The organism is Pseudomonas sp. 8(2025) (genome assembly GCF_052665325.1).
Genome location: NZ_JBQOIE010000009.1, coordinates 1 through 55025, shown reverse-complemented (window position 1 = coordinate 55025; position 55025 = coordinate 1). Strand labels below are relative to the sequence as shown.

Annotated in this window: 51 protein-coding genes, 2 tRNA genes, 3 pseudogenes and 1 riboswitch (1 of these 57 running past the window's edge); of the genes and pseudogenes, 37 read left to right on the top strand and 19 right to left on the bottom strand. The window is 62.4% G+C overall.

Annotated elements, in window-relative coordinates:
- The 3 genes in view from ACUXVH_RS17990 to ACUXVH_RS17980 are tightly spaced (each overlapping or abutting the next) and all read left to right on the top strand, a layout consistent with a single transcriptional unit that may run on beyond the window.
- Positions 1–148 carry the 3' portion of a paraquat-inducible protein A gene (locus ACUXVH_RS17990; protein WP_011062811.1) on the top strand. Its footprint begins 467 nt before the window's first position, so 148 of the gene's 615 nt are visible here — the last part of the coding sequence; its start codon lies beyond the left edge, outside the window; the stop codon is at positions 146–148.
- Entirely contained in the window at positions 141–1832 is a 1692-nt protein-coding gene (locus ACUXVH_RS17985) for a PqiB family protein (RefSeq protein WP_015636705.1), read from the top strand. The genes ACUXVH_RS17990 and ACUXVH_RS17985 overlap by 8 nt, the downstream gene beginning before the upstream one ends.
- On the top strand, positions 1829–2413 hold the full coding sequence (locus ACUXVH_RS17980) for a PqiC family protein (protein WP_065365391.1): 585 nt from the start codon (positions 1829–1831) through the stop codon (positions 2411–2413). The genes ACUXVH_RS17985 and ACUXVH_RS17980 overlap by 4 nt, the downstream gene beginning before the upstream one ends.
- Before the next feature lie 60 nt (positions 2414–2473).
- Here ACUXVH_RS17980 and ACUXVH_RS17975 read toward each other — a convergent pair whose 3' ends face one another.
- On the bottom strand, positions 2474–3391 hold the full coding sequence (locus ACUXVH_RS17975; protein ID WP_011062808.1) for a LysR family transcriptional regulator: 918 nt from the start codon (positions 3389–3391) through the stop codon (positions 2474–2476).
- 199 nt (positions 3392–3590) lie between these two features.
- Here ACUXVH_RS17975 and ACUXVH_RS17970 point away from each other — a divergent pair, with 199 nt between their 5' ends.
- The 5 genes from ACUXVH_RS17970 (at position 3591) to ACUXVH_RS17950 (ending at position 7911) form a co-directional block, all read left to right on the top strand.
- Positions 3591–4349: a 5-oxoprolinase subunit PxpA gene (locus tag ACUXVH_RS17970; protein WP_041119565.1), complete on the top strand. Its 759-nt coding sequence runs from the start codon at positions 3591–3593 to the stop codon at positions 4347–4349.
- A 95-nt stretch (positions 4350–4444) separates the two neighbouring features.
- On the top strand, positions 4445–4687 hold the full coding sequence (locus tag ACUXVH_RS17965; RefSeq protein WP_011062806.1) for an acetyl-CoA carboxylase: 243 nt from the start codon (positions 4445–4447) through the stop codon (positions 4685–4687).
- Between the two features lie 10 nt (positions 4688–4697).
- Complete coding sequence (locus ACUXVH_RS17960) at positions 4698–6071, top strand: acetyl-CoA carboxylase biotin carboxylase subunit (protein WP_065365392.1); 1374 nt, start codon at positions 4698–4700, stop codon at positions 6069–6071.
- A complete protein-coding gene (locus ACUXVH_RS17955; protein ID WP_015636702.1) occupies positions 6068–6940 on the top strand; it encodes a 5-oxoprolinase subunit B family protein in 873 nt (290 codons plus the stop codon). Before ACUXVH_RS17960 ends, ACUXVH_RS17955 begins: the two co-directional genes overlap by 4 nt.
- On the top strand, positions 6937–7911 hold the full coding sequence (locus ACUXVH_RS17950; protein ID WP_065365393.1) for a 5-oxoprolinase subunit C family protein: 975 nt from the start codon (positions 6937–6939) through the stop codon (positions 7909–7911). The genes ACUXVH_RS17955 and ACUXVH_RS17950 overlap by 4 nt, the downstream gene beginning before the upstream one ends.
- Before the next feature lie 132 nt (positions 7912–8043).
- On the opposite strand, the gene ACUXVH_RS17945 is transcribed toward ACUXVH_RS17950, so the two are convergent.
- Positions 8044–9654, bottom strand: a complete 1611-nt coding sequence (locus ACUXVH_RS17945; RefSeq protein WP_015636700.1) for an inorganic phosphate transporter — start codon at positions 9652–9654, stop codon at positions 8044–8046.
- Positions 9655–9896: 242 nt separating this feature from the next.
- Positions 9897–10919, bottom strand: coding sequence for a transporter (locus ACUXVH_RS17940; protein WP_065365394.1), 1023 nt, complete (start codon positions 10917–10919; stop codon positions 9897–9899).
- 228 nt (positions 10920–11147) lie between these two features.
- Between ACUXVH_RS17940 and ACUXVH_RS17935 the strand changes: the two are divergent.
- The 3 genes and pseudogenes from ACUXVH_RS17935 to ACUXVH_RS17925 all read left to right on the top strand — a co-directional run.
- A pseudogene (locus tag ACUXVH_RS17935) lies at positions 11148–11885 on the top strand (methyl-accepting chemotaxis protein); the annotation flags it as partial.
- Positions 11886–11939: 54 nt separating this feature from the next.
- On the top strand, positions 11940–12818 hold the full coding sequence (locus tag ACUXVH_RS17930; protein WP_370059444.1) for a methyl-accepting chemotaxis protein: 879 nt from the start codon (positions 11940–11942) through the stop codon (positions 12816–12818).
- Positions 12819–12928: 110 nt separating this feature from the next.
- Positions 12929–13372 carry a hypothetical protein gene (locus tag ACUXVH_RS17925; RefSeq protein WP_065365396.1) on the top strand — a complete coding sequence of 148 codons (444 nt, stop codon included), beginning with the start codon at positions 12929–12931 and terminating at the stop codon, positions 13370–13372.
- 70 nt (positions 13373–13442) lie between these two features.
- Here the strand turns inward: ACUXVH_RS17925 and ACUXVH_RS17920 are convergent, their stop codons facing one another.
- Positions 13443–13760 (bottom strand): PepSY domain-containing protein, encoded by a 318-nt coding sequence (locus ACUXVH_RS17920; protein WP_011062798.1) that lies wholly within the window; start codon positions 13758–13760, stop codon positions 13443–13445.
- Positions 13761–13915: 155 nt separating this feature from the next.
- Between ACUXVH_RS17920 and ACUXVH_RS17915 the strand changes: the two genes are divergently transcribed.
- Positions 13916–14827 (top strand): sterol desaturase family protein, encoded by a 912-nt coding sequence (locus ACUXVH_RS17915; RefSeq protein ID WP_011062797.1) that lies wholly within the window; start codon positions 13916–13918, stop codon positions 14825–14827.
- On the opposite strand, the gene ACUXVH_RS17910 is transcribed toward ACUXVH_RS17915, so the two are convergent.
- Together ACUXVH_RS17910 and ACUXVH_RS17905 are read right to left on the bottom strand one after the other, a co-directional pair.
- The gene (locus ACUXVH_RS17910; protein WP_065365397.1) at positions 14805–15485 is read right to left on the bottom strand and encodes a helix-turn-helix domain-containing protein; all 681 of its coding nucleotides are present in this window, start codon (positions 15483–15485) and stop codon (positions 14805–14807) included. The genes ACUXVH_RS17915 and ACUXVH_RS17910 overlap by 23 nt on opposite strands.
- On the bottom strand, positions 15486–16613 hold the full coding sequence (locus tag ACUXVH_RS17905; protein WP_011062795.1) for a glycerophosphodiester phosphodiesterase: 1128 nt from the start codon (positions 16611–16613) through the stop codon (positions 15486–15488).
- A gap of 247 nt (positions 16614–16860) precedes the next feature.
- Between ACUXVH_RS17905 and ACUXVH_RS17900 the strand changes: the two genes are divergently transcribed.
- Entirely contained in the window at positions 16861–17196 is a 336-nt protein-coding gene (locus ACUXVH_RS17900) for a DUF2025 family protein (protein ID WP_011062794.1), read from the top strand.
- Between the two features lie 55 nt (positions 17197–17251).
- On the opposite strand, the gene ACUXVH_RS17895 is transcribed toward ACUXVH_RS17900, so the two are convergent.
- Both ACUXVH_RS17895 and ACUXVH_RS17890 read right to left on the bottom strand, forming a co-directional pair.
- Positions 17252–17575 carry an antibiotic biosynthesis monooxygenase family protein gene (locus ACUXVH_RS17895; RefSeq protein ID WP_065365398.1) on the bottom strand — a complete coding sequence of 108 codons (324 nt, stop codon included), beginning with the start codon at positions 17573–17575 and terminating at the stop codon, positions 17252–17254.
- On the bottom strand, positions 17572–18291 hold the full coding sequence (locus ACUXVH_RS17890; protein ID WP_065365399.1) for a CTP synthase C-terminal region-related (seleno)protein: 720 nt from the start codon (positions 18289–18291) through the stop codon (positions 17572–17574). The genes ACUXVH_RS17895 and ACUXVH_RS17890 overlap by 4 nt, the downstream gene beginning before the upstream one ends.
- An 88-nt stretch (positions 18292–18379) precedes the next feature.
- Here ACUXVH_RS17890 and ACUXVH_RS17885 point away from each other — a divergent pair, with 88 nt between their 5' ends.
- A complete protein-coding gene (locus ACUXVH_RS17885; protein ID WP_011062791.1) occupies positions 18380–19258 on the top strand; it encodes a LysR family transcriptional regulator in 879 nt (292 codons plus the stop codon).
- A 5-nt stretch (positions 19259–19263) separates the two neighbouring features.
- Here the strand turns inward: ACUXVH_RS17885 and ACUXVH_RS17880 are convergent, their stop codons facing one another.
- From ACUXVH_RS17880 to ACUXVH_RS17860, 5 genes and pseudogenes are all read right to left on the bottom strand, one after another.
- The gene (locus tag ACUXVH_RS17880) at positions 19264–19803 is read right to left on the bottom strand and encodes a DUF1003 domain-containing protein (protein WP_065365400.1); all 540 of its coding nucleotides are present in this window, start codon (positions 19801–19803) and stop codon (positions 19264–19266) included.
- An 89-nt stretch (positions 19804–19892) separates the two neighbouring features.
- Positions 19893–20333, bottom strand: a pseudogene (locus ACUXVH_RS17875) (methyl-accepting chemotaxis protein); the annotation flags it as partial.
- A 105-nt stretch (positions 20334–20438) separates the two neighbouring features.
- A pseudogene (locus ACUXVH_RS17870) lies at positions 20439–21212 on the bottom strand (PAS domain-containing protein); the annotation flags it as partial.
- A 357-nt stretch (positions 21213–21569) separates the two neighbouring features.
- Entirely contained in the window at positions 21570–22640 is a 1071-nt protein-coding gene (locus ACUXVH_RS17865; RefSeq protein ID WP_011062788.1) for a diguanylate cyclase, read from the bottom strand.
- Between the two features lie 183 nt (positions 22641–22823).
- Positions 22824–23432: a TetR/AcrR family transcriptional regulator gene (locus ACUXVH_RS17860; protein ID WP_011062787.1), complete on the bottom strand. Its 609-nt coding sequence runs from the start codon at positions 23430–23432 to the stop codon at positions 22824–22826.
- A 203-nt stretch (positions 23433–23635) separates the two neighbouring features.
- Here ACUXVH_RS17860 and ACUXVH_RS17855 point away from each other — a divergent pair, with 203 nt between their 5' ends.
- Positions 23636–24694 carry an MBL fold metallo-hydrolase gene (locus tag ACUXVH_RS17855; protein WP_123397306.1) on the top strand — a complete coding sequence of 353 codons (1059 nt, stop codon included), beginning with the start codon at positions 23636–23638 and terminating at the stop codon, positions 24692–24694.
- 169 nt (positions 24695–24863) lie between these two features.
- Here the strand turns inward: ACUXVH_RS17855 and ACUXVH_RS17850 are convergent, their stop codons facing one another.
- Together ACUXVH_RS17850 and ACUXVH_RS17845 are read right to left on the bottom strand one after the other, a co-directional pair.
- Positions 24864–25181 carry an XRE family transcriptional regulator gene (locus ACUXVH_RS17850; protein ID WP_026020019.1) on the bottom strand — a complete coding sequence of 106 codons (318 nt, stop codon included), beginning with the start codon at positions 25179–25181 and terminating at the stop codon, positions 24864–24866.
- A 106-nt stretch (positions 25182–25287) separates the two neighbouring features.
- The gene (locus ACUXVH_RS17845; RefSeq protein WP_011062784.1) at positions 25288–26079 is read right to left on the bottom strand and encodes an AraC family transcriptional regulator; all 792 of its coding nucleotides are present in this window, start codon (positions 26077–26079) and stop codon (positions 25288–25290) included.
- A gap of 114 nt (positions 26080–26193) precedes the next feature.
- On the opposite strand from ACUXVH_RS17845, the gene ACUXVH_RS17840 reads away from it, so the two are divergent.
- Both ACUXVH_RS17840 and ACUXVH_RS17835 read left to right on the top strand, forming a co-directional pair.
- Positions 26194–27009 carry a sulfite exporter TauE/SafE family protein gene (locus ACUXVH_RS17840; RefSeq protein ID WP_011062783.1) on the top strand — a complete coding sequence of 272 codons (816 nt, stop codon included), beginning with the start codon at positions 26194–26196 and terminating at the stop codon, positions 27007–27009.
- A 121-nt stretch (positions 27010–27130) separates the two neighbouring features.
- Positions 27131–28330, top strand: coding sequence for a hypothetical protein (locus ACUXVH_RS17835; protein ID WP_065365402.1), 1200 nt, complete (start codon positions 27131–27133; stop codon positions 28328–28330).
- A gap of 12 nt (positions 28331–28342) precedes the next feature.
- Here the strand turns inward: ACUXVH_RS17835 and ACUXVH_RS17830 are convergent, their stop codons facing one another.
- From ACUXVH_RS17830 to ACUXVH_RS17820, 3 genes are all read right to left on the bottom strand, one after another.
- Positions 28343–29323, bottom strand: a complete 981-nt coding sequence (locus tag ACUXVH_RS17830) for a hypothetical protein (protein WP_065365403.1) — start codon at positions 29321–29323, stop codon at positions 28343–28345.
- Positions 29324–29479: 156 nt separating this feature from the next.
- On the bottom strand, positions 29480–30727 hold the full coding sequence (locus tag ACUXVH_RS17825) for a ribonucleotide-diphosphate reductase subunit beta (protein ID WP_011062780.1): 1248 nt from the start codon (positions 30725–30727) through the stop codon (positions 29480–29482).
- Between the two features lie 749 nt (positions 30728–31476).
- Positions 31477–31740: a DUF2790 domain-containing protein gene (locus ACUXVH_RS17820; RefSeq protein ID WP_011062779.1), complete on the bottom strand. Its 264-nt coding sequence runs from the start codon at positions 31738–31740 to the stop codon at positions 31477–31479.
- A gap of 411 nt (positions 31741–32151) precedes the next feature.
- Between ACUXVH_RS17820 and acs the strand changes: the two genes are divergently transcribed.
- From acs to astE, 14 genes are all read left to right on the top strand, one after another.
- Positions 32152–34107, top strand: a complete 1956-nt coding sequence (gene acs, locus ACUXVH_RS17815; RefSeq protein WP_011062778.1) for an acetate--CoA ligase — start codon at positions 32152–32154, stop codon at positions 34105–34107.
- 603 nt (positions 34108–34710) lie between these two features.
- Positions 34711–35487: an ABC transporter substrate-binding protein gene (locus ACUXVH_RS17810; RefSeq protein WP_011062777.1), complete on the top strand. Its 777-nt coding sequence runs from the start codon at positions 34711–34713 to the stop codon at positions 35485–35487.
- A gap of 92 nt (positions 35488–35579) precedes the next feature.
- Entirely contained in the window at positions 35580–36269 is a 690-nt protein-coding gene (locus tag ACUXVH_RS17805; RefSeq protein ID WP_011062776.1) for an ABC transporter permease, read from the top strand.
- Entirely contained in the window at positions 36266–36964 is a 699-nt protein-coding gene (locus ACUXVH_RS17800; protein WP_011062775.1) for an ABC transporter permease, read from the top strand. Before ACUXVH_RS17805 ends, ACUXVH_RS17800 begins: the two co-directional genes overlap by 4 nt.
- Before the next feature lies 1 nt (position 36965).
- Positions 36966–38078: a succinylglutamate desuccinylase/aspartoacylase family protein gene (locus ACUXVH_RS17795; RefSeq protein WP_065365404.1), complete on the top strand. Its 1113-nt coding sequence runs from the start codon at positions 36966–36968 to the stop codon at positions 38076–38078.
- Between the two features lie 23 nt (positions 38079–38101).
- Positions 38102–38866 (top strand): ABC transporter ATP-binding protein, encoded by a 765-nt coding sequence (locus ACUXVH_RS17790; protein WP_011062773.1) that lies wholly within the window; start codon positions 38102–38104, stop codon positions 38864–38866.
- A gap of 112 nt (positions 38867–38978) precedes the next feature.
- Complete coding sequence (gene argR, locus ACUXVH_RS17785; RefSeq protein WP_011062772.1) at positions 38979–39959, top strand: transcriptional regulator ArgR; 981 nt, start codon at positions 38979–38981, stop codon at positions 39957–39959.
- A gap of 362 nt (positions 39960–40321) precedes the next feature.
- The gene (locus ACUXVH_RS17780; RefSeq protein ID WP_011062771.1) at positions 40322–41542 is read left to right on the top strand and encodes an aspartate aminotransferase family protein; all 1221 of its coding nucleotides are present in this window, start codon (positions 40322–40324) and stop codon (positions 41540–41542) included.
- A gap of 133 nt (positions 41543–41675) precedes the next feature.
- The gene (gene aruF, locus ACUXVH_RS17775; protein WP_011062770.1) at positions 41676–42695 is read left to right on the top strand and encodes an arginine/ornithine succinyltransferase subunit alpha; all 1020 of its coding nucleotides are present in this window, start codon (positions 41676–41678) and stop codon (positions 42693–42695) included.
- 84 nt (positions 42696–42779) lie between these two features.
- Positions 42780–43805 carry an arginine N-succinyltransferase gene (astA, locus tag ACUXVH_RS17770; RefSeq protein ID WP_015636679.1) on the top strand — a complete coding sequence of 342 codons (1026 nt, stop codon included), beginning with the start codon at positions 42780–42782 and terminating at the stop codon, positions 43803–43805.
- Entirely contained in the window at positions 43802–45271 is a 1470-nt protein-coding gene (gene astD / locus ACUXVH_RS17765) for a succinylglutamate-semialdehyde dehydrogenase (protein WP_172621772.1), read from the top strand. The genes astA and astD overlap by 4 nt, the downstream gene beginning before the upstream one ends.
- Positions 45272–45407: 136 nt before the next feature.
- Positions 45408–46754: an N-succinylarginine dihydrolase gene (gene astB, locus ACUXVH_RS17760; protein ID WP_011062767.1), complete on the top strand. Its 1347-nt coding sequence runs from the start codon at positions 45408–45410 to the stop codon at positions 46752–46754.
- Positions 46755–46810: 56 nt separating this feature from the next.
- Positions 46811–47098 carry a hypothetical protein gene (locus ACUXVH_RS17755; protein ID WP_011062766.1) on the top strand — a complete coding sequence of 96 codons (288 nt, stop codon included), beginning with the start codon at positions 46811–46813 and terminating at the stop codon, positions 47096–47098.
- A 13-nt stretch (positions 47099–47111) separates the two neighbouring features.
- Positions 47112–48122 (top strand): succinylglutamate desuccinylase, encoded by a 1011-nt coding sequence (astE, locus tag ACUXVH_RS17750; protein ID WP_011062765.1) that lies wholly within the window; start codon positions 47112–47114, stop codon positions 48120–48122.
- A gap of 59 nt (positions 48123–48181) precedes the next feature.
- On the opposite strand, the gene ACUXVH_RS17745 is transcribed toward astE, so the two are convergent.
- Positions 48182–48691, bottom strand: a complete 510-nt coding sequence (locus ACUXVH_RS17745) for a 6,7-dimethyl-8-ribityllumazine synthase (RefSeq protein WP_011062764.1) — start codon at positions 48689–48691, stop codon at positions 48182–48184.
- A gap of 121 nt (positions 48692–48812) precedes the next feature.
- Positions 48813–48983: riboswitch (FMN riboswitch) on the bottom strand.
- A 218-nt stretch (positions 48984–49201) separates the two neighbouring features.
- Here ACUXVH_RS17745 and ltaE point away from each other — a divergent pair.
- The 6 genes from ltaE (at position 49202) to ACUXVH_RS17715 (ending at position 55025) form a co-directional block, all read left to right on the top strand.
- Positions 49202–50206 carry a low-specificity L-threonine aldolase gene (gene ltaE / locus ACUXVH_RS17740; protein ID WP_011062763.1) on the top strand — a complete coding sequence of 335 codons (1005 nt, stop codon included), beginning with the start codon at positions 49202–49204 and terminating at the stop codon, positions 50204–50206.
- Positions 50207–50352: 146 nt separating this feature from the next.
- The gene (alaS, locus tag ACUXVH_RS17735; protein WP_065365405.1) at positions 50353–52977 is read left to right on the top strand and encodes an alanine--tRNA ligase; all 2625 of its coding nucleotides are present in this window, start codon (positions 50353–50355) and stop codon (positions 52975–52977) included.
- A 97-nt stretch (positions 52978–53074) separates the two neighbouring features.
- Positions 53075–54316, top strand: a complete 1242-nt coding sequence (locus ACUXVH_RS17730; RefSeq protein WP_011062761.1) for an aspartate kinase — start codon at positions 53075–53077, stop codon at positions 54314–54316.
- Positions 54317–54503: 187 nt separating this feature from the next.
- The gene (gene csrA, locus ACUXVH_RS17725; protein WP_002554426.1) at positions 54504–54692 is read left to right on the top strand and encodes a carbon storage regulator CsrA; all 189 of its coding nucleotides are present in this window, start codon (positions 54504–54506) and stop codon (positions 54690–54692) included.
- A 62-nt stretch (positions 54693–54754) separates the two neighbouring features.
- Positions 54755–54845, top strand: a tRNA-Ser gene (locus tag ACUXVH_RS17720).
- Positions 54846–54952: 107 nt separating this feature from the next.
- Positions 54953–55025 (top strand) — tRNA-Arg (locus ACUXVH_RS17715).

Genomic DNA, 55025 nt, shown 5'->3' with positions numbered 1-55025 from the left:
GGCGGCCCTGGTGCAGTTTCGCGCCCTGAGTTCGATCGACCCGCGCATGGGTATTCTGTTTTTTGGTTTGGTGGTGGTGCTGACGATGTTGGCGGCCATGAGTTTCGATCCCCGGCTTATCTGGGACGCAGAGGTTGAAGATGTCTGATCATCCAGGTTCCAACGCAGCAAATCCCCCGCCCGTTCCTGGCGCTCCGGCGCTGCGCACGCGGCGTTTCAATGTCTCGCTGGTGTGGCTGGTGCCGATTGTCGCGGCCCTGGTGGGGCTGTCGATGGTGGTGCACAACTCACTCTCGGCGGGGCCGGAAATCAGCATCAGCTTCCAGACCGCCGAAGGCCTGGAAGCCAACAAGACCCAGGTCAAGTACAAGAACGTGGTGATCGGCAAGGTGACCTCCATCGCCCTGAGCGACGACCGCAAGAAGGTGGTGGCCAAGGTCGAGCTGGACCAGTCCGCCGAACCCTTCACCGCCGACGATTCGCTGTTCTGGGTGGTGCGCCCGCGAATCGGCGCCAATGGCATTTCCGGGGTCGACACCCTGCTTTCCGGGGCCTTTATCGGCGCCGACGCCGGCAAGTCGGAAAAACGCAAGGACAGCTTCAAGGGCCTGGAAACCCCGCCGCCCATCACCTATGGGCAGAAGGGCAAGCGCTTTACCCTGCACACCGACGACCTCGGCTCGCTGGACATCGGCTCGCCGGTCTATTACCGGCGCATCGAGGTGGGGCAGGTGGTGTCCTACCAGTTGGCCAACAGCGGCAAGGGCGTGGACGTGAAGATCTTCGTCAACTCGCCCAACGATAAGTACGTCACCACCGACACCCGTTTCTGGAACGCCAGCGGCGTCGACGTGACCCTCGGCGCCAACGGTTTGAAGGTCAACACCGAGTCGGTGTCGTCGATCCTCGCCGGCGGCATTGCCTTCGTCGAACCCAAGTACAGCCCCAACGCCAAGCCGGCTGACGAGAACGCCGAGTACACCCTGTTCGGCGACCAGGACACCGCCCTGGCGCCGCCCGACGGCGCGCCCTATTACATTCGCATGCGCTTCGACCAGGCCTTGCGCGGCCTGTCGGTGAATGCCCCGGTGGAGTTCCTCGGGGTGAACATCGGCAAGGTGGTGTCCATGGACCTGGACTACGACGAGCAGCGCAAGTATTTCCCGACCCTGGTCGGCGCGGTGATCTACCCCGAGCGGCTGGGCAAGGCCCACGAAAAGCTGGTGAAGCAGACTGGCGGCGAAGACGACGCCCGCTCGGCGAAACTGATCGGCGCCTTCGTCAAGAACGGCCTGCGCGCCCAGCCCCGCAGCGGCAACCTGCTGACCGGCCAGCTGTACATCTCCCTGGACTTTGTCACCAACGCCAAGCCGGTGGCCTATGACGCTACCGCACGGCCCCTGGAGATTCCCACTGTGCCTGGCAGCATGGACAAGTTGCAGGAGCAGTTGCAGGCCGTGGTGGACAAGATCAGCAAGCTGCCGATCGACTCCATTGCCGCCAACCTCAATGGCAGCCTGGCGGAGATGCAGAAGACCCTCAAACAGGTCAACGGCGAAGTGCTGCCACAGATGCGCGACACCCTGGAGCAATCCAAGAAGACCCTGGCCAGCGCCAACGAGAGTTTCTCCGAAGACTCGCCGCAGCGGCAGAAACTCGGCCAGGCCATGGAGGAAGTGCAGCGCACCGCGCGTTCGGTGCGGGTGCTCAGCGATTTCCTCGGGCGTCATCCTGAAGCGCTGATCCGCGGGCGCCTCAAAGACAATCAACCGGATGCCTACCAGTCGCCATCCTCCTCTGTTCGCGAATCCGTACCGGAAGCCCAGCCATGAAAACCCGTGCCCTGTTGCTCTGCCTGACCCTGGGACTTGCCGCCTGCAGCTCCGCGCCCACCCATTACTACACCCTGCTGCCACCGGTGGCCGAAGGCAGCAGCGCGGCCCGCACCGGGGGGCCGCAGTTCGAAATGTCCACGGTGAGGATTCCGGTCCAGGTGGACCAGCCGCAACTGGTGGTGCGCCAGGACAGCGGCACCCTGGCGATCCTCGAAACCCAGCGCTGGAGCGCGCCGCTGGTGGATGAGTTCCACGATGCCCTGGCCAGCCAGATGGAGCAGAAGCTGGGTACCCGCAACCTTGAAGGCCTGCCCAAGCAGCCCGGGCGCCCGGTGCTGTCGTTACAGACCGATGTGCGGCGCTTCGAGTCCCTGCCCGGGCGCTATGCACTGATCGATGTGGTCTGGAGCCTGCGCCAGCGGGGTGAGGGCGGCCCGGCCCGCAGCCTGACCTGCAGCAGCCAGATCCACCAGCCGGCGGGGGTGGAACTGAACAGCCTGGTCCAGGCCCATCAACAGGCCATCGCCCAGTTGGCCGGGCAGATCGCCGCCGCCGCGCAACGCTGGACCTGCCCCTGAATCACCCTGTAGCCGCTGGCGCAGGCTGCGAACGGCTCAGCAGGTGACAGGGCCACACGCTCAGCGCCGGGCGCTGAGTTGCTGGGGCGCCAGGAAGGCGTCGTGGAAATAATCGCGCAGGGCCTGCATGGCCGGGGTGAAGGTACGCTCGCGGTGCCAGGCCAGCCCCACGCTCATGGGCGTGACCGCATCGCTCAGGCTCAGGGTCTCGATACGCTTGCCTTCCAGTGACCAGGGCCGGTGCACCAGATCCGAGAGGATCGCCACGCCGCTGCCGTTGGCCACCATGCTGCGCACCGCTTCCACCGAGCTGGTGCGCACGCGCACCCGGGGCTGCTGGCCGGCCTGTTCCCAATAACGCATGGCGCTTTGCTCGGCTTCGTCGACGGTGAGCAGGATGAACGGCTCCTCGGCCACGTCCGCCAGGCTGATGCTGCTGCGCTCGCACAGCGGATGATGGGCCGGCAGCCACAGCCGGCGCTCGGAGTTGAACAGGGTCTGCGAGACGATGTCCGGGTGCGTCAGGTTGGCGGTGAGTACCACTGCCATGTCGAAGCGGCCTTCCAGCAAGCCTTGCTCGATGGCCTGGCGTTCCTGTTCATGGAGCTCGATGGTGACGTCCGGGTGCCAGTGCTGCAGGCGCTGCAGGTGGTGCGGCAGGAAGTAGCCGATCACCGTGTAGCTGGCCGCCAGGTGCAATACGCCGCTGGCCCGATAGTCCGGCAACGGGCTGTTCAGGGCATCTTCGACGCTGCGCAGGATCACGTAGGCGCGGTTGAGAAAATGCCGCCCGGCATCGGTCAGGTTCATGCCCTGGGCCGAGCGCACGAACAGCTGCACGGCGAGCATCGCCTCCAGCTCCTTGATCGCCGTGGTCACCGCCGACTGGGAAATATTCAAGTGCAGCGCCGCCTGGGAAATCTGCCCGATCTCGGCGGTAGCAACGAAATAGCGCACCTGGCGCAAGGTCAACGACACGGCCCATTCCCCTCTAACGCTGCAGGAGCCGGCTTGCCGGCGAAAGCGATCGTGCAAGCGCCTGTGCCGTCACGCATCACGCTGCCTGCTAGCTTTATCTGTTTTTCAGAACAAGCTCTATCTGATAATAGATCTTCCCAAGGGGTCAAGGGCGCTCTAATTTTCGTCGCACGAAGTCACGAGAGTTGGAGCAACAGTGATGCAGGCAGTGGATTTCAATTCGGACATGGGCGAGAGCTTCGGCCCGTGGACCATCGGCGATGGCGTCGACAACGAGCTGATGGGCTTTATCAGCTCGGCCAATATCGCCACCGGCTTTCACGCCGGCGACCCCGGCACCATGCGCCGCACCATCGAACAGGCCAAGCGCCTGGGGGTAGCCATCGGCGCCCATCCGGGGTTTCGCGACCTGGTGGGTTTCGGCCGCCGGCACATCAATGCCCCGGCCCAGGAGCTGGTGGACGACATGCTCTATCAGCTTGGCGCCCTGCGGGAAATGGCCCGGGTACAAGGCGTGAAGCTGCAGCACATCAAGCCTCATGGTGCGCTCTACATGCACCTGGCCCGGGACGAGGAAGCGGCGCGGCTGCTGGTGCAAAACCTGCGCCGGCTGGAGCCCGAGTTGCTGCTGTATTGCATGCCCAATTCGGTGATCTGGCGCGTGGCCCAGGAGCTGGGGCAGCCGGTGATCCGCGAGTTCTACGCCGACCGCGACTACGACCTCAGCGGCTCCATCGTGTTTACCCGCAACGTCCGCGCCCTGGACCCGGCAGCCGTGGCGGCCAAGGTGCTGCGCGCCTGCCAGACCGGCCTGGTACGCACCGTCGAAGGCGAGGAGCTGTTTCTCGAATTCGATTCCATCTGCCTGCACAGCGACACTCCGGGTGCCCTGGATCTGGTGGAGGCCACCCGCACGGCGCTGGATCAGGCCGGTATCGAGGTCCGTGCACCGCGTTGAGGCGCATCGACACGAAGCACCGCGCACAGACGCGGGGTTCATCTGGTTTTGTTTTTTTTGCCTGCCTTTCTACAACTATTCCAAAAGGAACAGACATGGCCGAATACAGTGTTATCACCCCCTTGCCGGGCACCTTTTATCGCAAGGCCACCCCGGAGTCGGCGCCTTTCGTCGAGGTCGGCGACAGCGTCAGCGCCGATACCGTGATCGGCCTGATCGAAGTCATGAAGCAGTTTTCCGAACTGACCGCCGGGAGCGCGGGTCAAGTCAGCGCCTTTCTGGTGGAAGACGGTGATCCGGTGGAACCGGGTCAGGTCGTCGCGACGCTCGAACAGTGAGGGCCGGGGCATGACTGGATCAATCAACAAATTGCTGGTGGCCAACCGTGGCGAGATTGCCGTGCGCATTATTCGCGCGGCCAAGGCCCTGGGGATTCCCACCGTTGCCGCCTGCAGTGAGGCGGATGCCGATTCCATGGCCGCACGTATGGCCGATGAAGTACAGATCATCGGCCCGGCGCGGGCCGACAAGAGCTACCTGAATGTCCAGGCCCTGCTCGGTGCCTTGCAGGCCAGCGGTGCCAACGCGGTACATCCGGGCTATGGCTTTCTTTCCGAGAATGCCGACTTCGCCGAGGCGGTGGTCGAGGCCGGGGCGATCTTCGTCGGTCCCAGTGCCGAAACCATCCGCCGCATGGGTGACAAGGCCGAAGCCCGGCGCACTGCGCAGGCGGCGGGAGTGCCGGTGGTACCGGGCTCCCCAGGAGAACTCTTCGACCTGGACAGTGCGCTGGCGGCCGCTGAAGTCGTGGGCTTTCCGTTGTTGATCAAGGCCAGTGCCGGCGGTGGCGGGCGCGGGATCCGCCTGGCCCGGGACGCGGCGCAATTGGCCGAGGAATTCCCTAGGGCGCAACGCGAAGCCCAGACGGCTTTCGGCAACGGCGCGGTGTACCTGGAGCGTTTCATTGGCCGTGCGCGGCACATCGAAGTCCAGGTGTTGGGCGATGGCAAACACGCGGTGCACCTCTTCGAACGCGAGTGTTCGCTGCAACGGCGGCGGCAGAAGATCTTCGAGGAAGCGCCTTCGCCGGTACTCAGTGCCGAGCAGCGTGAGCAGTTGTGCAGCAGCGCCGTGCGCCTCACCGAAGCCTTGGGCTACCAGGGCGCGGGCACTCTGGAATACCTCTACGACGACAGCACCGGCGAGTTCTTCTTTATCGAGATGAACACGCGGATTCAGGTGGAGCACCCCATCAGCGAGCTGATCACCGGCATCGATCTGGTCCAGGCCATGCTGCGTATTGCCGGGGGCGAGCCCCTGGGTTTGCGCCAGAGTGATATCCGGCTTAACGGCGCGGCCTTGCAGATGCGCCTGAACGCCGAAGATCCGGCGCGGGATTTCTTCCCCAGCCCGGGCAAGGTCGAGCAGTTGATCTGGCCGCAAGGCGCCGGGGTGCGAGTCGATAGCCACCTGTACCCGGGCTATGCTGTGCCGCCTTACTACGACTCGCTGCTGGCCAAGCTGATCGTCCACGGCCGTGACCGCTGCGAGGCTCTGGCCCGGGCGCGGATTGCCGTGGAGCACACCACCCTGACCGGCATGGCCAGCACCTTGTCGCTGCACCGTGAACTGCTGGCCGAACCCTGGCTGGAGCAGGCCGACTTTCACACCGGAACCCTGGAAACCTGGCTGGCCGAGCGCCGCGCCGGAGGTGTCGCATGAACCTGCCTATCCGCTACAGCTTTGGTGCCGACGAGCACCTGTTCGCCGAAGTCAGCGACAGCATGTCCCTGGAAGCCTTCTTCAAGGGCATGGCGGTGACCCGCGCGGTGGAGCGCCTGGAATTGGATGGCGTGCTGGATGTGTGCCTGGCCAATGCTTCGTTCCAGATCCGCTTCGACCCGGACCGCATCGCCCCGCACACCCTGCTGGAGGCGGTGCAACAGGCCGAGGCCTGCGCGGTGGCCGAGCGCAGCCTGCATACCCGGATCATCGAGATCCCGGTGCTCTACAACGACCCCTGGACCCATGAAACCCTGATGCGCTTTCGCGACCGGCACCAGGACCCCAGCGCCACCGATCTTGAGTACGCGGCGCGGATCAACGGCCTGGCGGATGTCGAAGCCTTTATCGCCGCCCACAGCGGCGCGCCCTGGTTCGTCTCCATGGTGGGCTTTGTGGCGGGCCTGCCGTTCATGTTCCAGATGGTCGAACGTGAACGGCAACTGCAGGTGCCCAAGTACCTGCGGCCGCGCACCGATACGCCCAAACTGACCCTGGGCCATGGCGGCTGTTTCGGCTGCATCTACTCGGTGCGCGGTGCCGGCGGCTACCAGATGTTCGGCGTCACCCCGGCGCCGATCTACGACCCGCAGCAACAGTTGGCCTACCTCAAGCAGCACATGGTGTTCTTCCGTCCGGGGGACATCGTGCAGTTCAAGCCCATTGACCGCCAGGCCTATGACCTTGCCGTGGCCGAGGTCGAGGCCGGGCGTTTCGACTTGCGCATCCGCGAGGTGGAGTTTTCCCTGGATGCCTTTCTCGCCGACCCGGTCGGCTATCCCACGTCGCTGCAGGAGGTGCTGGCATGATCAAGGTCATCAAACCGGGCCTGGCCACATCGGTACAGGACCTGGGGCGCGAAGGTTTCTATCACCTGGGGATTCCGCCGTCCGGGGCCCTGGACCAGTACGCCCTGAGCGCCGCCAACCAGCTGGTGGGCAACCCGGCGGGGGCAGCGGGGCTGGAGTGCACCTTGCTCGGCCCTGAGCTTGCATTCAGCACCAGTGCCCTGGTGGCGGTCTGCGGTGCCCACATGACCCCCAAGCTCGATGGCGTGGACATGCACCTGGATACCGCCTTTGCGGTCAAGGCCGGGCAAGTGCTGCGCTTCGACTTTCCCAAGGCCGGGGCCCGGGCGTATCTGGCGGTGGCCGGTGGCATCGATGTGCCGCTGGTGTTGGGCAGCCGCTCGACTTACGCCTTGGGTACCCTGGGTGGTTTCCAGGGCCGGCGCCTGGTGGCGGGTGATGAGCTGCCGGTGGGCGTCGCCAGCGGCAAAAGCCGTCCCGGTGCCAGCTTGCCCATGGCGCTGCGCCAATCCCTGGGGGGCGAAATCACCCTGCGGGTGGTGCCGGGCCTGTACTACGAGCGCTTGAGCGAGGCGGCCAAGGCCAGCTTCTTCGCCGAACCCTGGACCGTGGGCTCGGAGGCGGACCGCATCGGCTATCGCTTCAAGGGCGGCAGCGCCTTGAGCTTCCAGCCCAGGGAGCAGCCGTTCGGTGCCGGTTCCGATCCGTCGAACATCGTCGACAGCTGCTATCCCATCGGTTCGATCCAGGTGCCGGCGGGGCTCGAACCCATCGTCCTGCACCGGGACGCGGTGTCCGGTGGTGGCTACGCGATGATCGGCACGGTGATCAGCGCCGACCTCGACCTGATCGGCCAGATGCAGCCCAACCAGAAGGCCCGTTTTGTCGCGGTGACCCTGGAAGAAGCGCTGGAGGCCCGGCGTTCCTACAAGAAAAAGCTCAGTTGCCTGAGCAAGTTGTTCCCTTCCTGACCTTCTTGCTCGTGTAGCCGCTGGGAGCCTGAGGCTGCTGCAGGTTTGGCGAGGGATCGCCAGGCAAGGCCCCGCGGGCCTTTTCGCAGCCTCGCAGGCTCGGCAGCGGTTACAGAGGGGGAGGCATGCCCCTCAGAACAGCTGAGTGAACAACCAGTACAGGCTGCCGGACAGCAGGATCGCCGCCGGCAGGGTCAGCACCCAGGCCATGGCCAGGTTGCGGATGGTGCGCATCTGCAAGCCGCCGCCATTGGCCACCATGGTCCCGGCCACCCCCGAGGACAGCACATGGGTGGTGGACACCGGCAGGCCGAACATGTCCGCCGCGCCGATGGTCAGCATCGCCACGGTTTCCGCCGAGGCGCCCTGGGCGTAGGTCAGGTGGGTCTTGCCGATCTTTTCGCCAACGGTGACCACGATGCGCTTCCAGCCCACCATGGTGCCCAGGCCAAGGGCGATGGCCACGGCGATCTTCACCCACAGCGGAATGAAGCGCGTGGCGTTGTCGATCTGTTGCTTGAACAGTTGCAGTTTGTCCCGGGTGTCCTGGTCGAAGTGGCCTACCTGATTCTTGTCCATCAGGCGGATCGCCTCGCTGGTCAGGTACATGTCGTTGCGCACGTTGCCCATGGCTTCGGCGGGCACCTTGGCCAGCGAACCGTAGCCCTTCACTTCAGTGCCGATGGCGCCGGTCAGGGCGGCCAGCGCGGGGATCAGTTCCGGCGTCGCTTCCTTGCTGCGCATGTACTCCGAGAGCACCGCGCGGGAATCGGCCGGCGCCGGTTGCGGGGCACTCTTCACCAGGGCCTGCTGGGTGACTTCGGCCACCGCGGCGAATTGCAGCGACTGGTCGGCGGGCATGGTGCGGTTCAAGGCGTAGGCCATGGGCAGGGTGCCCACCAGGATCAGCATGATCAGGCCCATGCCTTTCTGGCCGTCGTTGGAACCGTGGGCGAAGGACACGCCGGTGCAGGTCAGGATCAGCAGCCCGCGAATCCACCAGGGCGGCGGTGCGTCGCCCTTGGGTGCCTTGTACAGGGCACGGTTCTTGACGAACAGGCGCAGGGCCAACAGCAGCAGGGCGGCGAACACGAAGCCGATCAGGGGCGAGAACAGCAGGGCGTAGCCGACCTTGGTGGCCTGGCCCCAGTCCACGCCGCTGGTGCCGTCGCGGCCATGCATCAGGGCATTGGCCACGCCGACACCGATGATCGAGCCGATCAGGGTGTGGGAAGACGAAGCCGGCAGGCCCAGCCACCAGGTGCCGAGGTTCCATAGGATGGCGGCGATCAGCAGGGCGAAGATCATCGCGAAACCGGCTGAGGAACCCACCTGCAGGATCAGTTCCACCGGCAGCAGGGCGATGATGCCGAAAGCCACCGCGCCGCTGGACAGCAGTACGCCGAGGAAGTTGAACAGGCCGGACCAGACCACCGCGAACTGCGGCGGCAGCGAGTGGGTGTAGATCACCGTGGCCACGGCGTTGGCGGTGTCATGGAAACCGTTGACGAACTCGAAGCCCAGGGCGATCAGCAACGCCACGCCCAGGAGCAGGAACGGGGTCCAGGTGGTGACCGTGGTGCCCAGCTCGTGCATGTCGTGCACCAGGCTGTAGGCGGTGAACAGCAAGCCCATGGCCAGCACCGCGAAGAAGGCGACGAGGGTGAAGGGGCCGGGCTTTTTATCCAGTTGCGGTTTGCTGTCGAGGTTGGACGAAGCGGCAGTCAGGGACGGGGTGGCCATTGCTGGACAATCCTGTGGCGAGAAGGAGTGCTGCCCATGATCGTTGCTGAATGTTACAGGGAGGCTGCCTCAGGTCATGGTTTATGCAATTGAGCCGTTCCGTTGATCAGATCGATCACGCACGACCATCCCTCCATCCCGCTCATCCCGTAGGAGCCGGCTTGCCGGCGAAGAGGCCCTCAAGCCAAGCACCTGCCTTGGCGGACGCCTTCGCCGGCAAGCCGGCTCCTACAAGGTGGGGGTCAGTAGTCCTGGCGTTTGCGAAAGGCCCAGCGCCCGGCGATCACGGTGAAAGTGGCCACCAGCGCTACCAGGATCCAGAAGCCCTCCGGGTCGCCGGAGAACGGAATGCCACCGACGTTCATGCCAAAGAAACCGGCGATGATGTTGATCGGCAACGCCAGCACCGTGACCACCGTCAGGGTGAACAGGGTGCGGTTGGTCTGTTCGTTGAGGTTGGCGGCGATCTCTTCCTGCAGCAGCTTGATCCGCTCCCCCAGGGCGGTGAGGTCGTTGATGATCAGGGCGAACTCTTCGGTGGACTTGCGCAGCTCCTTGACGTCTTCCTTTTGCAACCATTGCGGCGGGCGGTTGAGCAGGCGCAGCAGCGAGCCCGGCTCCAGGGCCAGCAGCCGTTGCAGGCGCACCAGCACCCGGCGCATGGCCCCCAGTTCGGCACGGTTGGTGGAGACCCGGGCTGCCAGCAACTGGTCCTCGATCTGATCCACGCTGAGGCTGGTCCGGCGCACGATCTGGGTCAGCACTTCGCCCTGGTCCCGTAGCAGGTGCACCAGCAGTTCCAGGGGCGAGCGAAAGCGTTCTCCGGCCTTGACCGAGGAGCGCAGCTTGTCCACCGAGTGCAGCGGCTGCAGGCGGGCGCTGACGATCAGGCGGCTGCGGGCGCAGACCCAGAGGGTTGAGATGTCCGAGGAAACCATGCTGCCGAAGTTGAACACCACGTCGTTGACCACCGCCAGCAGGGCCGAATCCACCTGTTCGATGCGGGTCGAGCGCGAGCCTTCGTGCAGGGCCTCGAAGAATTCGTCGGGCAATTGCAGGTGGGACTTCATCCAGCGCTCGCACGCGGCGTGAGCCAGGTTCAGGTGCAGCCAGAGGAACTCCTCGCTGTCCTCGGGGTGTTGCAGGGCTTGCAGGGCGTTGGCCGAGTCCAGTTCGCGGCCCCGTTCGCCGGGGCGAAAGCTGAAACCGTAGAGCAGGCCGAACAGATCGGAATCACGGTGACTCTGGTCGATGCTGTGGTTCATGGAGTCTCGCAGGAGGGACAGTGCCTGGCGCGGGTTTCTCAGGTTCACTTGAGCCCCATCATGGCAAGGCTTTTTGACATTTTTGTGACGTTTTGAAGTGCATGATGGAGCCCGTCATACCGATGGTCGGCGGCACTCAAGATTGTCTTGCGCAGGCCGATCACACTCCTACGCTGCACTCATTCGACCCCTCTCGAATGCGCCTTACAGGGATGTTCGGCACTACGCATGCCTTCATCGGGCCTGCTCTATCCCTGCCATGAGATCTCCTCGATGTTTTTGCAAAAATCCCTGAGAGCGCAAATCCTTGCCCTGCTGAGCGGTAGCCTGCTGGCGATGTTGTTGATCGCCCTGGCGAGTTTTCATTTGCTGTCCGGTGGCGTGCAGAGCTACCGCGAGCTGATTGAAGGTCCGCTGCGCAGTTCGCAGTTGATCGACGAGGCCAACCTGCAGTTCAAGAGCCAGGTGCAGGAGTGGAAGAACGTATTGTTGCGGGGCAAGCAGCCCCAGGAGTTGAACAAGTACTGGCAGCAGTTCGAAGACCGCCAGCGCGATGTGCAGAACATCCTCGGCCAGTTGGTGCAGACCTCCGGGCTGGACGCCTCCCTCAAGAGCCGGGTGCAGCGCCTGGCGGATGAGCACCGGCAGTTGGGTTCGGCCTATCAGAAGGGCCGCGATGCCTATGTGGCCGGCGGTGCCGATCCGAGTGCCGGCGATGCCGCGGTCAAGGGCGTGGACCGGGCCACCAGCGAGCAGATGAGCGAACTGGTGACCGAGCTGCGCCAGCACGGCGACCGGCAGTCCGCCGAGATCAGTGCAGCGGCCGACCGCACGGTGTGGCTGGGTATTCTGGTGATGCTGGCTTCCGGTTTGCTGATCGGCCTGCTCAGCCTGTGGCTGGTCAATCGCAGCCTGGTGCAGCCGATCCGTCAGTTGATCGACTATGTCGCCCAGCTCAGCCGCGGCCAACTGGCCCAGCGGGTGGCCAGCGAGCGTCAGGATGAACTGGGCAAGCTGGCGATGGCCGCCAACACCCTGCGGGATTTCCTGGCCCAGACCTTCGCCAGCTTGCAGCGCAGTGCCTCGGACCTGGACAGTTCCAGCGGCGAGCTCAACTCCATCGCCACCCTGATGTCCCAGGGCACCAACGAGCAGTTCAACCGCACGGACCAGGTGGCCACGGCGATGAACGAGATGTCCGCCACCGCCCAGGAAGTGGCGCGCCACGCCGCCGACGCCGCTCGTGCCGCAGACGATGCCGACCAGTCGGCGCAGCAGGGCGAACAGGTGATGCAGCAGACCATCCACAGCATCACCCAGATGCGTGGCGAGATTGCCAACACCGCCACCGTGATCCGCCGGCTGGAGGCCGACAGCGGGCGCATCGGCAAGGTCCTGGAAGTGATCCAGGGCATTGCCGAACAGACCAACCTGCTGGCCCTCAACGCGGCCATCGAAGCAGCCCGGGCCGGTGAGGCCGGACGCGGTTTTGCCGTGGTCGCCGATGAAGTGCGCAGCCTGGCGCAGCGCACCGCGGCCTCGATCACCGAGATCAACCAGATCATCCAGAGCGTGCAGACCGGGGCCGTGGATGCGGCCCAGGCCATCGAGAGCGGCCAGTCCCGCAGCGAGCAGAGCGTGCAGCAGGTGACCGAGGCCGGGGCCATGCTCGAGCGCATCACCGAAGCGGTAGAAGCGATTCGCGACATGAACCGGCAGATCGCGACCGCCGCCGAGGAGCAGACGTCGGTGGCCGAGGACATTTCCCGCAACCTCACCGAGATCACGTCCATCGCCAGTACCAATCTGGACAACGTGCAGCGCACCGAGGCGGCGAGCCGCAATCTGCACGGCCTGTCGGGGCAGTTGAGCGAGGTCACGGCGCGCTTGAGCGCCTGAGGCCGGCCGGGGTGTATCGGCCTGCTTACCAGGCCGATACACGATCACTCTCAAGTGGCCGGGGCGGGTGTCGATGACCGGGTATCTTCACACCCGACAGGACTCACACCATGGTCAGCATCACTTCCATCGCGATCAACCAGCCCCAGGTCAGCCCGAGCAAGACCCGCATCGCTGGCAGTTCGGACAGCGACACTTCAGCGACCTCCACCGCCAGTACCACTGCTGCCAGCGACGCGACCAAGGCGCCGGCCACGGGTGCTGGCGCGGCCGGCGGCAGTTCCAGCAGCGATGATTCCAGCAGCGACTCGGTCAAGCAGTTGCGCAAGCAGATTGCTGAACTGCAAAAGCAATTGCAGGAGCAACAGCAGCAGTTGCAGGCCGCGCAGAGCCAGCAGGAAAGTGCCGATGCCAAGGCCGCGCAAGTAGCAGCAGCCCAGGCTCAGGTGGCCAGCACCAGCGCTTCGTTGCAGACCGCCACCGCGGCCTTGTTCCAGGCCCTGCAGCAATCCCAGAGCAGTACTTCAGGCTCCCTGGTCAGCACCAGTGCCTGACTGATCCGCACGCCCCAACGCACAAGGCCGCGCTCCCGAAGCGGGGCGCGGCCTTGTAGGGGCGGGGGGGTTACTTGTCTTGCTTGTTGCTCAGGACCTTGCCGGTCTTGGCATCCAGGTCCACGTCCCACTCGATGCCTTTGCTGTCGCGCAGTTCCACCTGGTAGACGTAGGCGCCAGTGGCGGTCTGCTCGAGCTCGGTGTCGGTGATGCTGGCGGCGGTGGTGCCCGGGTGCTGGGCGAGGGCGGCCTGGTTGAGTTTTTCCAGGTCCATGATGGCGCCGGACTTGAGCAGACCGGGGATCAGGTCCGGGCGCACATCGGCCTGGGCCAGGCCAGCGGTCAGGGTCAGGGCGGCGGCTGCGAACAGGGCGGAGAACTTGGTCATGGGTTGATTCCTTGGGGTGATGGGTTTCGATGGGCACAGGTTAGCCAACGCAACTTAATTCACCCTTAATTCAGGTCACTCTTTGCGTCGTTTGTTCAAGCCGCGCCCCGGCATCGGGTCGCAAGCTGCGGTTTTCCCTACAGGAGCTGCAGCAAATGAAACGAATGCTTGCATGGTTGTACGCACCCTTGGTGTTTGCCGGGTTCATCGGCGCCGGGGTGTGGTGGATGAGTGCTGGGCCGGCGTCTGCCAGCGGGTTGTTGGGGGTGTTCGGGGCTGCGCTGGGGGTGTCGTTCCTGGCGGAATGGTGCTTGCCCTATGAGCCTGGCTGGAACCGTTCCCAAGGCGACCGGCTGCGCGACAGCCTGCATGCCCTGGTCAATGAAAGCCTCAATGCGCTGGGGCTGCTGGCGTTGCCCGGGCTGGTGGCGCTGCTGGCCCATGATGGGCTCTGGCCCCAGGGCTGGCCGCTCTGGGGGCAGTTGCTGCTGGCCATCGTGATCGCTGATTGCGGCATTACCCTGGCCCACTACGCCAGTCACCGCCTGGCCTGGCTCTGGCGTTTGCATGCGGTGCATCACAGTGTGCAGCGCATGTACGGTTTCAATGGCTTGCTCAAGCATCCCCTGCACCAGTTGATCGAAGCTTCGGCCGGGCTGCTGCCGCTGGTGTTGCTGGGCATCCCGCTGCCGGTGGCGCAGTTGCTGGCCCTGGCCATTGCCGTCCAGCTGCTGTTGCAGCATTCCAATGTCGACATGCGCCTGGGGCCTTTGCGCTGGATCTTCGCCTGGGCGCCGGTGCATCGCTTTCACCACATGAAGTACGGACGCGCCGGGGATGTGAACTTCGGGCTGTTCTTCAATCTCTGGGACTGGCTGCTGGGCACCGCGTTTTATCGCGATGACTATTGCATGCGCCAGGGCGACCTGGGGATTGGCAGCCGTGCCGACTACCCGGTGGATTACTGGCCGCAGTTGCTGGAGCCGTTCAAGGCCCAGCGCTATGGGGCAGAACCCGTGGTGCCCGAGCAGTTGCGCCGGCGCGTCAGACCAGCAAGCGAGGCTTGAGGTGCTTGAGGGCCTGGCTGGCGGTGACGCCGAACAGGCTTTTCAGGGTGCGGGAGAAGTGCGCGCTGTCGGCGAACCCGGCGCCGTGTGCCGCGCCAGTGTGGGTCTGGCCCTCCAGCACCAGGGCCATGGCCAGGCGCAGGCGGCGCCAGAGCACCAGGCGCCTTACCGGCAGGCCGACGTCACGGGCGAACAGACGCTCCAGCTGGCTCAGGGATACATGGGCCCGGGCCGCCAGTTGCGCGGCGGCCACCTTGCCCTCCAGGGCGGCATCCACGGCGTGCAGTGCCCGCGCTACACGTGGGTCGGCAACGGGCTGGCGCGGGCAACGGCGCAGCGCCGCTTCCAGGCCGGGCAGTGAGGGTTCGGCGCCACTGACGCATGCTTGCAGGTCTTCGACGGCGATCAGCAGCGGCTCGGCGTACACCGTGAAGGCCTGCTCGGGAGCCTGAACGATGGCGTGGCGCTGCAAGGCCGGGATCAACAGGTAATGAGCGCTCTGCAGCCCGCCCGCGAGCGCCACCGTGACCGGTTGCCCGGGGGCGATGATCAGCTGATGGGCATAGTGGGCATGGGGCTCGGTTGGCCCCATCGCCCCGTGGATCAGGCCGAAATCCCGGCCCAGCCAGAGCTCGCCGTGCCAGTGCGAAACCGCCATTCAGTAACCGCTGGCGTCCAGCAATTGCGCCACGCTGGCACTGGCCGGCCGCTTGAAGTACTTGAGCAGTTCGGCACTGCGGTTGGTGAAGATGCCATCGACCCCGGCATCCATGACCTTCTTGAAGTCCACCGGCTCGTCGATGGTGTAGACGTGCACCAGCAGGCCCTGGTCGTGGGTGTACTGGTTCATCCAGGGTTGCACCAGGTCCGAGTAGCTCTGCTCGCCACCGCCGGTCAGGGCCGCGGAAGGGCCGGTGCCGATGGCACCCTGGGCCTTGGCGAAATCCACCCAGCGCTTGAACTCGGCCTGGTCCTTGGGCTGCTGCCGGGCATAGAACGCGGCCTTGTCGGTTTCGCCGCTGCTGGCGAAGCTCTGGCCGGACGCGGGTTCGATACTACCGGGCGCGACCCAAAGCAACAGTACTTTCGGCACGTTGGGCATTGCCTGGTGCAGCAGTTCCAGGCTGTGCTTGTCGAAGGTCTGCAGTACCACCTTGCCCTTGCCCTGGCCCACCGCCAGTTCGCTTTTCGCCAGCTTGGAACCGGCCGGGCTCAGCCAGCCACGGTCCTGGAGTTTTTCCTTGAGGTCGTGCTCGATACCGGGGAACAGCTGGGGTTCCTTGGTCTCGATATACAGCCCGGGCTTGTGCTGCGCATTGCCCTGGGCGATGTCGATGATTTCATCCAGGGTGAGGATCTTCAGCCCGGCAAAGCCCGGTCGCGCCCGCTCCGGGTGGGCCTGGTTGAACCAGCTGCCGGCGTCGAGGGTTTTCAGTTCCGCCATGGTGAAGGCGTTGGCCGGGCTGTCCTTGCGTTCGGGGAATTTCTGCGCCACGTCGGTGGTGCGTTGCAGGTTGTTGTCGTGCAGGGCGAAGAGCACGCCATCCTTGCTGCGTTGCAGGTCCATTTCCAGGTAGTCGGCGCCCAGGTCCCGGGCCAGCGTGTAGGAAGCCGCGGTGGATTCGGGGGCATCGAAAGAGGCGCCGCGGTGGGCGATCACCGCTGGCTGTGGAATCCCCTGGCGAGCGGCCAGGGCGTCCGGGTCAGGCTGTTCAGAGGCCTGGGCCAGTCCGCAAGCGAGCATCAGGCCCAGCATCAGGGCACAAGGGGTGAAGGTCGCGGGCATGCTCGAAATCCTTTCGTGGGGGCGTGTGCAAGGGGATATCTTTTAACAACTCGATGACGCTTGTGCTATCTCCAGAGCGACATAAATCCCTCTCATTTGCATTTTTCAGCGCTTTTTTCCGGCGCTTTGCAGTACTCTTGGGCGCTGCAGTTTCCCCATCAGAGGGAGGCCCTGAAAACTCCGCTGTCCCTTGCCTCGCGTGTAGACCATTGATCACCTGTCCTGCGGGACTCTAGTGAGGTTTACCATGAGCATCACCTCCGAACTCATCTGTCAGGCTGCCGACCAGCTCAAGGGCTTTGTCGGCTTCAATCGCAAGACCGGTCGCTATATCGTGCGCTTCAGCGAAGACTCCTTTGGCATGGACGTGGCCGACGACGCCATAGTGCCGGCCCACGAGTTTGTCTGGGCGCCGGTGTCGGACCAGGCCATGAGCCTCAAGCGCGAGCAGATCCAGCTGCTGCTGGATCAGAACATCGACGACCGGATCAATATCAGCGAGCCGCTGCGGGTATACATGCGCCGCAGCGACTTGCCGGAAATCCAGGCGGTGCGCAGCCTGCTGTCGACCACGCAGGGCTGATGCGTGCCCCCGAGCCGTCACCCGGGCGGCTCGGGAATCCGTGCCTGAAGCGGGCTCAGCCTGGAAAGCCGTAAGCCCGTTGGACCTTGCTCACCCGGGTGCTGAACTGGCGATACCACTGTGCCCGACCGCGCTCGCGGATCGCGCTGTGTTCGGGGTGCTGCTTCCAGGCCAGGATCGCCGCTTCGCTGCTCCAGTACGACACGGTGATGCCGAAGCCGTCCTCACCTCGTGCCGATTCGACCCCGAGAAACCCCGGCTGCTGGCGCGCCAGTTCGAGCATGCGTTCGGCTGCCTGTTCATAGGCGGGGTCGGCTTCACCGCGCTGGGAACTGAAAATCACGGCGTAGTAGGGCGGTGCGGGAGCCCGGTCAGTCATGCTTGGCACTCCCGGCAGGCCGTGAGCAAGGCCCTGACCAGAGGCGGTGTGCGGTCCTGGAGGGCCGCGCGCTCGGGTTGGAACAGGGTGGCGACGAAGAACGGATGCTCGTCCAGTTCCAGGCTGCGCAGGTCGCCGGCGCTGTCATGGCCAGTGGGGAGCAAGGTGCCGCTGAGCAGGGCGCCAGCGAAGTCCGGATTGACGCCATAGCGGCAGCGATAACCTTCCTCGATGCAGGTTGTGCCGTAGGCCCTGGCGATGCGGCTGTTGGCGCGCAACTGAATCGAGTCCCGGGCTTCCACCAGGGCGCAACTCAAGGGCGTGAGCAGCACGCGCTCGGCGTCGGGCGCGGTTTCGCCGTGTTCAGCATCGGCCCAGCCCAGCACATTGCGGGCGTATTCCAGGACCGCGTGCTGAAAGCCGCCACAGGTACCGAGAAATGGCCGCTGCTGTTCACGCGCCACGCGGATCGCCAGCAGGGCACCCTCGATGTTGCGGTAGGGGCTGCCGGGGACACACCAGATACCGTGGAAGCCCTCCAGGTCATTCTCCTGGTGCAGATCGGCGGTTGCCAGCCACTGGTATTCCATTGGGCCGGCACCCTCCTGCGCTGCCCGCTCCAGGGCCAGGGGGATGGCCTGGTGCGCGGTGATCTGTGGGTCGTAATCCCCCACCAGGGCGATACGAATGGTCGGTGCTGGTACCTGTGGATGCATGGAACTCTCCGGTTGTGACCCTGAGTTGTCGATGGCCTGGGCCCACTATAAATTGGCGCCTACGCAATCAATATTGGCGTTTACCCAAATGATCATTGCACCAGCGCACTATCAGTTGGACTATCCCGATCTCTCATTGATCCTGGCCCTGGTTCGCGGCGGCTCCCTGGCGCGTGCTGCGGCCCTGCTCAAGGTCGATGTCTCGACGGTGTTTCGCGCCGTGCGCCGGCTGGAGGCCGGGCTGGGCCAGCAGTTGTTCGACAAGAGCCGCGCCGGCTACTTGCCCACCAGCCTGGCCCAGGCCCTGGCGCAGCAGGCAGAACATGCTGAACAGGCCCTGGAAGCGGCGCGTATCGGCGTGGCCCGGGGCGGCGAAGTGGTCAGCGGCACGGTACGCCTGACTTGTACCGATTCGGTGTTGCAAGGCCTGTTGCTGCCGGCCCTGGCGCAGTTCATGGCGAACTACCCGGCACTGGTCATCGAGCTGTGCACGTCCAATGATTTCGCCAATCTCAACCGGCGTGATGCGGATATTGCCGTGCGCCTGACCGCCAGGCCTCCAGAGCACCTGGTGGGGCGCTGCCTGGGGGCGGTGTCCTACCGGGTATGCGCCAGCCCGGCCTATCGGCAACGGGTCGACTGCACTGATCTGTCGCGGCTGGCCTGGATCGCCCCGGACGATTTCCTGCCCGATCACCCCACCGTGGTCTGGCGTCGCCAGCAATGGCCCGGCGTACAGCCCAGTTACCGCTGCAACAGCATGCTTTCGGTTACCGAGCTGGTGCGCGCTGGCCTGGGCGTGGCCGCGCTGCCGGATTTCCTGGTGGGCAGCGCCGGGCTGGAAGCGTTGAGTGAACCTCTGGGCCAGGAAACCGCCCTGTGGCTGCTGACCCGCCCGGACTGTCGGGCCTTGCGTTCGGTGGTGACACTGTTCGACGAGTTGGCGCGGCACCTGCGCTGGCCCTGAGGCCTTCAGGCCTTGGGTTGATCCTTGCGCACGAAATGCTCATGCATCTCACTGGTGAGATTCTCGATGCGCTCGGTCAGTTGCTTGGTCATTTCTGTCAGGCGGGTGTTCTGTTCCAGCAGCTCCATCAGTTGCGTGGTGGTCTGTGCGGCCTGGGCCTGGCGTTCGCTGTTGGCAACGGCCAGGGCTTCGCGGTGCTGCGCATCGGCATCCGCCTGGGCCTTGTCCCGCGCGGCCTGGCGGGTCTGTGCGAGGAGAATCAGCGGGGCGGCATAGGCCGATTGCAGGCTGAAGGCCAGGTTCAGCAGGATGAAGGGATAGACGTCGAAATGGGTGACGCCGGTCAGGTTCAGGGCCACCCAGACCAGCACCACCAGGGTTTGTGCGCCGAGGAAGGTCGGGGTGCCGAAGAACCGGGCGAAGGCTTCGGCCTTCAAGGCGAAGTTATCGGTGCCGAAGGTCGGCGCCAGGTGGGCATGGACGCGATGAAAGCGCAGGTGGTCGATGACCGGAGTGGTTTTCTTCGGGATGTCGCTGGAACTCATGATGGCCTCCGCCAGGCACTGGGACGTCAGGCCACTATAGCCTCCCGGGCCAGGCCCGACGTCGCTCTCGACGCCGGGAAAGCCTGCCCTCAGGGGGCGCCGCGTTCGTTGGCGAACATGCTCACGGCCTCTACCGCCTCGCTGGCACCGTCGCGAATCTGCAGGATCACCGTGCCCGCCTGATCCGCCAGTTGCACGCCCTTGGCCGCCCGCTCCCGGGTACCGTCCATGCTCTTGATGGCTTGCTGCGTTTCGTTCTGGATCATATCGATCATGCTGGAGATTTCCGCCGTCGAGCCGCTGGTGCGCGCCGCCAATTGCCGGACTTCATCGGCCACCACGGCAAAACCACGGCCCTGGTCCCCGGCCCGGGCCGCTTCGATGGCGGCGTTCAGAGCCAGCAGGTTGGTCTGGTCGGCAATGGCGCGGATGGTGTTGACGATGGCGGTGATCTGCTCGGAGCGTTCGCCCAGGCGCGCGATCAGCGATGAAGATCCCTCGATGTTCTCGGCGATCTGGCGCATTTCGCTGGCGGCTTGCTGGATCACTCCGGTGCCTTGTTCGGCGACTTTACGGGTCTGCACCGAGATGTGATAAGCCTGGCTCGCGCTCTGGGCATCCTGTTCGTGTTTTTCCACCTGCTGGGTGACGTCGGCGGCGTACTTGACCACTTTGCACAGGCGCCCGCTGGCGTCGTAGACCGGGTTGTAGTTGGCTTCCAGCCACAGCGTACGTCCGTGCCTGTCGATCCGCTCGAACTGACCGTTGAAGAACTCACCCCGGTTCAGGCGGTTCCAGAAGTCCTGGTAGGCGCTGCTGTTGATCAGCTCGGGTTTGCAGAACATGCGGTGATGCTTGCCCTTGATCTCGGCCAGGCTGTAGCCCATGCGGCTGAGGAAATTGCTGTTGGCACCGATGATGCTGCCGTCGAGGTTGAACTCGATCACCGCCATGGCCCGGTCGATGGCGTCCAGCTTGTTTCGTGCCTCCACCTCTTCCTGCACTCGGGCGGTGACATCCAGGGCGTACTTGACCACTTTGTACACTGCACCGGATGCGTCGCGGATGGGGTTGTAGCTGGCTTCCAGCCACAGGCTCTGGCCGTTGCTGGCCACCCGTTCGAAGGTGCCGGATTCGAACTGGCCGCTTCTGAGGCGGTTCCACAATTGCTGGTAGTCGCTGCTGCGAACGTACTCCGGGGTGCAGAACAGGCGGTGCGGCTGGCCTGTCACCTGGTCTTCGCGATAGCCCAGGGTCTGGAGAAAGTTGGCGTTGGCTCGCAGGACGTTGCCCTGCAGGTCGAATTCGATCACCGCCATGGAGCGATCGATGGCTTCCAGCAGTCGGGATTGTTCGGCAATGGTTTGCTGCAGGGAATCGATGGTCTTGTTGTGGCGGTTGAATAGCATGGTAGCTGGTGCTCTGTGGGAGAAACGTCGCGTCGATCCCTATTGAGTTCGCCGGTATGCCGAATGCTCCCCAGCGTTCGGCATTATCTGCTCAATGCCAGCGTTCCATGACTGACAGATAAATTCGCAGCGATGACGCGGGCGACGTTGCTGGCGTGCATCGTTGGCCGCATCAAGAGGAGACGTAGTGGCTGCGAATCGATTTAGTTGGATTGATGGGCTACGGCATTTGTCCCCGAATGGAGGTCCTGTTCGGTAGCGAAGTGGCGGCATTATGATGGCAATTGCCGGGATAAATCCAAATAAAGTTGTACAAAAATGTTTTTTACTTCCTTTTTGTATAAGTTTTTTGGGTTTTTATGCCATTTGTGTTTGCCGGGAATGAGCCTCGTCGTCATTGCTGGCAATTCGATTGCGGCCACTGTTTTTCGCCAGGTACAGGGCCTTGTCGGCGGCGTTGAGCCAACTTGAAGGGTCCTGGAATTCGCGGTCGAAGGCGGCCAGGCCGATGCTCAGGCTGACTTTCAGTTCAGCCACTTGCGGATGCCGGTACTGGCTGAAGACCTGGCGCAGGCGTTCCATGACCTCCAGTGCCTGCTGGCGGTCCATGCGCGGCAGGATCACGCAGAACTCGTCACCGCCGTAGCGGCCGGCGAGGTCGTCGTGACGCAGGTTGCGCCGCAGTTCGTTGCTCAGATGGCGCAGCACCGTATCGCCGATGATGTGTCCGTAGGTGTCGTTGATCGCCTTGAAGTGGTCGATGTCGATCAGGGCGATGCTGGCATCGATCTGTTGCTGCTGGCATTTGTGGAACTTGATATGCAGCAGGTCTTTCCAGGAGCCGTGGTTGAGCAGACCGGTGAGGCTGTCGGTGCGGCTCAGGGCGCTCAGGGCGCGCTTGTGCTCGGACAGCTTGATCGCCAGCCGGTAGCAGACCATGCCCACGGCCAGCGGATAGAGCGTGAGCATCGGCAGGCAGGCATAGATCTGCAGCGGGCTGATCCGGGTATTGAAGCTGGCGCCGAACAGCGACCAGGACAACAGGACCCCGATGCCCTGGGCCAGAGCGCCACGGATGAACAGACGCACCCCCCCGGCGGCCACATTGTTCATGGCCATCATCGACAGGATGGTGACGGCGGGCAGGGGATTGAACTGCATGGTGGCAGCCCAGAAACCGCCCAGCATCGAGTCGTACAGCAGGTTGCGACGTTCTGCCTGGTAGGGAAAGGCAGAACGGGTGGAGAGTTGATAGGCCAGGTGAGGCCAGAGCAGGCCGTGGAACAGGAGCAGGGCCCAGATCCAACCGGGCAGTGCAAGGGGGTAGAGGGTGGCGAATACACTGATACCGCCGATACCCAGGCCGATGATCCTTGGCCGATAGATGCGCCGGGCAAATGACAGCCCCTTGCCGCGTTGGTTTTCCATAAATTCCTGCACCAGGTTCTGTACTGAAACACCTTGTGGTGTTTTTTCGGCTTAGCCGTTTATCGGATCAGTCTGGTGAATATTGTCATTTATTCCAGTGAGAATAATCAGTGTCCTTCCAAGCCATTTCACAGTGGTGGCGACCGCCGGCTGCGGTTCGGTGGGCATAAGTGCCCCGGGAACTCAGGCCTGGTAGTGGCCCAGGAACATGTCCAGCGCCGACTCGACGACCTGATTTTGCATGCCTGTTGCCAGTGGCGCCTGGCCCATGGTGATCTGCGGCCAGAAGGCGAAGCTCTTGAGCAGGCCGTGCATCTGGGTCGCGGCGAATTCCGGGTCTACCGGCTTGAGGCGACCGTCGGCCAGGGCGCCGCGAATCCACAGGGTCAGGCCTTCTTCCCGTTCGCCAAGCCGCGCCACCATGTTCTGCGCCCGTTCCGGCGAGTGAATGGCTGCGGCGATGGCCACCCGGGCCAGATCGAGAAAGTTGTCGTCCGCCAGCAGTTGCAGCTTGGCCCGCACGACCTTTTCCAACTGCTCGCGCAGGGGCAGGTCGCTGCGGTAGATGATTTCCGATTGCGCGCTGATGCTGGCCCAGAGCTGGTGCAGGATCTCGGCGAACAGTTCCTCCTTGCTGGGGAAGTGGTTGTACACCGTGCGCTTGGACACCCCAGCCGTAGCGGCAATCTTGTCCATGCTGGTGATCTCGAAACCGCTGGTGCGAAATTCACTGATCGCCGCCTGGACGATGGCACTGCGTTTGAGGTCGGTGAGGCGCTTCGGGGCTGTCATAAGTTGGGTTCGGTCAGGGTGGTCGGTAAAAACACTCGGCAGTCTACTTCGTCTGTTTCCTGTTGCAATGTAGAAACTACACTGTGTAGTGTAGTTCATCTTCGAAACGATGATTGGCGGCTGATGCTTGCGTGCCTTGGCCAGTAGATCGTCCCGCAATACCACGTCGCAACCTTGCTGCGTTCCATGGAGTCATTTCAATCATGGCCACTGTCTCGTCAAGTATCACCCGTGCTCCCCGCGAGGAAACCTCGCGCCAGGAGCAGGGGGCTTTTCGCAACCATGCGCCGGTGCGTCGTGCCGGCTTTGGCAAGACCCTGCAGATCTTCTGGAACATGTTGTTCCACAAGCCGCGCAATACCCGCCCGGCCGGAGCCATTCCGGTGCAGCCGCTGACCCGCGAGCAGTTGCTGGCGGCGCCCGATCACAGCGTCTACCGCCTGGGGCATTCCACCGTGCTGCTGAAGATGCGCGGCAAGTTCTGGATCACCGATCCGGTGTTTGCCGAGCGCGCGTCACCCGTGCAATGGGCCGGGCCGAAGCGCTTTCACCAGCCGCCGATCAGCCTGGAGCAATTGCCCGATATCGAGGCGGTGATCCTGTCTCATGATCATTACGATCACCTTGATCACAAGACCGTGGTGGTCCTGGCGGACAAGACTCGGCATTTCCTCACCCCGCTGGGGGTGGGCGATACCTTGATCAAGTGGGGCGTGCCGGCGGCCAAGGTCCGGCAACTGGATTGGTGGCAGGGCTGTGAGGTCGCTGGCGTCCGTTTCGTTGCCACCCCATCGCAGCACTTTTCCGGGCGTGGTCTGTTCGATGGCAACCGGACCTTGTGGGCCTCCTGGGTGATGATCGATGGCCCCACGCGGATCTTCTTCAGCGGCGATACCGGTTATTTCGACGGTTTCAAGCGTATCGGCCAGCAGTACGGCCCATTCGACCTGACACTGATGGAAACCGGGGCCTACAACGTCGAATGGCCCCATGTGCACATGCAGCCCGAGCAGACTCTGCAGGCCCACATCGACCTGCAAGGTCGTTGGCTGCTACCGATTCACAACGGCACCTTCGACCTGGCGATGCACGCCTGGCACGAACCCTTCGACCGCATCCTGGCCCTGGCCTGGGAGCGCAGTACCAACATCACCACGCCGCAAATGGGCGAAGCCTTCAACCTGGCGCAGCCGCAGCGGGGAGCCGCCTGGTGGCTGGAGGTGGAAGGTGCACTGGAGCAGGCGGGCGTCGAATCCGCCTGACCCAGGCCTTCTTCGCCCGGGCGGCGGGTTATGAGGATGGTGACCATGGCATCCGCCGTTTGCGGCACCATGAGGCCCGGATCAAAACCCTGGCCTGCCCGCCGGTTCGTCCGGGCTCGACCCCTCTGCCGGTACCGGCCTTGTGCGAGCACTTGCCCAGGCGGCTGGATCATTCGATCAGGGCGTAGTCGGGCCGCTCCATCGGGTTGGGAGTGGCTCCCTTGATGTTCATGCCGCGGCCAGGGGTGAAGCCCGGGAAGAACACCAGGCCCTGGGCCTCAAGGCAGAACGCCAGGGCCAGGCGGGTTACGTCACGGACCTCGTAGCCCGCTTCGAAGCGCTGGATGGCTTGCACCGAGACCGCGGACTCGCGGGACAGCTGATCCATGTCCCAGCCCAGCATGTCCCGGGCCTGGGCACAGTGTTGCGGGGTGAATTGATAGAGAGCGATACGTTCCAGGGTGATTTTCATCGCGAGAGAGGCCATGGTTTTCTCCGGGAGGTTAGGCAGTGCGTTGGCTTTGTACTGGATATTTGTACAGTTGTTTTGCGTCCGGATCAAACTCAATTTCTGCCACTGCGCCAGCCTTTGGTCACAAGGCTTTTCCAGGGGCTGGATGTTCTTGATTCAGGTAGGTGCTGGGGGATTGCCCCAGCACCCGACGGAACATGGTGGAGAACGCGCCAGGGCTGTCATAACCCAGGTCCAGGGCGATTCGGGTTACCGGCTCCGCGGCCGCCAGCCGGGCCAGGGCCTGGATCACGCAGGCCCGTTGCCGCCACTGCACGAAGCTCATATCGGTCTCCTGGCGAAACCAGCGATTGAAGGTACGCAGGCTGACATGCAGTCGGTCTGCCCAATGCAGGGGGGATTGATGGACATCGGGCCGGGCGAGAAAAGCCCGGCACAGCTCCAGCAGTGGGCCGCCGGCCGGCAAGGGAATGTGCAGCGGCAGGCCAGGGCAACGCTGGATTTCGTGCAGCAGCAGGTTGATCAGCAGCCCGTCGCGCCCGTCCAGGTCGTATTCCAGGGGCATGTCCACTGCTTCCAGCAGTAGCTGGCGCAGCAGTGGCGAGATGCCGATGACCCGGCAGCCGCTGCTGTCCAGTGGCGCCGCGGCCGGCTCGATATACAGGCTGCGAGTGCTGACCCCAAGCATCAGCACCTCATGTTCCACCCCCGGTGGAATCCACACCGCCCGCTGCGGTGGTACCACCCAGTTGCCCTGATCGGTACTGACCTGCATCACTCCGGTGGCGCCATAGAGCAGTTGCGCCCGCCGATGCCGATGGCGCGGCAGGCGTTGCCCGTCTGGGTAATCGGTGCCAATGGCGAGCACGGGACGCGGGGTCTGATCCAGTTGGTCGATGGAGATATTGCGCATGCCGACACAGTCCCGTATTTGGCGTAAACGCAAACATTATTGGCCAATTTGCTGAAGCCGGCCAAGCGCTGGGGTTCTATCTTCCAGGGCGTCTACCTGAATGGAAACGCCTTGATGTTCTATCTACTGTTGGCACTTTTTGGTTGCATGACGGGCATCAGCGCCGTGCTGTTCGGCTTTGGTGGCGGGTTTGTGGTGGTACCGCTGCTGTACTGGATGTTGCTCGGCAGCCAGGGCGCCGATTCGGCGGTGGGGCAGGCGGCGATGCATGTCGCGGTAGCCACTTCGACCTGCGTGATGATCGTCAACGCCCTGGTTGCCACCGGCAGGCACCAGCGCGCAGGCAACCTTGTCCGCCGCTATCTGTGGCCCCTGGGTGGCTATATCGGGCTGGGGGCGATAGTTGGCGCGGCGGGGGCCATGTGGGTGAGTGGCGAGGTGATCCGCTATGCCTTTATTGCCTACCTGGGTCTGACCATTGCCGACTGCCTGCTGCGCCGGGGGTTTCTTGAACAGTCGGTAGGGCAGAAAACCCGTGACCTGGGATCAGGCGAAACGCTCTTTGGCGGTGTAGGAATAGGCGTCATTGCTACCTTCCTCGGAGTGGGTGGCAGTGTCATGACAGTTCCCCTGCTACGTCGCTGCGGCCTGAGCATGACCCAGGCCACCTCCATGGCCAATCCGCTGAGTGTCCCCGTGGCGCTGGCGGGTACTGCGACCTATATGGCGCTGGCAGGCTATAGCCGCTTCGATCTGGGGCCCTGGTTTGTCGGTTATGTCGACCTGCTGGCGTTTTTTGTCCTCACCCTCGGTTCGTTGCTGGGTATTCGTCTGGCCGCGCCCTGGATCGGCAGGATCCCTGACCGGGTACATGCGAGGGTTTACATCGGTCTGTTGTTTCTGGTGCTGCTGAGCATGTGCCTGAAGTGATAGAAGCGTCACGCTTGGCCGCTCGATTGTCCTGGGGCGCCGGTCCATAATTGCTCGTCGCTTACCACAGGCCCAGGCGCTGCTGACGACGCTGGCGGCCTTTTCATGCAAGGGAGTTTCCATGTTCAACGGATTGATGCGCCAGACCCTCGGTGCCCTGTTGCTGTGTATCTACCTTCAGGGTCTGCAGGCCTCGCCCTCTCGACAGGTTCTCAGCGGCACTCTGGGCAAGATGCCGATTGTGCTGGAAATCAATACCGGCGATCCCAAGGACGTCACAGGGCGATATTTCTATCAGAAGTATCACCATGATCTGGCACTCAACGGCACGCTTGTCGGGCAGGCGCTGGAGCTGCGGGAGGGAGGAGGCCGCCCTGACGATGAGCAGGCGGCCCTGCCCACCTTCAAGTTGCAGCAAACTGCCGATGGCTGGCAGGGACAGTGGCAGGATTCCAAGGGCAAGACTCTCGATGTGCAGTTGTCCACGGCCAAGGCTGAGGCGCCCAAGCCGGATGCGTTGCCCTATCTGGCGCAGCTTTATCCGAATGACCTGTACGAATACCTGCGCCTGCAGGGCCTTGCCCTCAAGCAGGGCAAGCAGCAGAGCTTCATGGGTTACACCCTGCAATGGTGGAGCGAGCCAGGGTCGAAGCTGTCGATGTTCAAGGTGGTCAGCGGTTACCCGGAAGCTCAGCAACAGCGTCTCAATCAGTTGTTGATGGAGCGTCTGTGGCGCGAGGTGAGCGCCTACCACGAGTGCCTGCTGGGAGCCGGCTCCCAGGAGGGCGAATTCATGCAGACGGTAAAACCACAGTTCTTCTCACCGGCGGTACTGAGCGTGAATATCTCCACCAGCTATTCCTGCGGCGGTGCTCACCCGGACTTTGGCGACTCCCCCATGAATATCGACGTGAACAGTGGCCACCCGTTGTCACTGTCCGATGTGCTCTGGGTGGGGCAAGGCAAACCGCTATTGCACAGCGACCGCAATGGCAAAGGGGACACTCGTCTCACCGAAGCTGAGCGCACAGGCCTCTACGAATACAACCAGGAAAAACTGGCACCCTGGCTGGTCCAGCAGTTTCGCGCCTTGTACCCCGGCAAGATGCGCGAGCCGACCGACCCCGACGAGGGCTGCAACTACAGCGACGAGAGCGTCTGGGGCGATAACAGTTGGTACTTCACTCCCAAGGGGCTGTTCCTCAAGGCCTACTTTCCTCGGGTAGCGCGGGCCTGTGACGGGCCTGAGTGGTCGGTGCTGCCGTATGCGGTGGTCAGGAAGCACCCCGGGGCCGTCGCTCTGGAGCTGCCCAAGCATTGAAACCGAAGGAGGTTATTTTGCCTCCAGCCCCGGCGCCTCGCGGATCACGAAGTGATCCAGGTTCCCGATATTGGCGCTGAAGACCCCGAAGGTCGACTCGGGGTCTTTCTTGCTCGGCACCTGCTTGAGTGCCGGCGTCACGCCATAGAAGAAACAGTACAGCTCCCGCTGGCTGTCGGCGGCGCCCTTGATCTCCTCGAGGAAGGCTTTGCGCTTGCGGTAGCTGTCGATCAGCTTCTTGCTCAGGTAGACATTGACCGAGTAGGGCTTCTTCTTGGTTTCGCCCTCGGCCTTGAACCAGACTTTCTGCTCGAAATCGATGCGAAAGCTTTGGGTGTAATCCTTGATCTCCTTGATCTTGCCCCAGTAGATAAGCCCCTTGTTGTCCAGCAGGTACTCGATCTTCTTGAAGAATGAGGCGTAGCTGGCCGTGTGTTCGCCGACCTTCAGCGGCATGCGCTTGAGCAGTTCCTTGTCGTCGATGTTCGACACAAAGCACTCCACCGGGTGGGCGAAGACGCTGGTCTTGTCCGGGGTAGTGTCGCGCCCGGGATGGGGCTTGTGCGAACTGGCCGTAGCGGCTGGCGGAGTGTCCTGTGGGGCATCCACTGCCGCTTGCGGGCTGGCCGGCTTGCGCACGTATTCACGGCGGCTTAAGAGCAGCTCCGAGGGGAAATGCTCCTCGCGTTCCTCTTCGGTCGCGGTGCCTTCCACGCTACCGGCGCTTTTGCTGACCCCATAAGGGCATCCTTCCATATGAAGCGTGGCGGGCAGGTTCTTGAAATGCGGCGTGCGGATGTAGTTGACGTTCTTGGCGTTGAAAGTGCCTAGTTGATTAGTGCTATCGAACGCTGCGCGGCATTCATCGTTGGGGCACTGGAAACTTTCCCTGGCCGAATCGAAGACCAGGGTTTCATCGAAATTCAGATCACGCACGTCATAGATCGACAACTTGTCGTCGAGGCTGATGCAGTACGCGGTATCGAATTTCATGAGCGCTTTGATCCTTAAGCGGAAGAGGGTTCTTTATAGCGGCAGGTCATGCCGCCTGCACGTACTTTGATGAACCAGTCCCTGTGTAGATTGGTGCGGCCAATAAAAAAGCCCTGACCAGGTCAGGGCTTCTTGTTTGTGTCATTGATCCGGGAATCAATCCCAGCTCAAGGCGCCGCCAGTCTGATACTCGATCACGCGGGTCTCGAAGAAGTTCTTCTCTTTCTTCAAGTCCATGATCTCGCTCATCCATGGGAACGGGTTGGTGGTACCTGGGTACTCTTCCTTCAGGCCGATCTGCGACAGGCGACGGTTGGCGATGAACTTGAGGTAGTCCTCCATCATCGCGGCGTTCATGCCCAGTACACCGCGCGGCATGGTGTCGCGAGCGTATTCGATCTCCAGTTGGGTGCCCTGGAGGATCATCTGGGTCGCTTCTTCCTTCATCTCGGCATCCCACAGGTGCGGGTTTTCGATCTTGATCTGGTTGATCACGTCGATGCCGAAGTTCAGGTGCATGGATTCGTCGCGCAGGATGTACTGGAACTGCTCGGCGACACCGGTCATTTTGTTGCGACGGCCCATGGACAGGATCTGGGTGAAGCCGCAATAGAAGAAGATGCCTTCCAGAACGCAGTAGTAGGCGATCAGGTTGCGCAGCAGTTCCTTGTCGGTGTCGACGGTGCCGGTTTCGAACTTCGGATCGGAGATCGAACGGGTGTACTTCAGGCCCCAGGCGGCTTTCTTCGCGACCGATGGAATCTCGTGGTACATGTTGAAGATCTCGCCTTCATCCATGGCCAGCGATTCGATGCAGTACTGGTAGGCGTGGGTGTGGATCGCCTCTTCGAACGCCTGGCGCAGGATGTACTGGCGGCATTCCGGGTTGGTGATCAGGCGGTACACGGCCAGTACCAGGTTATTGGCAACCAGGGAGTCGGCGGTGGAGAAGAAGCCCAGGTTGCGCATGACGATGCGACGCTCGTCGTCGGTCAGGCCTTCCGGGTTTTTCCACAGGGCGATGTCGGCGGTCATGTTGACCTCTTGCGGCATCCAGTGGTTGGCGCAGCCGTCGAGGTACTTCTGCCAGGCCCAGTCATACTTGAACGGCACCAGCTGGTTGAGGTCGGCGCGGCAGTTGATCATGCGCTTCTCGTCAACCGCGACACGGGCGGAAGAGCCTTCCAGCTCTGCCAGACCTTCGGCGATGTCGAGCTGATCCAGAGACGCCTTGGCGCGGGCAACGGCAGCGGAGTCGCTGGCGGTCACGGCGCGGGCTTCAAGAGCGGCGGCACCACCGGCGCTGTCGAGGCGGTCCATGTTGGCTTCAGTAGCGTGGCCGGCGTTGGCGCCTTTGACCGCAACTTCACCTTCTTCTTTGTCGAATTCGTCCCAGCTCAGCATGACGTGTCGTCTCCTGCTCGAGGGCCAGATGCCCGTGTGAAAACAAAAGGGGTGGTTTTTCACACGGCACGCTGGCCGCGTTAAATCATTGGAAATCGTTTGTTGCAGCAGTGAACGCAGGCAATAAACAGAAATACGTGTCCGGGTGCCTGGTGACCGCTGTCGGGCGGAGCTTGGCGTACCAGCTCCTGCGCAGGATTCAGCAGGTCGTTTTCATCCGGTAAGGGAATGTTGCAGGCCCGTTTTGAGGACGCATTATAAGGATATTTTCGGGGGCGTGGGGCGACCGATGGGCGCAGGCGAGCCCGAGAAGGGGGGGGACTTGGAGCAGAGCGCGGGTTTACAAGGCTTTGGCGGTTGAAGATTTTTTTTCACGCTTGAAAAAAATAGCTGGAAATGGCCAAAAAATAGCCAATTTTACTAGATGTTGTGTTTTTGCAAGCCTTTTTGAGGTTTTGAACACAACTCGAATCGCTCGGTCTTGCCTTGGGAAATCTCCTGGAGCAGGTCTTCAGGGGGTGGCCGGATTTCCTCCGTCGAAGCCGTCGCTGGAGTTGCTCGCAAGGTCGTGGCGGTGCCATGAGGAGGCCATCAACCTCAGGAGGAAAGGTGCGTGCGATTGCCGGGCTCGCACGTCGTCAGGCTGAGGCCTTTTACTGCCCATGGGCGGGTAGTCACCAGGCATCTGTGCCGCAAGAGGGATTTCTTGCGGCCGGCAGTCATCAAGGTATGTGCAATGAACTTTGCTATTAGCCGTTAGAGCAACCGTTGCCCATTACGCGATATTGAAGAATATGCCGCTGGCCGTGGGAGTCTTCATATTCCATGCGCGCTGGTACAACTTCGCATACTTCTGGAACTTCGCTCATGGAGATAACTTTGGCGATATCCAGATCAGTCGAGTAAGTGTATTCCTCTACCGGTACTTGCTGGTTGGCGACATCAGTCGGGATCTCATCAGCCATCGCGGTTACGCACAGACTGCTGAGGGCCAGAACTAATAAAGCTTTCATTTGCGTTTTACCTTTCTAAGGTCGTGTGAGGTCACGCAGCCTTTATGGGGCTGCGTGTGGAACTTGAGTAGAAGTTTGATTAACTGCCTTCGTGGGGGCTGCAACTTGGTTAATCAGATTGCCTGTTGGGCGAGGCAGATTTTAGGCGCGGGGGCCGCAGTCATATAGGCGTACTTTTGATAAACACCTTTGACAGTTTTTGTAACAATCGCCGAAAAAGGGCTGTTTGGCAGCTGGCTGGAACTTTTTTGGGTAGGGTGGATATCGCTGTAAGGCGCATTCTTGAAGGGGTTTGGCAAATGGAGGGGTATTTCGCAGGGGGTTGTTACTACCATCGTCGAATGGTTCTATAGACGCCCCCCGGCTACAACGGGGTCATACAAAAACAACTATGTCACCGAGGTAAGAAAGATGAGTGCGGCTTCTCTGTATCCCGTTCGTCCCGAGGTTTTGGCCAATACGCTGACTGACGAGGCGACCTACAAGGCCATGTACCAGCAGTCGGTCGTGAACCCGGACGGTTTCTGGCGCGAACAGGCCAAGCGTCTCGACTGGATCAAGCCTTTTACCACGGTGAAGCAGACCTCCTTCGACGATCACCATGTCGATATCAAGTGGTTCGCCGACGGCACCCTGAACGTCTCCTACAACTGCCTGGATCGCCATCTCGCCGAGCGCGGTGATCAGATCGCGATCATCTGGGAAGGCGACGATCCTTCCGAAAGCCGCAACATCACCTACCGCGAACTGCATGAGGAAGTCTGCAAGTTCGCCAACGCCCTGCGTGGCCAGGACGTGCACCGCGGCGACGTGGTGACTATCTATATGCCGATGATTCCCGAGGCGGTGGTGGCCATGCTGGCCTGTACCCGCATTGGCGCGATCCACTCGGTGGTGTTCGGCGGCTTCTCCCCTGAAGCCTTGGCCGGGCGCATCATCGACTGCCGCTCCAAGGTGGTGATCACTGCCGATGAAGGTATCCGTGCCGGCAAGAAAGTGCCGCTCAAGGCCAATGTCGACGATGCCCTGACCAACCCGGAAACCAGCAGCATTCAGAAGGTCATCGTGTGCAAGCGCACCGGTGGCAACATCAAGTGGAACCAGCACCGCGACATCTGGTACGAAGACTTGATGAAAGTCGCCGGCAGCGTCTGCGCGCCGAAAGAGATGGGCGCCGAAGAAGCGCTGTTCATCCTCTATACCTCCGGTTCCACCGGCAAGCCCAAGGGCGTGCAGCACACCACCGGCGGCTACCTGCTGTATGCGTCGCTGACCCATGAGCGGGTGTTCGACTACCGCCCGGGCGAAGTCTACTGGTGCACCGCCGACGTCGGCTGGGTCACCGGCCACACCTATATTGTCTACGGCCCGCTGGCCAACGGCGCCACCACCGTGCTGTTCGAGGGTGTGCCGAACTACCCGGATGTCACTCGGGTGGCGAAGATCGTCGACAAGCACAAGGTCAACATCCTCTACACGGCACCGACCGCAATCCGCGCCATGATGGCTTCGGGCACCGCTGCCTGCGAAGGTGCCGATGGCAGCAGCCTGCGCCTGCTGGGCTCGGTGGGCGAGCCGATCAACCCGGAAGCCTGGGACTGGTACTACAAGAACGTCGGTCAGTCCCGCTGCCCGATCGTCGACACCTGGTGGCAGACCGAAACCGGCGCCACCCTCATGAGCCCGCTGCCGGGGGCGCATGCCTTGAAGCCGGGTTCCGCAGCGCGTCCGTTCTTCGGCGTGGTGCCGGCCCTGGTGGATAACCTGGGCAACATCATCGAGGGCGCGGCCGAGGGCAACCTGGTGATTCTCGACTCGTGGCCAGGCCAGGCACGGACCCTGTACCGCGACCACGATCGATTCGTCGATACCTACTTCAAGACGTTCCGTGGCATGTACTTCACCGGTGACGGCGCCCGTCGCGACGAAGATGGCTACTACTGGATCACCGGTCGGGTGGACGATGTGCTCAACGTCTCCGGGCACCGCATGGGTACCGCCGAAATCGAAAGCGCCATGGTTGCGCACCCGAAGGTCGCCGAAGCGGCGGTGGTGGGCGTGCCTCACGACATCAAGGGGCAGGGCATCTACGTCTATGTGACCCTCAATGGTGGCGAAGAGCCGAACGAAGCCCTGCGCCTGGAACTGAAGAACTGGGTGCGCAAGGAAATCGGGCCGATCGCCTCGCCGGACGTCATCCAATGGGCGCCGGGCCTGCCGAAAACTCGTTCCGGGAAGATCATGCGGCGGATTCTGCGCAAGATCGCCACGGCGGAGTACGACGGTCTGGGCGATATCTCGACCCTGGCTGACCCGAGTGTGGTGCAGCACCTGATCGATACCCACAAGACCATGAACGTCGCCTGAGGCGGTTTTCGAGTCACCCAGCCCCGCCCGGCCCTGTGCCGGGCGGGGCTTTTTTGTGCGGTGGCGATGGGCCGCAAAGCCCTCTGCGTGGCTGTTGCAGGTGCCGGCTTGCCCGCGAGGAAGGGGCGAATAAATATCGGATTTATCCTTTCGGTGTATCCGAATGTTACCGGTACGGCCGAAGATGTAACCTCGCGCCTACTTTCGGGGCAATGGGAAACGCAGGGCCCCATTTCAGGGCCTTTTATACCCTTATAAAAAATAAGTCATCACGCTGCGCTTGCCGGAATAGAAGGCTTTGCCAATAATAGGCCCGCAATTTGCAGCATAGATCGGTTCCCCGTCTTTCGCTCTTGCATAGAATTGAAGAGCTGTCAATGCGCTGGCCAGGCATTCTCGATGCTTCTGTAATTTGTTGTCGCATTGAGGAAATATCGGCTTCCAGCCTGTCGTTAGAATGCCGGTCACTCGCTCGTCGTTGCCTGTGTGTGAGCCCCCTGCGGGCTGCCCGGGCCGCAGCGCCGCTATTTGCTGTTTCACCCATTCGCATATTGGGCTGTCGCTCACTCTGCCGTTTTCGCCCTTTACCGATGGAGTTCTAAGATGAAGAAACTCGTGCTTCTTGGCGCCCTGGCACTGTCCGTGCTCTCCCTGCCGACTTTTGCCGATGAAAAGCCCCTGAAAATTGGTATCGAAGCGGCTTACCCTCCGTTTGCCTCCAAGGCGCCGGACGGCAGCATCGTCGGTTTCGACTACGACATCGGCAACGCCCTGTGCGAAGAGATGAAGGTCAAGTGTGTCTGGGTCGAGCAAGAGTTCGACGGCCTGATCCCGGCACTGAAGGTTCGCAAGATCGACGCCATCCTCTCGTCCATGTCGATCACTGACGATCGCAAGAAGTCCGTGGACTTCACCAACAAGTACTACAACACCCCGGCGCGTCTGGTGATGAAAGCCGGTACCCAGATCAGCGACGGCCTGGCCGAACTCAAGGGCAAGAACATCGGCGTGCAGCGCGGTTCGATCCACGAGCGTTTCGCCCGTGAAGTGCTGGCTCCCCTGGGTGCGCAGATCAAGCCTTACGGCTCGCAGAACGAAATCTACCTGGATGTGGCCGCCGGTCGCCTCGACGGTACCGTGGCAGACGCTACCCTGTTGAATGACGGCTTCCTGAAGACCGACGCTGGCAAGGGCTTCGCCTTCGTCGGTCCGGCCTTCACCGACGTCAAATACTTCGGCGACGGCGTAGGGATCGCCGTGCGCAAGGGCGACAAGGCCGATCTGGACAAGATCAACGCCGCCATCGCTGCCATTCGTGAGAACGGCAAGTACAAGCAAATCCAGGACAAGTACTTCGACTTCGACATCTACGGCAAGTAAGACCGTCGAATCAGTCAGTCCGAGATGGCGCAAGCAGCAGAATCTCTGAAGTTTGCGCCATTTTTTCATCCCAATTTTCGAGGACCTGAATCATGTTGAAAGGCTACGGGGCTGTCATCCTCGATGGCGCTTGGCTGACGCTTCAGCTCGCCTTGTCGTCCATGGCCCTGGCCATTGTTCTGGGTCTGATCGGGGTTGCGCTGCGCCTCTCGCCGGTGCGCTGGCTGGCCTGGCTGGGCGACCTGTACTCCACGGTAATCCGCGGTATTCCCGACCTGGTGCTGATCCTGCTGATCTTCTACGGCGGCCAGGATCTGCTCAACCGGGTGGCGCCGCTGCTGGGTTATGACGATTACATCGACCTCAATCCGCTGGCGGCCGGTATCGGCACCCTGGGCTTCATCTTTGGTGCCTACCTCTCCGAAACCTTCCGTGGCGCCTTCATGGCGATCCCCAAGGGGCAGGCGGAAGCCGGCATGGCCTACGGCATGAGCAGCTTCCAGGTGTTTTTCCGGGTGATGGTGCCGCAGATGATTCGCCTGGCGATTCCCGGCTTCACCAACAACTGGCTGGTACTGACCAAGGCGACCGCGCTGATTTCCGTGGTGGGCCTGCAAGACATGATGTTCAAGGCCAAGCAGGCGGCGGATGCCACTCGCGAGCCATTCACCTTCTTCCTTGCAGTGGCGGCGATGTACCTGGTGATCACCAGCGTCTCGTTGCTGGCACTGCGTTACCTTGAGAAGCGCTACTCGGTAGGCGTAAGGGCGGCTGATCTATGATCTTCGACTACAACGTCATCTATGAGGCCCTGCCGCTGTACTTCGGCGGCCTGCTGACCACCCTGAAACTGCTGGCGCTGTCGCTGTTCTTCGGTTTGCTGGTGGCGCTGCCCCTGGGGCTGATGCGGGTGTCCAAGCAGCCGCTGGTGAACATGACAGCCTGGCTCTACACCTATGTGATCCGCGGCACGCCAATGCTGGTGCAGCTGTTCCTGATCTACTACGGCCTGGCTCAGTTCGAAGCGGTGCGCGAGAGTTTCCTCTGGCCCTGGCTGTCCAGCGCGACCTTCTGCGCCTGCCTCGCCTTTGCCATCAACACCAGCGCCTACACCGCGGAAATCATCGCCGGCAGCCTCAAGGCCACGCCCAATGGCGAGATCGAGGCGGCCAAGGCCATGGGCATGTCGCGCTACAAGATGTACCGCCGCATTCTCTTGCCGTCGGCTCTGCGCCGGGCGCTGCCTCAGTACAGCAACGAAGTGATCATGATGCTGCAGACCACCAGTCTGGCGTCCATCGTGACCCTGATCGACATCACCGGCGCGGCGCGGACGGTCAACGCGCAGTACTACCTGCCGTTCGAGGCCTACATCACCGCCGGCGTGTTCTACCTGTGCCTGACCTTTATCCTGGTGCGCCTGTTCAAGCTGGCCGAAGGCCGCTGGCTGCGCTACCTGGCGCCGCGGAAGCACTGATATGGAACGCATCGATCATCCATTGCCCTGGAATCACCTGGGTAGCGAGCGGCATATCTCGGTGTTCCGTTTCGGCAGCGGCGAGCGCAAGGCCTATATCCAGGCCAGCCTGCATGCTGACGAGTTGCCGGGCATGCGTACTGCCTGGGAGCTGAAGAAGCACCTCGGCGAACTGGAAGCCCAGGGGGCTCTCAACGGCGTCATCGAGCTGGTGCCGGTGGCCAACCCGCTGGGCCTGGGCCAGTTGCTGCAAGGCAATCACCAGGGGCGTTTCGAGGCCGGCAGCGGCAAGAACTTCAACCGTGATTTCGTCGAGTTGAGCGAGCCGGTCGGCCAGCGCCTACAAGGGCGCCTGGGGGATGATCCGCACGCCAATGTGCGCCTGATTCGCCAGGCCATGGCCGAGGTGCTGGCTGAGCTACCGCCGGCGTCCAGCCAGTTGCAGGGCATGCAGCGGGTGCTCCTGAGCCATGCCTGCAGCGCTGATGTGGTGCTGGACCTGCATTGCGATGCCGAGGCGGCGCTGCACATGTATGCATTGCCGCAGCATTGGCCGCAGTGGCGCTCCCTGGCCGCGCACCTGGATGTGAAGGTCGGCCTGCTGGCGGAAGATTCCGGTGGCAGTTCGTTCGACGAAGCCTGTTCGTTGCCCTGGTTGCGCCTGTCGCGGCAGTTCCCTGAAGCGCAGATCCCCTTGGCTTGCCTGGCAACCACCCTCGAGCTGGGCGGCCAGGCCGACACCGGGCGGCCTCAGGCCCAAGCGCACGCCGAAGGCATCCTGGCGTTTCTTGCCGAGCAGGGGTTGATTGCCGGTGATTGGCCGGCCCCCGGGCGCGAAGCCTGCGAGGCCATGCCTTTCGAAGGCACCCAACTGCTGTATGCGCCGCACCCCGGCGTGGTGAGCTTTCTGCGTCCGGCCGGTAGCTGGGTGGAGGCGGGCGAGCCGGTTTTTGAAGTGATTGATCCCCTATCCGATCGGGTCAGCACGGTGTGTGCTGGCACCAGCGGCGTGCTGTTCGCCGTTGAGCGGCTGCGTTATGCCCAACCCGGTTTCTGGCTGGCCAAGGTGGCGGGGCGCGAAGCGCTGCGTCACGGGCGCTTGCTCAACGACTGACTGTTTTTGTGAGAACCGACCGCATGTACAAACTTGAAGTCCAAGACCTGCATAAGCGCTATGGCAGTCACGAAGTGCTCAAGGGCGTGTCCCTGAAGGCCGCAGCTGGCGATGTAATCAGCATCATCGGCTCCAGTGGCTCGGGCAAGAGTACATTCCTGCGCTGCATCAACCTGCTGGAGCAGCCCCATGCGGGCAAGATCCTGCTGAACAACGAAGAGCTGAAGCTGGTAGCCAACAAGGACGGCGCCTTGAAGGCCGCCGATCCCAAGCAGCTGCAGCGCATGCGCTCGCGCCTGTCGATGGTGTTCCAGCATTTCAACCTGTGGTCGCACATGACCGCGATTGAAAACATCATGGAAGCGCCGGTGCATGTGCTGGGTGTGTCCAAGGCCGAGGCTCGCGAGAAGGCCGAGCACTACCTGGCCAAGGTCGGTGTGGCGCACCGCAAGGATGCCTATCCGGGGCACATGTCCGGTGGCGAGCAGCAACGGGTGGCGATTGCCCGGGCCCTGGCGATGGAACCGGAAGTCATGCTGTTCGACGAGCCGACCTCGGCCCTGGACCCGGAACTGGTGGGCGACGTCCTGAAGGTCATGCAGGCCCTGGCCCAGGAAGGTCGGACCATGGTGGTGGTGACCCACGAAATGGGCTTTGCCCGTGAGGTGTCCAACCAGTTGGTGTTCCTGCACAAGGGTGTGGTGGAAGAGAGCGGCAACCCGCGTGAAGTGCTGGTGAACCCGCAATCAGAACGTTTGCAACAATTCCTCTCGGGCAGCCTCAAGTAATAGCTGCCGTTGTGCACCAAATTAGGTCATGCTGCGCACCGCGCGCCAGATGGTCTAACTTGGTGCTGCCGCCCTTGGCTTCTCACCTTGTTTTCGTTTCGGATTGCCCGCCATGACTGCCCATCGAATTGGTTTCCTGATTTGGCCCAGCACTAAAGCCTTGACGCTGGCGCTGGCTGAGGAGGCCTTGCGTGTTGCCCAGCGGGTGCACCCGGAAGTGGTCTATGAGCTGGCTTTCCTGCAGGCTGAGGCCCCGGCCGAAGGCGCCTGGCAACTGCCGGGCGAGCCTTGGGCGGGCAAGCTGGAAGGTTGTCAGAAACTGTTCCTGCTGGCGGACGAGCCGCCGGCGCCGATGAGTTCCGGCTTGAGCAGTGCCCTCAAGCAGCTGGTGCGTGCCGGCTGTGTGATTGGTGGGCTGTCAGCCGGGGTTTACCCCTTGGCACAACTGGGGTTGCTCGATGGTTATCGGGCAGCGGTGCACTGGCGCTGGCAGGATGATTTCGCCGAGCGTTTTCCCAAGGTCATCGCCACCAGCCATCTGTTCGACTGGGACCGTGATCGCCTGACCGCGTGCGGTGGCATGTCGGTGCTGGACCTGCTGCTGGCGGTGCTGGCCCGGGATCATGGCGCCGAGCTGGCCGGTGCGGTGTCCGAGGAACTGGTGGTGGAGCGCATTCGTGAAGGCGGCGAGCGCCAGCGTATCCCGCTGCAAAATCGCCTGGGCTCCAGCCATCCGAAGCTGACCCAGGCAGTGCTGCTGATGGAGGCCAATATCGAGGAGCCGCTGACCACCGACGAGATTGCCCAGCACGTCTGTGTTTCCCGTCGTCAGTTGGAGCGGATCTTCAAGCAGTACCTGAACCGCGTGCCCAGCCAGTATTACCTGGAGCTGCGCCTGAACAAGGCCCGGCAGATGCTGATGCAGACCAGCAAGTCGATCATCCAGATCGGGCTGTCCTGTGGTTTCTCTTCCGGCCCGCACTTCTCCAGCGCTTATCGCAACTTCTTTGGCGCCACCCCGCGTGAAGATCGCAATCAGCGGCGCAGCAGCAGCCCGTTCGAACTCTCCTCCGTGCCTTCCGAGCGCGGTTGACCCCGTATTGTAGGAGCCGGCTTGCCGGCGAATCCCACAGGCCACCCGCTCGCCCGCAAAATCCCGTTCGACGTCCTCTTGTCGTAACGTCGATAACCTTTTCGAGATTTGGGGCTGCCCGCCACATAACTACCTGGGTAATTACCTTGGGCAAATTGCCCGGCAAATCTGCCGCTGAGGCTGTGCGCAGTTTAAACTGCGCCTTTGCGACGCTATTTGTCGCATTGCCATAAACCCGCTTAAAACCTGGGTTGGCGCTATAAGAAGTTGTCGCTTGGCGACAAGGCCGGGCACAAAACTGTCCTTACAATCCCTCCATCGCTCGCCAGTTTCAGGCGGGTGTTCCTCTTCAGGAGACTCCGATGTCCGTTGAGCAAGCTCCGGTGCAACGCGCCGATTTCGACCAGGTGATGGTTCCCAACTACGCACCTGCGGCCTTCATTCCTGTGCGTGGCGCGGGGTCCCGAGTATGGGATCAGTCGGGTCGGGAACTGATCGACTTCGCCGGCGGCATCGCGGTCAACGTACTGGGTCACGCCCATCCGGCCCTGGTAGGCGCACTGACCGAGCAAGCGGGCAAGCTGTGGCATGTGTCCAACGTCTTCACCAACGAGCCGGCCCTGCGCCTGGCCCACAAGCTGATCGACGCCACCTTCGCCGAGCGCGTGTTCTTCTGCAACTCCGGCGCAGAAGCCAACGAGGCCGCCTTCAAGCTGGCCCGTCGCGTGGCTCACGATCGTTTCGGCGCCGAGAAGTACGAAATCATCGCGGCCCTGAACAGCTTCCACGGCCGTACCCTGTTCACCGTGAACGTGGGTGGCCAGTCCAAGTACTCCGATGGCTTCGGTCCGAAGATCACCGGCATCACCCATGTGCCGTACAACGATCTGGCCGCCCTGAAAGCCGCGGTTTCCGACAAGACCTGCGCCGTGGTGCTGGAGCCGATCCAGGGCGAGGGCGGCGTGCTGCCGGCCGAGCTGGCCTACCTGCAAGGCGCCCGCGAGCTGTGCGACCAGCACAACGCGCTGCTGGTGTTCGACGAAGTGCAGACCGGCATGGGCCGCAGCGGCGAGCTGTTCGCCTATCAGCATTACGGCGTGACCCCGGACATCCTCACCAGCGCCAAGAGCCTGGGCGGCGGTTTCCCGATCGCGGCGATGCTGACCACCGAAGCGCTGGCCAAGCACCTGGTAGTCGGCACCCACGGCACCACCTACGGCGGCAATCCGCTGGCGTGTGCGGTGGCCGAGGCGGTGATCGACGTGATCAACACCCCACAGGTGCTCAATGGCGTGAAAGCCAAGCACGACCGCTTCAAGACCCGTCTGTTGCAGATCGGTGAGAAGTACGGCCTGTTCACTGAAGTCCGCGGCCTGGGCCTGTTGCTCGGCTGCGTGCTCAGCGAGGCCTGGAAGGGCAAGGCCAAGGACGTGTTCAACGCGGCCGAGAAAGAAGGCCTGATGATCCTGCAAGCCGGCCCTGACGTGGTGCGCTTCGCGCCGAGCCTGGTGGTCGAGGATGCCGATATCGACCAGGGCCTGGACCGCTTCGAGCGCGCCGTGGCGAAATTGACTCAAGCCTGATCCAGGGCGGCGGTGCTTCTCGGCGCCGGCCTTTGCGGCCGGCGTCGAGCCTAATTCCTGTGCCGGGCTATCCCGGCATTTTTTTCCCTGAGTCGGACGGTTTCCGACCTGTTTTAGAGTAAGGAGTGACACCATGCTGGTGATGCGCCCCGCGCAAATGGCTGATCTGGGCGAGGTACAGCGTCTGGCTGCAGACAGCCCGATTGGTGTCACCTCCTTGCCGGATGATGTGGATCGCCTGAGCGACAAGATCGCCGCAAGCGAGGCTTCGTTCGCCGCTGAAGTGAGCTTCAACGGTGAAGAGAGCTACTTCTTCGTCCTGGAAGACACCGACAGCGGCAAGCTGGTGGGCTGCTCGGCGATTGTCGCCTCGGCCGGCTACTCCGAGCCGTTCTACAGCTTTCGCAACGAAACCTTCGTCCACGCTTCCCGCGAGCTGAAGATCCACAACAAGATCCACGTCCTGTCCCAGTGCCACGACCTCACCGGCAACAGCCTGCTGACCAGTTTCTACGTGGTACCGGAGCTGGTGGGCTCGGCCTGGTCGGAGCTCAACTCCCGCGGCCGCCTGTTGTTCGTCGCCAGCCACCCGGAGCGCTTCGCCGATTCGGTGGTGACCGAGATCGTCGGCTACAGCGATGAGCATGGCGACTCGCCGTTCTGGGATGCCATCGGGCGCAACTTCTTCGACCTCAACTACGCCGAGGCCGAGCGCCTGTGCGGCCTGAAAAGCCGGACCTTCCTCGCCGAGCTGATGCCCCATTACCCGATCTACGTGCCGCTGCTGCCGGATGCGGCCCAGGAAGCCATGGGCCAGGTGCACCCGCGGGCACAGATCACCTTCGACATCCTGATGCGCGAAGGTTTTGAAACCGATCACTACATCGACATCTTCGACGGTGGCCCGACCTTGCATGCGCGGGTCTCGGGTATCCGCTCGATTGCCCAGAGCCGCGTGGTGCCGGTGAAGATCGGTGAAGCAGCCAAGGGCGGCGGCCGTCAGTACTTGGTCTCCAACGGCCAGTTGCAGGATTACCGCGCGGTGTTGCTGGAGCTGGATTACGCCCCGGGCAAACCGGTGACCCTGGACCTGCAAGCCGCCGAAGCCCTGGGCGTCGGCGAAGGCGCCAGCGTGCGCCTGGTGGCGGTTTAACGCCTGCTTTCACTACCTGGAAAGCAAGCCTAGAAGCAGCGAGTTTCGCGCAGGCCGCCAGCGGCCTGCGTCTGAGGAGATAGCATGATCGTTCGTCCCGTACGCAGCAGCGATTTACCCGCGCTGATCGACCTGGCCCGCAGCACCGGCACTGGCCTCACCACCTTGCCGGCCAACGAAGAGCGCCTGACCCACCGGGTCGGCTGGGCGGAAAAGACCTTTCGCGGTGAAGCCGAGCGCGGCGATGCGGACTACCTGTTCGTGCTGGAAGACGACAACGGCCGGGTGGTGGGCATTTCCGCCATCGCCGGCGCCGTCGGCCTGCGCGAGCCCTGGTACAACTTCCGGGTCGGCTTGACGGTCAGCGCCTCCCAGGAGCTGAACATCTACCGCGAGATCCCCACGCTGTTCCTGGCCAATGACCTGACCGGCAACTCCGAGCTGTGCTCGCTGTTCCTGCATGCCGATTACCGCACCGGCCTCAACGGCCGCATGCTGGCCAAGGCGCGGATGCTGTTCATCGCCGAGTTCCCGCAGCTGTTCGGCAACAAGATCATTGCCGAGATGAGAGGCATGTCCGACGAGAATGGCCGCTCGCCGTTCTGGGAAAGCCTGGGCCGGCACTTCTTCAAGATGGAGTTCAGCCAGGCCGACTACCTGACCGGTGTCGGCAACAAGGCCTTCATCGCCGAGCTGATGCCCAAGTTCCCGCTCTATACCTGTTTCCTGTCCGAAGATGCGCGCAACGTCATCGCCAAGGTCCACACCGACACCGAGCCGGCGCTGGCCATGCTCAAGAGCGAAGGCTTCAGCTACCAGGGCTATGTCGACATCTTCGACGCCGGCCCGGCGGTGGAGTGCGAGACCAGCAAGATCCGCGCAGTGCGTGACAGCCAGGCGCTGGTGCTGGCCATCGGCACCCCGGGCGACGACGCCACGCCGTTCCTGATCCACAACCGCAAGCGCGAGGACTGCCGCATCACCGCGGCACCGGCGCGCTTTGCCGCCGGCACCCTGGTGGTCGATCCCCTGACCGCCAAGCGCCTGCAACTCAACGCCGGCGACCAGGTCCGCGCGGTTCCGCTGTCTGCTTCTCGGGAGTCGAAATAATGAGCACGCTGTACATTGCCGGCCAATGGCTGGCCGGTCAGGGCGAGGCCTTCACCTCGGTCAATCCGGTGACCCAGGCGGTCATCTGGTCGGGTAACGGTGCCACTGCCGCACAAGTGGAGAGCGCCGTGCAGGCTGCCCGCCAGGCGTTTCCGGCCTGGGCCAAGCGTTCCCTGGAAGAGCGCATCAGCGTGCTCGAAGCCTTTGCCGCCAGCCTGAAGAGCCGTGCCGACGAACTGGCCCGCTGCATTGGCGAGGAAACCGGCAAGCCGCTGTGGGAAGCTGCCACCGAAGTCACCAGCATGGTCAACAAGATCGCCATCTCGGTGCAGAGCTACCGCGAACGTACCGGCGAGAAGAGCGGCCCGCTGGGCGACGCCACCGCCGTGCTGCGGCACAAGCCCCACGGTGTGGTGGCGGTGTTCGGCCCCTACAACTTCCCTGGCCACCTGCCTAACGGGCACATCGTTCCCGCTTTGCTGGCCGGTAACAGCGTGCTGTTCAAACCCAGCGAGCTGACGCCGAAAGTCGCCGAGCTGACGGTGCAGTGCTGGATCGAAGCCGGCCTGCCGGCCGGTGTGCTGAACCTGCTGCAAGGCGCTCGGGAAACCGGCATCGCCCTGGCGGCCAATCCGGGTATCGATGGGTTGTTCTTCACCGGTTCCAGCCGTACCGGCAATCACCTGCACCAGCAGTTCGCCGGGCGCCCGGACAAGATCCTGGCCCTGGAAATGGGCGGCAACAACCCCCTGGTGGTGGAGCAGGTCGCCGACCTGGACGCTGCGGTGTACACCATCATCCAGTCGGCCTTTATCTCGGCTGGCCAGCGTTGCACCTGCGCGCGGCGCTTGCTGGTGCCGCAAGGCGCCTGGGGTGACACGTTGCTGGCGCGCCTGGTGGCGGTCAGCGCAACCATCGAGGTCGGCGCGTTTGACCAGCAGCCTGCGCCGTTCATGGGCTCGGTGATCTCCCTGGGCGCCGCCCGCGCACTGATGGATGCGCAGCAGCAGCTGTTGGCCAACGGCGCCGTAGCCTTGCTGGAAATGACCCAGCCCCAGGCCCAGGCTGCCTTGCTGACCCCGGGCATCCTGGACGTTAGCGCCGTGGCCGAGCGCCCTGATGAGGAGCTGTTCGGGCCGTTGCTGCAAGTGATCCGCTACGCTGATTTCGATGACGCGATCGCCGAGGCCAACAACACTCAGTACGGCCTGGCGGCCGGTCTGTTGTCGGACTCCGCCGAGCGCTACCAGCAGTTCTGGCTGGAAAGTCGAGCAGGTATCGTCAACTGGAACAAGCAGTTGACCGGCGCCGCCAGCAGCGCGCCATTCGGTGGCGTGGGGGCCTCGGGCAACCATCGGGCCAGTGCCTATTACGCGGCGGACTACTGCGCGTACCCGGTGGCTTCCCTGGAAACCCCGAGCCTGGTGCTGCCGAGCGCGTTGACGCCGGGTGTGCGCCTGTCCTGATTGGTGTGGCCTTTTCGCCGGCAACCCGGCTCCTGCAGATCTGTGCAGGAGCCGACTTGCCGGCGAACGAGCGCACCGCGTTCGCCATGTGTAGATATCGATTGCCTATAACAAACAGATTCGTGGAGCCTCGCTGATGAAATCCTATGAAGTCAATTTTGACGGGCTAGTGGGGCCGACCCATAACTACGGCGGCCTGTCCTACGGCAACGTTGCCTCCCAGAGCAACAGCCAGCAGGGCTCCAATCCCAGGGAAGCGGCGCTGCAAGGCCTGGCGAAAATGAAAGCGCTGATGGAAATGGGCTTTCAGCAAGGCGTGCTCGCCCCGCAAGAGCGCCCGGACGTGGCCGCCCTGCGCAACCTGGGTTTTGCCGGAACAGACGCCCAAGTCATCCAGCAGGCCGCCAAGCAGGCGATGCCATTGCTGGTCGCCAGTTGCTCGGCATCGAGCATGTGGGTGGCCAACGCCGCCACGGTCAGCCCCAGTGCCGACACCGCCGATGGCCGTGTGCACTTCACTGCCGCCAACCTCAACTGCAAATACCACCGCAGCATCGAGCACCCCACCACCAGCCGCGTGCTGGGGGCCATGTTCGCCGACCAGAAGCACTTCGCCCATCACGCGGCCCTGCCGGCGGTAGCGCAGTTCGGCGACGAAGGCGCCGCCAACCACACGCGCTTCTGCCGTGACTATGGGCAGGCCGGCGTGGAGTTCTTCGTCTTCGGTCGCAGTGCTTTCGATACTCGCTACCCGGCACCGCAGAAGTACCCGGCGCGCCAGACCCTGGAAGCTTCCCAGGCCGTCGCCAGGTTGCATGGCCTGAGCGAGGAAGGGGTGGTCTATGCCCAGCAGAACCCTTCGGTGATCGACCAGGGCGTGTTCCACAACGACGTGATCGCGGTGGGCAATGGCGAGGTGTTGTTCTATCACGAGGACGCCTTCCTCGAGACCGATAAGATGCTCGCCGAGTTGCAGGGCAAGCTGGGCAAGCGCGGCGGCAACTTCCAGTCGATCTGCGTGCCGCGTTCGCAGGTGACGGTGGAAGATGCCGTGCGCTCCTACCTGTTCAACAGCCAGTTGCTGTCACGCGCCGACGGCTCGATGCTGCTGATCGTGCCCGAGGAATGCCGCGGCAACGAGCGGGTCTGGCAGTACCTGCAAAGCCTCACCAGCTCTGGCGGGCTGATTCGTGAAGTGAAGGTCTTCGACCTCAAGCAGAGCATGCAGAACGGCGGTGGCCCGGCGTGCCTGCGCTTGCGCGTAGCGCTCAAGGAAACCGAACTGGCGGCGGTCAATCCTGGGGTTATCATGACCGCGCCGTTGTACGACACCCTGACCCAATGGGTCGGCAAGCACTATCGCGACCGCCTGAGCGAAAGCGACCTGGCGGACCCGCAACTGCTGCTTGAGTGCCGGACGGCACTGGATGAACTGACGCAAATCCTTAAACTGGGCGCGGTTTATCCCTTCCAGATCAATTGAAAGCCAGCGCCCGGCGATCCCGGGCGCGCAGCTTTACCCCAGATGAGAACCGACCCATGAGCGATACCCTGCAGCTGATCCTTGAAGACACCGACGGCACTCAGCTGGAAACATCCTGCACCCGTTTCGCCGTGCTGTGGCAGGGCAAGGAAGTGTGGATCCAGCAGGACGGCCGCGGCCAGCTGCTGATCGGCGTGGATGTGGAAGAAGGTGATGCGGAATACGCCAGCCTGCTGCTGCGCCCGCTGGCGACCAACCTGGTCAGCCTGCAACTGGAAATGGAGCCGGCCGACGCCGGTGACGATGATCACGTGCATGGCCCTGACTGCGGCCACGCTCACTAAGGAAGTCCGCTCTATGCTCGCCCTCGGCAAACTGCTTGAACTGACCCTCGCCGGCCGTGAACCGGCGGAGAAGACTCAACTGACTGTCGACGGCGTGCGCATGCGCTGGCTGAGCGAGGGGGCGCTGGAAGTGCGGCCGCCCGAGGCTCGCGATAACGGCCTGGACCTGCTGCTGTCAGCGGGAATCCATGGCAACGAGACGGCTCCCATCGAGCTGCTCGACCGCTTGTTGCATGACATCGCCCGGGGCGATCTGAAGCCCCGCGCACGTATCCTGTTCCTGTTCGGCAACCCCGAGGCCATGCGCCGCGGCGAGCGTTTTGTCGAACAGGACGTCAACCGGCTATTCAATGGCCGGCATGAATCGAGCAGTGGTTTCGAAGCCCTGCGCGCTTGTGAACTGGAGCGATTGGCGGCGAGCTTCTTCAGCCAGCCCGATCGCCAGCGTCTGCACTACGACCTGCACACGGCAATCCGCGGCTCGAAGATCGAGCAGTTTGCCCTGTACCCATGGAAGGACGGGCGTCAGCATTCACGCCGTGAGCTGGCCCGCCTGCGGGCTGCCGGTATGGAAGCGGTGCTGTTGCAGAACAAGCCCTCCATCGTCTTCAGTGCCTACACCTACGATCAGCTGGGGGCCGAGTCCTTCACCCTGGAGTTGGGCAAGGCACGGCCATTCGGGCAGAACCAGGGGGTCAATGTCGAACGCCTGGAAACCCGGCTCAAGCAGATCATCGACGGTAGCGAACCACCTGCGGAGCAGGACAGCCTCGACGGGTTGCAGTTGTTCAGCGTGGCTCGGGAAGTCATCAAGCACAGCGACAGCTTCCACCTGCATCTGCCGGCAGACATCGAGAACTTTTCCGAACTGGAAGTGGGTTACCTGCTGGCCGAGGATATCGCCCAGACCCGCTGGGTCATCGAGGAGACGGGGGCACGGATCATTTTTCCCAATCCCAAGGTGAAGAACGGCTTGCGCGCAGGGATTCTGATTGTGCCGGCCACGGCCGACGGCCTGGCCTGAGGTTCGCCGGCAAGCCGGGCCCCCCGCAGGAGCCGGCTTGCCGGCGATACCGCTACCGCTTAAACCGCTACCGCACGCTGCTCGTTACGGCGCAGGGCGCGGACCTTCTGCAGGGTGTCGGCACAGGTTCTCGCCGCTTCCTGGCCTTTGTGCACGAAGTGCTCGAAGAAGAACTTCTGATGCTCTTCACCCGCATGGAAATGATGCGGGGTCAGCACCACCGAGAAGACCGGTACTTCGGTTTCCAGTTGCACTTGCATCAGGCCGCTGATGACCGACTGGGCGACGAACTCGTGACGGTAGATGCCACCGTCCACCACCAGGCCGGCAGCAACGATCCCGGTATAACGACCGGATTTGGCCAGCAGTTTGGCGTGCAGCGGGATTTCGAAGGCGCCGCCGACTTCGAAGAAGTCGATATCGGATTCCTGATAGCCCTGGGCGAGCATTTCAGTGACGAAGCCCTGACGGCTCTGATCGACGATTTCCTTGTGCCAGCAGGCCTGGATAAAGGCGACGCGCTCGTTGGGGTGGTGTTTGCTTTTGCTATCGATTGCAGTGGGTTGCATCTGTTCTGACTCCTGTTTGTGTGAAAAACAGGGCATATATGAATCGAATGGGATTTAAGGGTGCGCGCAGAACGGTCGTGGATTTCCCACGAACTGCCCGGCAACGGCCCTTTGGCGCCAATCCCGTTCTCTCTTCATCCGGACTATGACCGTCGGCCCCGGAATCACACCGGGTCTGCTGACCTTGTCGTCACCTGTGGCCAAGCCACCGGTCTCGCCAAGCGCTCGCGGGCTATGCGCATTGCACGCAATTACCGCCGGTGGGGAATTGCACCCCGCCCTGAGAACGTTTGCCCGCAATTTTTCGCGGGCGGTGAGTTTTTAACACAGATCCTCTCGAGACGCATCGCACCTTTTGGATAATTCTCATCGGATTTTTCAACGCCAGACTCAGGCTTTTCTACAGTTGTTGCTTGATTATTGCCGGCCATGGCCGCAGTTTCGTTTCGAAAGGGAGTTCCCCCTGTTCAAGAGCGGACCTTGCAGGTCCCACAGCCGAGGCCAGATGTGATGAGCGTGATCGATCTTCGTAGTGACACCGTGACCCAGCCGACCCCTGGTATGCTCGATGCCATGGCCAGTGCGCCCACCGGGGATGATGTGTACGGCGAAGATCCGACAGTCAATCGGTTGGAAGGTGAATTGGCGCGGCGCCTGGGTTTTGCTGCGGCGCTGTTCGTGCCCTCGGGCACCATGAGCAACCTGCTGGCCTTGATGGCTCACTGTGAACGGGGCGACGAGTACATCGTCGGGCAACAGGCCCATACCTATAAATATGAAGGCGGGGGCGCGGCGGTACTCGGCTCTATCCAGCCCCAGCCACTGGAATTGCAGGCTGACGGTTCGCTGGACCTTGTCCAGGTGGCTGCGGCCATCAAGCCCGATGACTTTCATTTTGCCCGCACCCGCCTGCTGGCCCTGGAAAACACCATGCAGGGCAAGGTGCTGCCCTTGGCCTACCTGGCCCAGGCTCGGGCCTTTACCCGGGAACACGGGCTGGCCCTGCATCTGGATGGCGCGCGGCTGTACAACGCAGCGGTCAAGCTGGGGGTGGATGCACGGGTGATTGCCGAGCATTTCGATTCGGTGTCGGTGTGCCTGTCCAAAGGTCTAGGTGCGCCGGTGGGCTCGGTGCTGTGTGGCTCGGTGGAACTGATCGCCAAGGCCCGGCGCCTGCGCAAGATGGTCGGTGGCGGCATGCGCCAGGCAGGCGGTTTGGCGGCAGCGGGGCTGTATGCCCTGGACCATCAGGTACAGCGTCTGGCCGACGACCACGCCCATGCACAATTGCTGGCCGATGGCCTGCGGCGGGTGGGCTACAGTGTCGAGCCGGTGCAGACCAACATGGTGTATGTAGAGATGGGGGATCGGGCCGAGGCGCTCAAGGCGTTCGCCGCCGAGCGCGGGATCAAGCTCAGCGCCGCATCACGGTTGCGTCTGGTCACTCATCTGGACGTCAGCGCCGGGCAAATCGAGCACGTGCTGAGCACTTTTGCCGAGTTTTCCCGTAACTGACAGTGTTCTCCGTCCAATTGACTGTTTGTATCGTACAAACACGCTGTACCTAGTGATTAACGCCGATATAATGCGGCCCTTTGCCGTCGTTTCGTCTGTTGACGTTGCGCACAGGCCTTTGGCCGCAGTCTCCGTGGAAGAACCTAATGAAAAGCGCAGAAATCCGTGAAGCCTTCCTCCGCTTCTTCGAAGAGCAAGGCCACACCCGTGTAGCCTCCAGCTCCTTGATCCCAGGCAACGACCCCACCCTGCTGTTCACCAACGCGGGGATGAACCAGTTCAAGGATTGCTTCCTGGGGCAGGAAAAGCGCGCCTATACCCGCGCTGTCAGCAGCCAGAAGTGCGTCCGCGCCGGCGGCAAGCACAACGACCTGGAAAACGTCGGTTATACCGCTCGTCACCACACCTTCTTCGAAATGCTGGGCAACTTCAGCTTCGGTGACTACTTCAAGCGTGATGCGATCACCTTCGCCTGGACCTTCCTGACCTCCGAAAAGTGGCTCAACCTGCCCAAGGAAAAGCTCTGGGTCACGGTGTATGCCACCGACGACGAGGCCTACGACATCTGGACCAAGGAAGTCGGCGTACCCGCCGAGCGCATGGTGCGTATCGGCGACAACAAGGGTGCGCCTTACGCGTCCGACAACTTCTGGACCATGGGCGATACCGGCCCGTGCGGCCCTTGCACCGAGATTTTCTACGATCACGGCGCCGATATCTGGGGCGGCCCGCCCGGCTCGCCGGAAGAGGACGGTGACCGTTACATCGAAATCTGGAACAACGTGTTCATGCAGTTCAACCGCACCGCCGATGGCGTGTTGCACCCGCTGCCCGCGCCGTCGGTGGACACCGGCATGGGCCTGGAGCGGATCAGCGCGGTGCTGCAGCACGTGCACTCGAACTATGAGATCGACCTGTTCCAGAGCTTGCTGGATGCGGCAGCCAAGGCCATCGGCTGCACCAACGATGCCCAGGCTTCGCTGAAAGTGGTGGCGGACCATATTCGTTCCTGCGGCTTCCTGATTGCCGACGGCGTACTGCCCTCCAACGAAGGCCGTGGCTATGTGCTGCGCCGGATCATTCGCCGCGCTTGCCGTCACGGCAACAAACTGGGCGCTAAGGGCAGTTTCTTCTATCAGATCGTCGCCGCCCTGGCTGCCGAGATGGGCGAAGCCTTCCCGGAGCTGAAGTCCCAGCAGGCGCACATCGAGCGTGTGCTCAAAGCCGAAGAAGAGCAATTCGCCAAAACCCTGGAGCAGGGCTTGAAGATCCTCGAGCAGGACCTGGCCGAGCTCAAGGGCTCGGTGGTGCCGGGCGACGTGGTGTTCAAGCTGTACGACACCTACGGTTTCCCGATGGACCTGACTGGCGATATCGCCCGCGAGCGCAACCTGACTCTCGACGAGGAAGGCTTCGAGCGCGAAATGGAAGCCCAGCGTGTGCGTGCCCGCTCCGCCAGTTCTTTCGGCATGGACTACAACAGCCTGGTCAAGGTCGACGTGGCCACCGAGTTCACCGGTTACCACGCCACCAGCGGTTCGGCGAAAGTGGTTGCTCTTTATAAGGAAGGGCAATCGGTCGACGTGCTGAGCGAAGGCGAAGAGGGTGTGGTGATTCTTGACCAGACCCCGTTCTATGCCGAATCCGGCGGCCAGATCGGTGACTGCGGTTATCTTCAGGCTGGCAACGCGCGTTTCGACGTGCGCGACACCACCAAGACCGGCGGTGCCTTCCTGCACCATGGCGTGCTGGCCAAGGGTAGCCTGACTGTTGGTGCGCCGGTTGAAACCCAGGTCGACGCGCAAGTGCGCCACGCGACCTCGCTGAACCACTCGGCCACCCACTTGCTGCACGCTGCGCTGCGCCAGGTATTGGGCGAACACGTACAGCAGAAGGGTTCGCTGGTGGACAGCCAGCGCCTGCGTTTCGACTTCAGCCACTTCGAGGCGATCAAGCCCGAGCAGATCAAGGCGCTGGAAGACATCGTCAACGCCGAGATTCGCAAGAACACCCCGGTGGAAACCGAAGAAACTGATATCGATACCGCCAAGAAGAAGGGCGCCATGGCGCTGTTCGGCGAGAAGTACGGCGACAGCGTGCGCGTACTGAGCATGGGCGGCGACTTCTCGGTAGAGCTGTGTGGCGGTATCCACGCCAATCGTACCGGCGATATCGGCTTGCTGAAAATCACCAGCGAAGGCGGTGTGGCTTCCGGCGTGCGTCGTATCGAGGCAGTGACTGGTGCTGCGGCCCTGGCGTACCTGAATGCGGCGGAAGAACAACTCAAGGAAGCGGCGACCCTGGTCAAGGGCAGCCGCGACAACCTGATCGACAAGCTGTCGGCAGTGCTGGAACGCAACCGCTTGCTGGAGAAGCAACTCGAGCAGTTGCAGGCCAAGGCTGCAAGCGCCGCGGGCGATGATCTGTCCGCTCAGGCGGCAGACGTCAAGGGCGTGAAAGTGCTGGCTGCGCGTCTCGACGGCCAGGACGGCAAGGCGCTGCTGGCGCTGGTGGATCAGTTGAAAAACAAACTCGGCCGCGCAGTGATCCTGCTCGGCAGTGTCCATGAGGAAAAGGTCGTACTGGTTGCCGGTGTAACCAAGGACCTGACTGGCCAACTCAAAGCCGGTGATTTGATGAAGCAAGCCGCTGCGGCAGTGGGCGGGAAGGGCGGTGGTCGTCCAGACATGGCGCAGGGCGGCGGTGTTGATGCCGCTGCACTGGATGCCGCGCTGGCCCTGACCGTGCCATTTGTCGAGCAGGGTATTTAAGGCGCCGAGCCGGGCCCGTCGTCTAGTGGCGGGTCCTTGCGCTGTGCAGTTTGATTGTTTAACGGGCGCCCCTTTACGGGCTGAGGCGGCTTAGAAAATGGCTTTGATCGTACAGAAATTTGGAGGCACCTCGGTCGGCTCTGTCGAGCGGATCGAGCAGGTCGCCGACAAGGTGAAGAAGTTCCGCGAAGCCGGCGATGACCTGGTGATCGTGCTGTCGGCGATGAGTGGCGAAACCAACCGCCTGATCGATCTGGCCAAGCAGATCAGTGGCGAAGCCAAACCGGTTCCCCGTGAGCTGGATGTGATCGTCTCCACCGGCGAGCAAGTGACTATCGCGTTGCTGGCCATGGCGTTGATCAAGCGCGGTGTTCCGGCGGTGTCCTATACCGGTAACCAGGTGCGCATCCTCACCGACAGCGCTCACAATAAAGCGCGAATCCTGCAGATTGATGATCAGAAGATTCGTGGCGATCTGAAAGCCGGTCGTGTGGTAGTGGTTGCCGGTTTCCAGGGCGTTGACGAGCACGGCAACATCACCACCCTGGGTCGTGGTGGTTCCGACACCACCGGTGTGGCGCTGGCGGCAGCTCTGAAGGCCGATGAGTGCCAGATCTATACCGATGTCGACGGCGTCTACACCACCGATCCGCGGGTTGTGCCCAAGGCTCAGCGCCTGGACAAGATCACCTTCGAAGAGATGCTGGAAATGGCCAGTCTCGGTTCCAAGGTGCTGCAGATCCGTGCGGTCGAGTTTGCTGGCAAGTACAACGTTCCGCTGCGCGTTCTGCACAGCTTTCAGGAGGGTCCGGGCACCCTCATTACTATTGATGAAGAGGAATCCATGGAACAGCCGATCATTTCCGGCATCGCTTTCAACCGCGATGAAGCCAAGCTGACTATCCGTGGCGTGCCAGACAACCCTGGCGTGGCCTTCAAGATCCTTGGCCCGATCAGCGCGGCGAACATTGAAGTCGACATGATCGTGCAGAACGTTTCGCACGATAACACCACCGACTTCACCTTCACCGTGCACCGCAATGACTACCTGGCGGCCCAGACCGTGCTGGAAAACACCGCACGTGAAATCGGTGCCCGCGAAGTGGTAGGCGACACAGACATTGCCAAGGTATCGATCGTTGGTGTCGGCATGCGCTCCCACGCGGGCGTTGCCAGCCGCATGTTCGAGGCCCTGGCTAAAGAGAGCATCAACATCCAGATGATCTCCACTTCTGAAATCAAGGTTTCGGTGGTGATCGAGGAGAAGTACCTGGAGTTGGCGGTACGTGCGCTGCACACCGCTTTCGAGCTCGACGCTCCGGCCCGACAGGGCGAGTGATGCGTGTTTGAAAGGGCGCGGTCAGACCGCGCCCTTTGTGTTTTTGATCGGCACGGGAGAAAACTGTTCTTTTGCCCGTGCTAGTCAATACTTAGGCGTGTAGGACTGCAGCCGACCCGGTTGTAGGCCAACACCCTTTTTTTTGCAGACTGTAGTCCCTGAAAATGTAATGCGTGAGGAGAAAGGTATGCTGATTCTGACTCGTCGGTGCGCAGAAAGCCTGATCATTGGTGATGGCGAGATCACTGTGACCGTGCTCGGCGTCAAAGGTAATCAAGTGCGTATTGGTGTCAACGCCCCCAAAGAAGTGGCGGTTCACCGTGAGGAAATTTACCTGCGGATTAAGAAAGAGAAGGACGAAGAACCAAGCCATTAATTTTTATCGTTTTTTTTGTTTGCAAACGGGGAGAAAGCTGGTTAATATACGCCCCGTGTTGCGGAGAGCTGGCCGAGTGGCCGAAGGCGCTCCCCTGCTAAGGGAGTACACCTCAAAAGGGTGTCGGGGGTTCGAATCCCCCGTTCTCCGCCATTATTTGCTTAGTACGTTGTAATCTGGCTTCTTCTGTAAGTTGTTGAAATTACTAGAAAAAGTGCTTTACAAAAAGATTTAACGGCCTATAATGCGCGGCAACAAATGCACTCGTAGCTCAGCTGGATAGAGTACTCGGCTACGAACCGAGCGGTCACAGGTTCGAATCCTGTCGAGTGC

Excerpts from the sequence above, each read along its gene's own strand:
- astA (WP_015636679.1), top strand. The coding sequence starts at position 42,780 with ATGATCGTTCGTCCCGTACGCAGCAGCGATTTACCCGCGCTGATCGAC.
- ACUXVH_RS17880 (WP_065365400.1), bottom strand. The coding sequence starts at position 19,803 with ATGAGTTCCAGCGACATCCCGAAGAAAACCACTCCGGTCATCGACCAC.
- ACUXVH_RS17915 (WP_011062797.1), top strand. The coding sequence starts at position 13,916 with ATGAAACGAATGCTTGCATGGTTGTACGCACCCTTGGTGTTTGCCGGG.
- ACUXVH_RS17890 (WP_065365399.1), bottom strand. The coding sequence starts at position 18,291 with ATGCATCCACAGGTACCAGCACCGACCATTCGTATCGCCCTGGTGGGG.
- ACUXVH_RS17920 (WP_011062798.1), bottom strand. The coding sequence starts at position 13,760 with ATGACCAAGTTCTCCGCCCTGTTCGCAGCCGCCGCCCTGACCCTGACC.
- ACUXVH_RS17730 (WP_011062761.1), top strand. The coding sequence starts at position 53,075 with ATGGCTTTGATCGTACAGAAATTTGGAGGCACCTCGGTCGGCTCTGTC.
- ACUXVH_RS17980 (WP_065365391.1), top strand. The coding sequence starts at position 1,829 with ATGAAAACCCGTGCCCTGTTGCTCTGCCTGACCCTGGGACTTGCCGCC.
- ACUXVH_RS17925 (WP_065365396.1), top strand. The coding sequence starts at position 12,929 with ATGGTCAGCATCACTTCCATCGCGATCAACCAGCCCCAGGTCAGCCCG.
- ACUXVH_RS17885 (WP_011062791.1), top strand. The coding sequence starts at position 18,380 with ATGATCATTGCACCAGCGCACTATCAGTTGGACTATCCCGATCTCTCA.
- ACUXVH_RS17810 (WP_011062777.1), top strand. The coding sequence starts at position 34,711 with ATGAAGAAACTCGTGCTTCTTGGCGCCCTGGCACTGTCCGTGCTCTCC.
- ACUXVH_RS17745 (WP_011062764.1), bottom strand. The coding sequence starts at position 48,691 with ATGCAACCCACTGCAATCGATAGCAAAAGCAAACACCACCCCAACGAG.
- ltaE (WP_011062763.1), top strand. The coding sequence starts at position 49,202 with ATGAGCGTGATCGATCTTCGTAGTGACACCGTGACCCAGCCGACCCCT.
- ACUXVH_RS17965 (WP_011062806.1), top strand. The coding sequence starts at position 4,445 with ATGGCCGAATACAGTGTTATCACCCCCTTGCCGGGCACCTTTTATCGC.
- ACUXVH_RS17955 (WP_015636702.1), top strand. The coding sequence starts at position 6,068 with ATGAACCTGCCTATCCGCTACAGCTTTGGTGCCGACGAGCACCTGTTC.
- ACUXVH_RS17970 (WP_041119565.1), top strand. The coding sequence starts at position 3,591 with ATGCAGGCAGTGGATTTCAATTCGGACATGGGCGAGAGCTTCGGCCCG.
- ACUXVH_RS17900 (WP_011062794.1), top strand. The coding sequence starts at position 16,861 with ATGAGCATCACCTCCGAACTCATCTGTCAGGCTGCCGACCAGCTCAAG.
- ACUXVH_RS17850 (WP_026020019.1), bottom strand. The coding sequence starts at position 25,181 with ATGGCCTCTCTCGCGATGAAAATCACCCTGGAACGTATCGCTCTCTAT.
- ACUXVH_RS17795 (WP_065365404.1), top strand. The coding sequence starts at position 36,966 with ATGGAACGCATCGATCATCCATTGCCCTGGAATCACCTGGGTAGCGAG.
- astE (WP_011062765.1), top strand. The coding sequence starts at position 47,112 with ATGCTCGCCCTCGGCAAACTGCTTGAACTGACCCTCGCCGGCCGTGAA.
- ACUXVH_RS17755 (WP_011062766.1), top strand. The coding sequence starts at position 46,811 with ATGAGCGATACCCTGCAGCTGATCCTTGAAGACACCGACGGCACTCAG.
- ACUXVH_RS17930 (WP_370059444.1), top strand. The coding sequence starts at position 11,940 with ATGGCCGCCAACACCCTGCGGGATTTCCTGGCCCAGACCTTCGCCAGC.
- ACUXVH_RS17790 (WP_011062773.1), top strand. The coding sequence starts at position 38,102 with ATGTACAAACTTGAAGTCCAAGACCTGCATAAGCGCTATGGCAGTCAC.
- ACUXVH_RS17820 (WP_011062779.1), bottom strand. The coding sequence starts at position 31,740 with ATGAAAGCTTTATTAGTTCTGGCCCTCAGCAGTCTGTGCGTAACCGCG.
- alaS (WP_065365405.1), top strand. The coding sequence starts at position 50,353 with ATGAAAAGCGCAGAAATCCGTGAAGCCTTCCTCCGCTTCTTCGAAGAG.
- csrA (WP_002554426.1), top strand. The coding sequence starts at position 54,504 with ATGCTGATTCTGACTCGTCGGTGCGCAGAAAGCCTGATCATTGGTGAT.
- ACUXVH_RS17825 (WP_011062780.1), bottom strand. The coding sequence starts at position 30,727 with ATGCTGAGCTGGGACGAATTCGACAAAGAAGAAGGTGAAGTTGCGGTC.
- aruF (WP_011062770.1), top strand. The coding sequence starts at position 41,676 with ATGCTGGTGATGCGCCCCGCGCAAATGGCTGATCTGGGCGAGGTACAG.
- ACUXVH_RS17960 (WP_065365392.1), top strand. The coding sequence starts at position 4,698 with ATGACTGGATCAATCAACAAATTGCTGGTGGCCAACCGTGGCGAGATT.
- acs (WP_011062778.1), top strand. The coding sequence starts at position 32,152 with ATGAGTGCGGCTTCTCTGTATCCCGTTCGTCCCGAGGTTTTGGCCAAT.
- ACUXVH_RS17840 (WP_011062783.1), top strand. The coding sequence starts at position 26,194 with ATGTTCTATCTACTGTTGGCACTTTTTGGTTGCATGACGGGCATCAGC.
- ACUXVH_RS17940 (WP_065365394.1), bottom strand. The coding sequence starts at position 10,919 with ATGAACCACAGCATCGACCAGAGTCACCGTGATTCCGATCTGTTCGGC.
- ACUXVH_RS17945 (WP_015636700.1), bottom strand. The coding sequence starts at position 9,654 with ATGGCCACCCCGTCCCTGACTGCCGCTTCGTCCAACCTCGACAGCAAA.
- ACUXVH_RS17865 (WP_011062788.1), bottom strand. The coding sequence starts at position 22,640 with ATGGAAAACCAACGCGGCAAGGGGCTGTCATTTGCCCGGCGCATCTAT.
- ACUXVH_RS17835 (WP_065365402.1), top strand. The coding sequence starts at position 27,131 with ATGTTCAACGGATTGATGCGCCAGACCCTCGGTGCCCTGTTGCTGTGT.
- ACUXVH_RS17805 (WP_011062776.1), top strand. The coding sequence starts at position 35,580 with ATGTTGAAAGGCTACGGGGCTGTCATCCTCGATGGCGCTTGGCTGACG.
- ACUXVH_RS17855 (WP_123397306.1), top strand. The coding sequence starts at position 23,636 with ATGGCCACTGTCTCGTCAAGTATCACCCGTGCTCCCCGCGAGGAAACC.
- astB (WP_011062767.1), top strand. The coding sequence starts at position 45,408 with ATGAAATCCTATGAAGTCAATTTTGACGGGCTAGTGGGGCCGACCCAT.
- ACUXVH_RS17985 (WP_015636705.1), top strand. The coding sequence starts at position 141 with ATGTCTGATCATCCAGGTTCCAACGCAGCAAATCCCCCGCCCGTTCCT.
- ACUXVH_RS17845 (WP_011062784.1), bottom strand. The coding sequence starts at position 26,079 with ATGCGCAATATCTCCATCGACCAACTGGATCAGACCCCGCGTCCCGTG.
- ACUXVH_RS17830 (WP_065365403.1), bottom strand. The coding sequence starts at position 29,323 with ATGAAATTCGATACCGCGTACTGCATCAGCCTCGACGACAAGTTGTCG.
- ACUXVH_RS17950 (WP_065365393.1), top strand. The coding sequence starts at position 6,937 with ATGATCAAGGTCATCAAACCGGGCCTGGCCACATCGGTACAGGACCTG.
- ACUXVH_RS17860 (WP_011062787.1), bottom strand. The coding sequence starts at position 23,432 with ATGACAGCCCCGAAGCGCCTCACCGACCTCAAACGCAGTGCCATCGTC.
- argR (WP_011062772.1), top strand. The coding sequence starts at position 38,979 with ATGACTGCCCATCGAATTGGTTTCCTGATTTGGCCCAGCACTAAAGCC.
- ACUXVH_RS17780 (WP_011062771.1), top strand. The coding sequence starts at position 40,322 with ATGTCCGTTGAGCAAGCTCCGGTGCAACGCGCCGATTTCGACCAGGTG.
- ACUXVH_RS17905 (WP_011062795.1), bottom strand. The coding sequence starts at position 16,613 with ATGCCCGCGACCTTCACCCCTTGTGCCCTGATGCTGGGCCTGATGCTC.
- ACUXVH_RS17910 (WP_065365397.1), bottom strand. The coding sequence starts at position 15,485 with ATGGCGGTTTCGCACTGGCACGGCGAGCTCTGGCTGGGCCGGGATTTC.
- ACUXVH_RS17800 (WP_011062775.1), top strand. The coding sequence starts at position 36,266 with ATGATCTTCGACTACAACGTCATCTATGAGGCCCTGCCGCTGTACTTC.
- ACUXVH_RS17895 (WP_065365398.1), bottom strand. The coding sequence starts at position 17,575 with ATGACTGACCGGGCTCCCGCACCGCCCTACTACGCCGTGATTTTCAGT.